The sequence below is a fragment of the Streptomyces sp. NPDC021562 genome, assembly GCF_040640875.1.
In the GTDB taxonomy this organism is placed as follows: domain Bacteria; phylum Actinomycetota; class Actinomycetes; order Streptomycetales; family Streptomycetaceae; genus Streptomyces.
On record NZ_JBFACN010000010.1, the window covers coordinates 24,094 to 79,771 of the forward strand.

Genomic DNA, 55,678 nt, shown 5'->3' on the forward strand with positions numbered 1-55,678 from the left:
CCTCACCACAGCCCACCCCACAATCCGCCGCAACCGCGCTCAGCCGAAACGGTGGCAACCGGCGGTGCCGGACGGCCCGCCGACCTCACGCACGCCACCGCCCCCTCACCACAGCCCACCCCACAATCCGCCGCAACCGCGCTCAGCCGAAACGGTGGCAACCGGCGGTGCCGGACGGCCCGCCGACCTCACGCACGCCACTGCTCCCTCGCCACAGCCGCCGCGCAATCCGTCGCCGCTGCGCTCACCCGGACGGCGGGGGCTTACTCGGCTCGGTGGACCACGTGGCCGCCGGTCACCGTCAGGTGTACCGGTGCCTCGGTGAGTTCGTCCGGTGGGGCCGTCAGGGGGTCCAGGGCGAGTGCGGTCAGGTCGGCTCGGCAGCCCGGTGCGATGCGGCCCGCGACCCGGCTCTCCCCGGCCGCGCGCGCCGCGTGGGTCGTGCAGCCCTCCAGGGCCTCCAGGGCCGTCAGCCCCGCCCGTGCCGACGCCGCTCCGCGGGGCGCGCGGGCGGTCGCGAGGACTGCCCGCGCGTCGTAGTGGGCGATCGGCCAGTCCGAACCGAGGGCGACCGTGGCCCCCGCGTCACGCAGGTCGCGCAGCCGCCAGGCGTGCCCGGCGCGGGCGGTGCCCAGCCGGCGGGACCACTCGTCGGTGCCGTCGGCCCGGGTGTACGCGGTGTGCGGCGGCTGCATCGACGCGGCCACCCCCAGCTCCGCGAACCGGGGCAGCAGGTCGTCCGGCGCCGTCTCGATGTGCTCGATGCGGTGCCGTCCTGCCGCGCCCGCCCCCAGCCCCGCCACCACGTCGAGGACGTGCCGTACCGCGGCGTCCCCGATCGCGTGCGTGGCCGTGCGCACCCCGGCCGCGTGCAGGTGCCGTACGGCGGCGGCGTAGGCGTCCGGGTCGGGCCAGAAGGCCGCCGTCCCCTGCCCGTGGCAGTCCGCGTGCTCCAGCCAGGCGGTCCCCCCTTCCACGGTGCCGTCCATGAAGAACTTCACCCCGCCGACCGTCCAGTGCCGGCCGCCCCGCCCCTGGGCCGCGACCAGTTCCGTCAGCCCCGCCTCGTCGACGCCCGGCATGCACCAGGGCGCGAAGCGCAGCCGCAGCGGCAGGACGGTCTCCTCGGCCACCGCACCGACCAGCTCGGCGTCCCCCGCGTCCATGACGTGCGCCCCGGTCAGCCCGGTCGCGGCCATGGCGGCCAGCAGATCCACGAGCCGCCGTCGGCGGACCGCGTACGACAGGCGGGGCATCACCCGCTCGACCAGCCGCATCGCCGCGTGCTCGATCAGGTGCCCGGTGGGGCGGCCGTCGGCGTCGCACACGATCCGCGACCGTTGCTCGAAGGTCCGCGCGCCCGTCACCCCCGCCGCGGTCAGCGCCGCGCCGGTGGCGAGCGCCGAGTGCCCGTCGTACAGCCGCAGGAAGGCGGGGGCGCCGCCGAGCACGTCCTCGACGAGCGCGCGGTCCACCGGCCGTCCCTCGAACACGTTGTGGTCGAGGCCGAAGCCGATCACCCAGCCGTCGACGCGGTCGGCCCCGGCGAGCGCCGCCCGCAGGGCCGCCAGGCCGGTCACCCCCGACAGGTCGGCGCCGGCCGCCATGTCCAGGCCCCACACGGGGTGGCTGTGCGCGTCCACCAGCCCCGGCACCAGGTGGGCGCCGCCCAGGTCCACGACCTCGGTGCCGGGCCCCCGCCAGCCGCGCACGTCCCGTTCGTCGCCGACGGCGGCGATCAGCCCGTCGCGTACGGCGACGGCGGTGGCGCGGGGCCGGGCGGGGTCGAGGGTGCGGACCTCGGCACCGGTGAGGACCAGGTCGGGGGCGGTGGTCATGGCGGGGCGGCCTCCTTGGTTGCGTACGGTCATTCGGTGGCGTCGGCGGGCTCGGCCGCGAAGTCCGCGTACACGGCGGGCCGTTCGCGGCGCAGCCACCACGCGAGGCCGAGTCCGGCGACGAACACGGCGGGCGCGATCAGGATCAGCAGCGTGTTGACCGCGTCCGACGCGCCGGTGAACAGGTCGATGTGGGTGATGACCAGGCCTATGGCGGTGGCGAGCAGGACGGCGGCGACGGTCGGGGCGAGCACGGTGCGCACCACGCCTTCCTGGTGCCGGACCCGCCGGAAGTAGCAGGGCACGGCGATCGCGGCGAGCAGCTGGAGCACGAACAGGCCGATCATCCCGGGGGTGTTGACCCACAGCAGCAGCTGGTCGTACGGGTCGGCGCCGGCCGCCCAGAAGCCGACCACGACCACCAGGCCGACCACGGTCTGGGCGATGCCGGCCAGGTACGGGGAGCGGTGGCGGGGGTGGATCGTGCCCAGCCGTCCCGGCAGCACGCCCTCCTCGGCGAGCGCCAGGGCGTACCGGTTGATCGCGTTGTGGAAGGCGAGGAGGGAGGCGATGATGCTGGTGACGATGAAGACGTGCATCAGGTCGGCCGCCCAGCCGCCGACGTAGCCGGTGATGGCGGTGAAGAAGAGGCCGCCGGGGTCCTTGGCGGCGGCCGCGACGACGTCCCGGTCCCCGAAGGCCTGGATGACGATCCACACCATGAAGGCGTAGAAGAGGCCGAGGAACGCGACGGCCACGTAGGTGGCGCGCGGCACGGTGCGCTCGGGGTCGCGGGCCTCGCGCCGGTAGATGACCGTGGACTCGAAGCCGGTGAAGGCGGCGAAGGCGAAGGCGAGGACGACGGCCGTACCGGAGACGAAGACGTGGTCCGGGGCGAAGGAGGCGGCCGACAGTCCGTGCGCGCCGCCCTTGACCAGCACCCCGCCCGCGAGCAGGACGAGGATCCCGGTCTCGGCGACCAGCAGCACGCCCAGCACCTTCGCGCCGAACTCGATGGACCGGTAGCCGCCGTAGCCGATGAGGAGCAGTCCGGCGAGGGCGATCGGCAGCCAGGGGACGTCGACGCCGAAGAGGGCCTTGGCGGTGTCCCGGCCGGTGCTGCCGAGCAGGCCGTAGACGCCGATCTCCATGCCGTTGTAGCCGATGAGCGCGAGCAGGGCGGCGCCGATGCCGACGGGGCGGCCGAGGCCGCGGGTGATGTAGGCGTAGAAGGCGCCGCCGCTCCTGATGTGCCGGCTCATGGTGGTGAAGCCGACGGCGAAGACGGCGAGGGTGATGCCGGCGACGAGGTAGCCGGCCGGGGCCCCGATGCCGCCGAGCAGGACGGCGAGGGGGGCGACGCCGGCCATCACGGTGAGCGGGGCGGCGGCGGAGATGACGAAGAAGGCGATGTCGGCGGTGCCGAGCGAGCCGGAGCGGAGGGTCGCCGTGGCGGGCGGCGTGGTCTCCTCGCGGGCGGTGACGGACATGGAGGGGAGCCCTTCGAGCGCGGCGGACGGGAGGGTTCCGGGCGTGCGGGGTGACCGGCGCTACCGGGGCAGGGGCTGCCCCGGACCCGTAAATCTAAAGCCTTTCGGTTTTGGCAATGTAGCCTCCTCCTGGACATCCGGGAAGACCCGTTTCACACCTTCGGGGGAGGACGCACCGATGGGACGGCCGCGCACCCCGCTCCTCGACCGGGAGCGGATCACCACGACCGCACTGCAACTCGTGGACGAGCAGGGCGACTTCAGCGTCCCGGGGATCGCGAAGCGGCTCGGCACGCAGGCCGGCTCGCTGTATCACCACGTGGACGGCCGGGACGGCATCGTCGAACTGCTGCGGGAGCGGGTCGCGTCCGCGATCGACCCGTCGACCCTGGACCTGGCCCCCTGGGACACCGCCCTGGAGTCGTGGGCGCGCTCCTACCGGGCCGCGTTCGCCGCGCACCCGCGGGCGATCCCGCTCCTGATGACGTCGCCGGTGCGCGCGCCCCGGGTCCTGGAGCAGTACGAGCGCGCGGTCACGGTGCTGCTGGCGGCGGGCTTCGCCGCGGCGGACGTGATGCCGCTGCTGATCGCCGTGGAGAACCTGGTCCTCGGTTCGGCGCTGGACCTGTCGGCCCCGGAGGCGATGTGGGAGCTGACGGACCGGACCCCCACCCCGCACCTGGCACAGGCGCTGGCGGCGGTGGGCGACGGCCGCGCGGACCGGGCTTTCGAGGTGGGTCTGACGGGCCTCATGAACCACGCGAGAGCGTTGCTCGCGGCGGCCCGTTGAGGGCGCGGGGGCTCCCCCTGAGCTCGCCTACCCCCCGTAGAAGAGCTCCTCCACGACCGCCCGGGCCCTGCGCGCCGTCCGCCGGTACGCGTCCAGCATGTCCCCCGCGTGCCCGTCGCCGTACCCGAGGTACCGCCCGACCGCGGCCAGCTCCCGGCTCTCGGTGGGAAACGTGTCCCCCGCCCGCCCCCGCACCAGCATCACGGCGTTGCGCACCCGCGTCGCCAGCACCCACGCCTCGTCCAGGATCCCGGCCTCCTCGGCCCCCAGCAGCCCCGCCGCCTCCGCCGCGGCCAGCGCCGCCCGGGTGCGGGTGGTCCGCAGGCCCGGCTCGGCCCAGCCGTGCCGCAGTTGCAGCAGCTGCACGGTCCACTCGACGTCGGACAGCCCGCCCGGCCCCAGCTTGGTGTGCAGCTTCGGGTCGGCGCCGCGCGGCAGCCGCTCGGACTCCATGCGTGCCTTCAGCCGCCGGATCTCGCGCACCGCGTCCTCGCCGAGCCCCCGCTGCGGATACCGCAGGGGGTCGATCAGCTCGACGAACCGGCGCCCCAGCTCCTCGTCCCCGGCGACGGGTTCGGCGCGCAGCAGGGCCTGCGACTCCCACACCAGCGACCACCGGCGGTAGTACGCCTCGTAGGACTTGAGCGTGCGCACCAGCGGCCCGGACTTGCCCTCCGGGCGCAGGTCCGCGTCGATGAGCAACGGCGGGTCGGCGCTGGGGATCTGGAGCAGCCTGCGCATCTCGGCGACGACCTTGTTGGCGGCGTCGGCGGCCTCCCGTTCGTCCACGCCCTCCTGCGGTTCGTGCACGAAGACGACGTCCGCGTCGGAGCCGTAGCCCAGTTCGTGGCCGCCGAACCGGCCCATGCCGATCATGGCGAACCTGGTGGGCAGGGTGTCGCCCCAGCCGTCGCGGACGACCGCGCGCAGGGTGCCGGCGAGGGTGGCCGCGGTCAGGTCGGAGACCGCCGCGCCGACCCGGTCGACCAGGGCGCCCTGATCGGCCTCGGCGGGCTTGGTCTCGGTGCCGTAGGAGTCGACGATGTCGGCGGCGGCCGTACGGAACAGCTCACGGCGGCGCACACCGCGCGCGGCCCGCACGCCGTCCTCGGCGTTGTCGGCGCGGCCGGCGGCGGCCAGGATCTCCTGCTCCAGCGGGCCGCGGCCGCGCGGCTCCAGGCCGCCCCCGTCGCCGTCGCCGAGCAGGGCCACCGCCTCCGGGGCGCGCATCAGCAGGTCGGGGGCGAGGCGGCCGGCGGAGAGCACGCGCGCGAGGTTCTCCGCGGCGGCCCCCTCGTCCCGGAGCAGCCGTAGGTACCAGGGGGTCTTGCCGAGCGCGTCGGAGACCTTGCGGAAGTTCAGCAGGCCCGCGTCCGGGTCGGCGGAGTCGGCGAACCAGCCCAGCAGGACGGGCAGCAGGGTGCGCTGGATGGCGGCCTTGCGGCTGACGCCGGAGGCGAGCGCCTCCAGGTGGCGCAGGGCGGCGGCCGGGTCGGTGTAGCCGAGCGCCACCAGGCGTTCCCGGGCCGCCTCGGCGCTCAGCCTGGTCTCGCCGGGGGCGAGTTGGGCGACGGCGTCGAGCAGCGGGCGGTAGAAGAGCTTCTCGTGCAGGCGCCGTACGACGCCCGCGTGCCGCTTCCACTCGCGGGTCAGCCCGGTCACCGGGTCGGTGCGCAGGCCGAGCGAGCGGCCGAGACGGCGCAGGTCGGCCTCGTCCTCGGGGACCAGGTGGGTGCGGCGCAGCCGGTAGAGCTGGATGCGGTGCTCCATGGAGCGCAGGAAGCGGTAGGCCTCGTCGAGGCGGGCGGCGTCCTCGCGGCCCACGTAGCCGCCGGAGGCGAGCGCCTGGAGGGCGTCCAGGGTGGTGCCGGAGCGCAGCGAGGCGTCCGCCCTGCCGTGCACCAACTGCAGGAGCTGGACGGCGAATTCGACGTCCCGGAGACCGCCGGGGCCGAGTTTCAGCTCGCGGTCGATCTCGGCGGCGGGGATGTTCTCCACCACCCGGCGGCGCATCTTCTGCACGTCGGTGACGAAGTTCTCGCGCTCGGCGGCCTTCCAGACCAGGGGTTCGAGCGCGGCGACGTACTCCGCGCCGAGGTCGAGGTCGCCGGCGACCGGACGGGCCTTGAGCAGGGCCTGGAACTCCCAGGTCTTGGCCCAGCGCTGGTAGTAGGCGAGGTGGCTGCTGAGGGTGCGGACGAGGGGTCCGTTGCGGCCCTCGGGGCGGAGGTTGGCGTCGACGGGCCAGATGGAGCCCTCCACCGTCGTCTCCGAGCAGATCCGCATCATGTGCGAGGCCAGCTTGGTGGCGGAGCGCAGCGCCTTGGCCTCGTCGGTCTCGTCCGCGGCCTCGCCGACGAAGATGACGTCGACGTCGGAGACGTAGTTCAGTTCGTGGCCGCCGCACTTGCCCATGGCGATCACCGCGAGCCGGCAGCGGGCGGCGTCCTCGGGCGCGGCGCGCTCGGCGAGCGCGAGGGCGGCGCGCAGGGTGGCGGTGGCGAGGTCGGCGAGCTCGGCGGCGGTCTCGGCGACGTCGGTGGTGCCGCAGACGTCGCGGGCGGCGATGGACAGCAGGCAGCGCCGGTAGGCGACCCGGAGCGAGACGGGGTCGGTGGCCTCGGCGAGGCCGCGTTCGAACTCGGCGACGCCGGGGTGCAGGTCGCGGGGCTCGTAGGTGACCAGGGCCTCCCAGTCGCGGGGGTGCCGGGCGAGGTGGTCGGCGAGGGCGGCGGAGGCGCCGAGGACGCCCAGCAGGCGGTCCCGCAGCGGCTTGGCCGCTATCAGGGTGTCGAGCAGCTCACGGCGGGCGGTGGGCCCCGGCTGGGCCTCCAGGAGCCGTACCAGGCCGTGCAGGGCGAGGTCGGGGTCGGCGGTGGCGCCCAGGGCTTCGAGGAGCACCGGGTCGTCGCGTACGGCGGCCAGCTCGGCGCTGTCCAGCAGCCGCTCGGCGGCCGAGGCATCGGTGAAGCCGTGCCGCAGCAGTCGCGTGAAGGTACTGCTCCTGCGCCCCGGCGTCATCTGCGGCCTCCCCTGGGATCACGGTCCTGGTCAGACGAGACTAACCGGAGCGGCCCGGACCGGCCTCGGGCGCGCGGTCGGCGGGACGGGCCGACGGCGTGGTGGAGGGGACGCGGCGCTGGTGCGGCAGGTGCGGGGCGAGCAGGTCCGTCATCGTCCGGGCGGCCTGCGCGGCGCTGTCCGCGCAGCAGTTGTTGAACAGGACGTGGACCTCTTCGGCCTGCTCGGCCAGGGCGCGCAGGCGCGGCAGCCACTCGGTGAGCTCGGGGACGGTGTACGTGTGGCGGAAGCGGTCCTCCTTGCTGCCGGTGCCCCAGAGGGGGCTGCGCCCGTGGAAGCGGACGACCGCCAGGCGGGGGGTGGTGACCTGGGCCGTCGGGGGGAGGGAGCCGGGCAGGCCCCGGGCGGTGTCCACGGCGACGGCGGTGGCGTCCAGGTCCCGCAGGAAGGCCGTCGTACGCGCGCTGCGCCACCAGTCGGGGTGGCGGAACTCCACGGCGAACGGCCAGTCGCGGGCGCGTTCCCTGGCGGCCCTGACGGCGGCCTCCGCGTCGGGTCCGGGGGCCAGGGAGGGCGGATACTGGAAGAGGAGGGTGCCCAGGCGGCCGGAGCTGCGCAGCGGGTCGACGGCCTCGGCGTAGCGGGCCCAGACCTCCGCGCGCAGGCCTTCGTCGCGGGGGCGGCCGCGCAGGTCGGCGGGGAGGGCGGCCGGGCGGGTGGGGTGGCCGGTGAGGAGGGAGAACGCCTTGACGTCGAAGCGGAAGCCGTCCGGGGTGCGGTCCGCCCAGAGCCGGGTGGTGCGGGCGGCCGGGAGGGCGTAGTACGGGGAGTCGGCCTCCACGACCGGGAACCGGCCGGCGTAGTGCCGCAGCCGGCCCTCCGGGTCGCGCCGGCCGGGCGGGTACCAGCCGCTCGTCACCAGAGCCCGGTCGGTCCAGCCGCAGGTGCCCACGAGGATGCGTGCCATGGAGCGCAAGTACCCGGCGTTCACCGGCTCTTCACCCCCGGGGTCGAATCCCGTGAGGCGTGGGAGTCTTGGCGTGTGCATGCTCTGTCCGCACCGCCAGCCCTGCAACTCCGTCCACTCCCCCGGAGGTTGATGTGTCCGGCAGTTCCGCACGTTCGGCGATGTTCCGCCGCGCCCGTACGGCGGTGGCCTCGGCGACCGCCTTCACCGCGGCCGCGATCGGCCTGTGGACCGGGCTCGGCGGCACGTCCGCGCACGCCGCGAGTGCCGTACCGACCCCGGACCACGTGATCGTCGTGGTCTTCGAGAACCACGCCTACAGCCAGGTCATCGGCTCCTCCAGCGCCCCGTACATCAACTCGCTGGCCACCGGCGGCGCCAACCTGACCCAGATGTACGCCGAGACGCACCCCAGCCAGCCCAACTACTACGCCCTGTTCTCCGGTTCCACCCAGGGCGTCACCGACGACAGCTGCGTGAAGCCCGGCTTCTCCTCGGCCGCCAACCTGGCCTCGGAGCAGCTCGCGGCCGGCCGCACCTGGGCCAGCTACAACGAGTCCCTGCCGAGCCAGGGTTCGACCACGTGCAGCAGCGGCAACTACGCGCAGAAGCACAACCCGTGGTTCGGCTTCAGCAACGTGCCGACGTCGACCGCGAAGACGTTCGCCCAGTTCCCGACCGACTACTCCACCCTCCCCCAGCTCTCCTTCGTCACCCCCAACCTGTGCAGCGACATGCACGACTGCTCGGTGTCCACCGGTGACACCTGGCTGAAGAACAACCTGGGCGCGTACGCGGCCTGGGCCAAGACCCACAACAGCCTCCTCGTCGTCACCATGGACGAGGACAACCGCCTGGCCGGCAACCGCATCCCGACCGTCCTGTACGGCCAGCCGGTCGCCCCGGGCTCGTCCTCGTCCACCACGTACGACCACTACGACCTGCTGCGCACCCTGGAGGACAGCCAGGGCCTGAGCGCGCACGCGGGCAACGCGGCGTCCTCCTCCGACATCACCGGGATCTGGGCGTCCTGACGTGTACGTAGCGGACAGCCGCGCGAGCGACCCGACGGCGTCCGTGGAAGGTACCGCCCGGCCGGTGACGGCCGGGCGGTACCGCACCACGATCGCCCCCACCGTCCTCGCCCTGGGCACCGTCAGCCTGATCACGGACGTCTCCTCCGAGATGGTCACCGCGGTCCTCCCGCTGTACCTGGTGACGGGCCTCGGCCTGTCGCCCCTGGGCTTCGGCCTCCTCGACGGCGTCTACAACGGCTTCTCGGCGGTCGTCCGCCTGGTCGGCGGCCACCTCGCCGACCGCGGCGGCGGCCGCCACAAGTGGGTGGCGGGTGCGGGCTACGCCCTGTCGGCCCTGTGCAAGCCCCTCCTGCTGGTCGCCCACACCCTCACCCCCATCGGCCTGGTCCTGGCGGCGGACCGCACCGGCAAGGGGCTGCGCACGGCTCCCCGGGACGCCCTGATCTCGCTCTCCAGCACCCCGGAGACCCGGGGCCGCGCCTTCGGCGTGCACCGCGCGATGGACACGGCGGGCGCGCTGCTCGGCCCCCTGGCCGCCTTCCTCATCCTGCGGGCGACGGTGGACGGCTACGACGCGGTGTTCACGGTGAGCTTCTGCGTGGCGGTGCTCGGCGTCCTGATCCTGCTGCTGTTCGTGCCGGGCGGCGGGCGCGGGGACAGCACCACGGAACCGCTGCCGGGCGGCCGACGCGGGGCCGGAGCGGCGGGGCCCGTGCCCGGCGGTGGGCGCGGGGCCGGGGCTGCGGGGACGCGGCCCACGGTGTGGGCGGCGGTCGGGCTGCTGGGCCGGCGTGACCTGCGGCGGATCACCGTCTGCGCGCTGCTCCTCGGGCTCGCCACGGTGAGCGACTCGTTCGTGTACCTGCTGCTGCAACGGCGCCTCGGCGTCCCGGACCGCTGGTTCGCCCTGCTCCCCCTCGGCACGGCGGCCGCGTTCCTTCTCCTGGCCGTCCCGCTCGGCAGGCTGGCGGACCGCTGGGGCCGCCGGCGGGTGTTCCTCGCGGGCCACGCGGCCCTGCTGCTCGCCTACGCCCTGCTGCTCACGTCCTGGCACGGCACGGCGCTCCCGTACGCGGTCCTCGCCCTGCACGGCACGTTCTACGCGGCGACCGACGGGGTCCTGATGGCGGTCGCGTCGGACAGCGTGCCCGAGGAACTGCGCTCGTCGGGCCTGGCGCTGGTCCAGACGGGACAGGCGGGCGCGCGTTTCGTCTGCTCGCTGGCGTTCGGCGCGGCGTGGACGCTGTGGGGCGACCGTACGGCGCTGCTGGCGTCCGCGGGTGCGCTGGCGGTCTGCGCCGCCTACGCCCTCACCCTCCGCCCCTCCCGGGAGGCAGTCGTATGACCCTGAGATCCCGCGTCCTGATCCTGGCGTCCGCCCTCGCCGTGCTGGGGGCGATCGCCCTGGCCTCCGTCCTGCACGCGTCGGCGCGGGCGGAGCGCCGCGACCACCCGCGGGCGGGGGCCGCACAGGTCACCCCCGGGACGGTGACGCTCACCGCCCCCGGCCGCATGGTCTTCCGCAACATGGCCTGGGGCCCGCACCGCGACGAACTGACCACGACCCCCGCCTCCGCCCCCTCCGGCCCCCGTACCGCCTCCGGCCTCAAGTGCCTGCGCTTCTACGCCGCGTCCGGCACCGGCGTGTGCCTGCAAGCCGTCCACGGCCCGGTCTCGGACACGTACCGGGCCCTGATCCTGGACGCCCGTCTGCACCCGAGGGCGCGCTACGACGTCCCGGGCATCCCGTCCCGGGCCCGGGTCTCCCCGACCGGCCACTACGCGGCCTGGACGGCGTTCGTGGGCGGCGACTCGTACGCGGGCACGAACTTCTCCACCCGTACGGCGATCGTGGACACCCGTACGGGCACCCTGATCCCGTCCCTGGAGTCCTTCCGCGTCCTCAAGGACGGCAGGACCTACCACGCGGCGGACGTCAACTTCTGGGGCGTGACCTTCGCCCCGGACGACGACACCTTCTACGCGACGCTGGCGACGAAGGGGACGACGTACCTGGTCCGGGGCAGCCTGCGCGGCCGCACGCTCACCACCGTCCACCCGGACGTCGAATGCCCGTCCCTCTCCCCCGACGGCACCCGCGTCGCCTACAAGAAACGGGTGCCGGGCCTCCCGAGAGACGCCCCCTGGCGCCTGTACGTACTCGACCTGCGGACGATGCGCGAGACCCCGCTCGCCGAGACCCGCAGCGTGGACGACCAGGCGGTGTGGAAGGACGCCCGCACGATCGTGTACGCGCTGCCGGGCGACTACGGCGCGGACCTGTACGAGATGCCGGCGGACGGCACGGGGAGACCGCGACGCATCAGCGTCGCGGCGGTCTCCCCGGCGTTCGTCGGATGACGCGCGCTACAGCACCGGCAGGTTCTTCCGCAGCTCGAACGCGGTCACCTCGGAGCGGTACTCCTCCCACTCCTGGCGCTTGTTGCGCAGGAAGAAGTCAAAGACGTGTTCGCCGAGGGTCTCGGCGACCAGGTCGCTGCCCTCCATGAGGGTCAGGGCCTCGCCGAGGTTCTGCGGGAGGGGCTCGATGCCCATGGCGCGGCGCTCGGCGTTGGAGAGGGCCCAGACGTCGTCCTCGGCACCCGGCGGCAGCTCGTACCCCTCCTCGATGCCCTTCAGGCCGGCCGCCAGCAGCAGGGCGTAGGCCAGGTAGGGGTTGGCGCCGGAGTCGATGGAGCGGACCTCGACGCGCGCGGAGCCGGTCTTGCCGGGCTTGTACATCGGGACCCGGACCAGCGCGCTGCGGTTGTTGTGACCCCAGCAGATGTACGAGGGCGCCTCGCCGCCGGCGCCCGCCGTGCGCTCGGAGCCGCCCCAGATGCGCTTGTAGGAGTTCACCCACTGGTTGGTGACCGCGGAGATCTCGGCGGCGTGCCGCAACAGGCCCGCGATGAAGGAGCGGCCCACCTTGGAGAGCTGGTATTCGGCGCCGGACTCGTAGAACGCGTTGCGGTCGCCCTCGAAGAGGGAGAGGTGGGTGTGCATGCCGGAGCCGGGGTGCTCGGAGAACGGCTTCGGCATGAAGGTCGCCTGCACCCCCTGCTCCAGCGCCACCTGCTTCATGACCAGCCGGAACGTCATGATGTTGTCGGCCGTGGAGAGCGCGTCCGCGTAGCGCAGGTCGATCTCCTGCTGACCCGGCGCGCCCTCGTGGTGGGAGAACTCCACCGAGATGCCCATCGACTCCAGCATGGTGATCGCCTGGCGGCGGAAGTCCATGCCGACGTTGGTCGGGGTGTGGTCGAAGTAGCCGGAGTTGTCGGCCGGGGTGGGGCGGGAGCCGTCCAGCGGGCGGTCCTTCAGCAGGAAGAACTCGATCTCGGGGTGGGTGTAGAAGGTGAAGCCGAGGTCGGAGGTGCGGGCCAGGGCGCGCTTGAGCACGTACCGCGGGTCCGCGAAGGACGGGGAGCCGTCCGGCATCAGGATGTCGCAGAACATGCGGGCCGTACCGGGGGTCTCCGCGCGCCACGGCAGGACCTGGAAGGTCCCCGGATCCGGCTTCGCGATCATGTCGGACTCGTAGACCCGGGCGAAGCCCTCGATCGCGGAGCCGTCGAAACCGATGCCCTCGTCGAAGGCCTGTTCAAGCTCGGCCGGGGCCACGGCGACGGACTTGAGGAAGCCCAGCACGTCCGTGAACCACAGGCGTACGAACCGGATGTCGCGCTCCTCCAAGGTCCGGAGCACGAACTCCTGCTGCTTGTCCATCTTCCGCTTCCCCATCCTTGCTGGTCAGGCCGCCTTGCTCCCGGTCCCACAGGAGGCGGTCGGGCACCCGGGCATCACACCACAACAGCATTTCATGCGCGTTGCGGACCTTGATCGCGTCGGCGTCCTCGGCCTGAACGGCTCTCGTACCGCAGGTGTACTGCGCTCCCGCCCATCTTGCCTGCTCGCACCGACATCCGTAATGGCGGATCCGGATCGGGAGTGACCGACACCATGGTCCATAAATTTGAATCTGAGATGCAAGTTTTAATAGCGTCGAGACGTCGATCCGTTCGGCGAGCCCCAAGGAGCCCCGATGCTGTCCGAGCCGTCAGCCGCCACCGTCCGCGCCACCCTCCCGGCCGTCGGCGCGGCCATCGGCGAGATCACCGAGCGTTTCTACGCCCGGCTCTTCGCCGCCCACCCCGAGCTGCTGCGCGACCTCTTCAACCGCGGCAACCAGGCCGCCGGCACCCAGCGGCAGGCCCTCGCCGGCTCCATCGCCGCGTTCGCCGCCCACCTGCTGGACCACCCGGACCGGCGCCCCGACGCCCTGCTGGGCCGCATCGCCCACAAGCACGCCTCCCTCGGGGTCGCCCCCGAGCAGTACGCGGTCGTCCACGACCACCTGTTCGCCGCCATCGTCGAGGTGCTGGGCGAGGCCGTCACCCCCGAGGTCGCGGCCGCCTGGGACGAGGTCTACTGGCTGATGGCCAACGCGCTGATCGCCGTCGAGAAGCGGCTGTACGAGGAGAGCGGGTCCACCGGCCCGCGGCCCTGGGAGGTCGTCGGACGGGTCACCGAGACGGCCGACGTCGTGACCTTCCGGGTGCGGCCCGCGGACGGCGGGCCGGTGCGCGACTTCCGCGCCGGGCAGTACGTCTCCGTGGGCGTCACGCTGCCCGACGGGGCCCGCCAGATACGCCAGTACAGCCTCTCCGGCGCGCCGGCCGGGCCGGTCCGCCAGTTCAGCGTCAAGCGGGTGCCCGGTGACGCCGCGACGCCCGACGGCGAGGTCTCGAACCACCTCCACGCGCGCGTGCGCGAAGGCGACGTCCTGGAGCTGTCGGAGCCGTACGGCGACCTCGTCCTCGGCGACACCGCCGGCCGGCCCCTCCTCCTGGCCTCCGCCGGCATCGGCGTCACCCCGATGGTCCCGATGCTCGCCGCGCTCGCGGCCGACGGCCACCGCGCCCCGGTCACCGTGGTGCACGGCGACCGCTCCCCCGCGGACCACGCCCTGCGCGCCGACCACACCGCGTACGCGGGGAAGCTGCCGGACGCGGCCGTCCACTTCTTCTACGAGCGCGACGCCGCTCCGGGCACCCGCACCGGCCTGGTCGACCTCACCGGCATCGAGGTGGCACCCGGCACGCGCGCGTACCTGTGCGGCCCCCTCCCCTTCATGCGCGCCATCCGCACCCAGCTGATCGAGAAGGGCGTGTCCCCGGCCGACATCCACTACGAGGTCTTCGGCCCGGACCTGTGGCAGGCAGCAGCCTAGAAGCGCCCCCGAAGGGGCGCGGGGAACTGCGCGACCAGCCACAACGACCCCGCAGCCGCCGTACGACAGCCCCCGGCACCCCCCTAGGCCCCTAACCCACCCCCGGCCTCCTGGAAATACCCAGCAGCAACGGCCCCGTCGGCTCCCCCACCATGTCCGCCACCGTCACCGGGTCCAGGGCCGCGTAGAACGCCTCCTGGGCCCGGCGCAGCGCACCCCGGAGACGGCAGCCGGAGCTCAGCGGGCAGGGCCGGTCACCGCCCTCGCAGTCCACCACGTCACCCTCGCCCTCGAAGGCGCGCACCAGCGCCCCCACCGAGGCACCCCGCCCCTGCTCGGTCAGCGTGAGCCCGCCGCCCCGGCCGCGGCGGGCGTCGACCAGTCCCCGGTGCTGGAGCTCGGCGACCACCTTCGCCGCGTGCGTGTACGGCACCTCCATGTCGCCGGCGACCTCACGGGTCGTAGGACTGGACTCGCCGGCGACGGCGAGCCGCATCAGGAGCCGCAGGGCGAGATCGGTGGAGCGCAGCAGCCGCATACCGGCCAGCGTAAGTAATACGCATCCGCCGTTCAAATTATCGGTTTCCTGTCGGATCCCGGGACGTACCGGCTCTTTCCCGTGCCCTGCCTACGTCTGACCCCATCTCCCCCCTTACGATCAGCGAGCCCCACCCTCCACGTCCCTTTCCCCCAGAAGGACACACCTCATGGGTTCCGCGAAGAACAAGGCCGGCAATGCCGAACGCAAGGCGCGCATAGAGCAGATGCGGCGCGCGGAGCAGGCGCGCGAGCGACGCAACCGGATCCTGACGATCGGCGCGAGCGTCGTGGTCGTGGTGGGTCTGGTCGTCGGCGGTGTCGTGCTCGTCGACTCCCAGTCGCACAAGAGCGACAGCGCGAGCGACGCCAAGGGCGGGGACTCCGGGGACTCCGGGCACTTCGTCACGGGCAGCGACGGGGTGCGGACCTGGACGGGCAAGCTGTCCCGTACGCACGTCGCCGGGACCGTGAAGTACCCCATGCACCCGCCGGTCGGCGGCAACCACAACCCGGTGTGGCTCAACTGCAACGGCAACGTCTACACCAAGCCCGTGAAGGACGAGAACGCCGTGCACGCCCTGGAGCACGGCGCGGTCTGGGTGACGTACACAGACAAGGCGAGCAAGTCCGACGTGGACAAGCTGGCGGCGAAGGTGAAGCAGACCCCGTACTCGCTGATGAGCCCCTACGCCGGCCAGTCCTCGCCGATCGAACTGTCGGCGTGGGGACACCAGTTGAGCGTGAAGAGCGCGGACGACCCGAAGGTCGGCACGTTCTTCCAGACCTATGTGCAGGGCAAGCAGACCCCGGAGCCGGGTGCCTCGTGCACGGGCGGGACGATGTGACGTGAGGAAACACATCGGCTGGATCGCCGGAGCGACGGCGGCCGCGCTGGTCGCGGCCGGCGCCATCACCTACGCGGTCGCCGAGGACGGCGGTGGCGGCTCCGGCGTGAGCGTCCCGAGCGCCGACGGGGCGGACGCGGGGTTCGCGCGGGACATGGCGGTCCACCACCAGCAGGCCGTGGAGATGTCGTACATCGTCCGCGACCGCACGAAGAACACGGAAGTGCGGCGGCTCGCCTACGACATCGCGCAGACCCAGGCCAACCAGCGCGGCATGCTGCTGGGCTGGCTGGACCTGTGGGACCTGCCGAAGGTGTCGGCGAAGCCGCCGATGTCCTGGATGGGCATGGGTGACATGCCGGAGCGCGGGGACGGTTCGCTGATGCCCGGCATGGCGACCGACGCGGAGCTGGCGAAGCTGGGGACGCTGAACGGCAAGCAGGCGGAGATCTTCTACCTCCAGCTGATGACGGACCATCACAAGGGCGGGATCCACATGGCCGAGGGCTGTGTGGCCAGGTGCACCGTCGAGGTGGAGAAGAACCTCGCCCAGGGCATGGTGGACGCGCAGCAGTCGGAGCTGACCACGATGCAGCAGATGCTGAAGGAGCGTGGTGCGAAGCCACGCGACTGAACTGCCGTACAAGGTGGGGGATTTGTCGACTTAACGGCACCGCAAGCATTCAACAACAATCGCAACCGATCTGTAATGCTCTGCGCACGGTCGAAAGTGGTCCAAAAGCCCCTAATCAACTCCCACTTGGGACTTCCTTGGGTTTCTCATTCCCCTGGCATGAACAGTTCACCGAAAGAGTGACGTTCACCGCGTGATCCATTCACGGGCCGTTCCGCCGCTGGCCTCCCGGTGATCACGCATGACCGACCACTCCATGCGACGAACCGCATAGCAGGGGGCAGTATGAGATCGAACCGTGCCAAGGTGCGGGCCGGTGTGAGCTTGGCAGCGACACTGCCGATGATCGCCGGCGCGCTCGCGCTCGGCATACCCGCGGCGCACGCCGCGGACAACCCGGCCCGTGACGCCCTCCAGGGCACCAAGCCCCAGTGGGCCACGGCCAAGGCGGACAAGGGCGCCACCTCCAACAGCGCGCAGGTCAAGGCCGTTCGGGTCTACCTGGCCGGGCGGGACGCCAAGGGCCTCGCGGCGTACGCGAAGGCGGTGTCCGACCCCAGCTCGCCGCAGTACGGCAAGTACCTCAGCGCCCAGCAGGTGCAGGCCCGCTACGGCGCCACCAAGGCCCAGGTGAAGGCCGTCACGTCCTGGCTGACGGGCTCCGGCCTGACGGTCACCGCGGTCACCGCGCACTACATCGCCGTCTCCGGCGACGTGTCCGCCGTCGAGCGTGCCTTCGCCACCCAGCTGCACAACTACGCCAAGGGCGCGAAGACGTACCACGCCCCGGCGAAGACCGCGTCGGTGCCGGCCGCCGTCAGCTCCGCCGTCCTGACCGTCACCGGCCTGGACAACGCGCCGCACCAGGCGACCCACGACGACACGCTGCCGCCCCCCGGCGCCGTGTTCAAGAACTCCGGGCCGTTCTCGTCGTACTACGGCTCGAACGTCGCGACCACGCTGCCGGACGCGTACGGCACGAAGATCCCGTACGCCGTCGAGGGCTACACCGGCAAGCAGCTGCGGGCCGCCTACGGCGCCGGCTCCTACACCGGCAAGCACGTGCGCGTCGCGATCACCGACGCGTACGCCTCGCCGACCATCGCCTTCGACGCCGGCACCTACGCCAAGGCGCACGGCGACGCCTCGTGGAAGACGAGCCAGCTGCACCAGGTGCTGCCCCCGGCCTACACGGCCACCGGCGCCGACGAGTGCGACGCCTCCGGCTGGTACGGCGAGGAGACCCTCGACGTCGAGGCCGTGCACGCGGTCGCGCCGGACGCCGACGTCACCTACGTGGGCGCCGCGTCCTGCCAGGACAACGACCTGCTGGACGCCCTCAGCAAGGTGGTCGACAACCACCTGGCCGACATCGTGTCCAACTCCTGGGGCGACATCGAGGGCAACCAGACCCCGGACCTCGCGGCCGCCTACGACCAGGTCTTCCAGCTGGGCGCGGTGCAGGGTATCGGCTTCTACTTCTCCTCCGGTGACAACGGCGACGAGGTCGCCCACACCAAGACGAAGCAGGTCGACACCCCGGCCAACTCCGCCTGGGTGACCGCGGTCGGCGGTACCTCCCTCGCCGTCGGCAAGGGCGACACGTACCTGTGGGAGACCGGCTGGGGCACCGAGAAGGCCTCGCTGTCGGCCGACGGCAAGAGCTGGACCGGCTTCCCGGGCGCGTTCACCTCGGGCGCGGGCGGCGGCACCAGCAAGACGGTGAACGAGCCGTACTACCAGAAGGGCGTCGTCCCGGACTCCCTCGCGAAGGCCAACAGCAGCACCGGCAACCGCGTGGTCCCGGACATCTCGGCGATCGCCGACCCCAACACCGGCTTCAAGGTCGGCCAGACCCAGACCCAGGCGGACGGCACCGAGGCGTACAGCGAGTACCGCATCGGCGGCACGTCGCTGGCCGCGCCGGTCATCGCCGCGGTCCAGGCGCTCGCCCAGGAGGCACGCGGCCAGGCGATCGGTTTCGCCAACCCGCTGATCTACTCCAAGTACGGGACGAAGGTCTACCACGACGTCACGGACAAGCCGACCGGCAAGGACCTCGCGGTCGCCCGCGTCGACTTCGCCAACGGCTACGACGCCAGCAAGGGCCTGCTGACCTCGGTCCGCAGCCTCGGCAAGGACAGCTCCCTGTCCGCGGTCAAGGGCTACGACGACGTCACCGGCGTCGGCACCCCGGCGGCCGGCTACGTCGACTCGTACAAGCCGGCGAAGGCACACCGCAAGCACTGACCCGCTGACGCGGTGATCCGCTGACCAAAGGGGCGTGTGGTCTTGACGGACCGCACGCCCCTTTGTGCTGGGCCTACTTGACGTCCTCGCTCGTCAGCCGGTGTACACGTCCCACCTTTGCCAGGCGTTGCCGCCGTTGCAGCCCTCCTCGCGATGGGCGTAGACGGTCCCGAACACGCCGTCCAGGCAGACGCGCCCCTGGAAGGTGAAGAACGTCTCAGGAGTGTGCGAAAGTACGTGCCGGCGTAGCCGCAGGAGTCGCCTATGCTGGCCGCCGAAGGGTTGCGGTCGATGACGCAGTTCCCGCCGGCATTGTTCTTCAGGGCGGTGCTCGGGATGTTGAGGGTTGCGCTCGCGCTCTGCATGCATCCGCATTCGAGGCCTCTTCAAACTCCGGGGTGCGCCTTCAGGAGCCTCCTGGGCCTGAGCCGACGATCGGCATGGGTCGTGACGGGCGCGGAGGGCCTTCCCAGATGTACGTGACCGCCCACCACCGAGGCCTGAGCTGCTGCAGTCAAGATCTTTGCGGGACAGCCCTTGCGGAAGAATGGTGACCGTCGGCTCGTCCAGTCGCACAGCGGGGCAAGGGGAGGTGGTGCGATGTCGAGCGGTGGTGCCGATGTCATCGAAGCCATGAGCATGGCGGCCCGGGAGAGGCTGCGGGCGGGGGCGGCACCGGCTGTGGTCTGCGGCGAACTCGCCGAGCAGACGCGGTGGTGGTGGGACGCCGCGCTGGCCGTCGGTCAGGCGATGGGGATCCCGGAGGCGGAATTGCTGCGGCGCCTCCACAGTGAGCCGGACCAGGTGCAGAGTGAGTTCCGGCGGGGTGAGGAGAACCTTTACGGCGAGATCCTGGAGACGGTTGGCGTGTTCGACGTCGCCAGGGGACTCGACGGGAGGGAGCTGGTGATCGCGCAGCACTTACGTGCCGCGATGGATGCCATGGGCGGCGTGGCGAGCGGTCACGGTCTGGGCCTCTCGCGTTGGTTTGTCATGGGTGAGTTGGCGCGCGTGTTCTGTTCTCTTGCGCGCATCGGTCCGCGTGCCACCCGCGGTCGACCGGCGGAGTTCTGGGAAGCCCTTGTGAGTGCTGGGGAACTCCTCGATCCGGGAGATGAGCGTGAGACCGTGGCGCATGCTCTTGACGAGTGCCGGGCACGCCTGGCCGGGCACGAGCCACCTGCGGGTTGGGGGCCTACTTGAGGGAAGCGACGAAGGGCGCCCAGACGGTGGCCGGGAGGATGAGGGCGGGACCGAGGGGGGCCGTCTTGGAGTCCCGGACGGGGACGAGCCCGGGGATGCCGCCGGCGACCTCTACGCAGTTACCGCCGTCACCGTTGCTGTAGCTGCTCTTGAACCAGAGCGCGTCACTCAAGTCGATTTGGCTGCTTGCCATTTCGGTAATCCCCTGCCGCTGCCTCGATCATGGCCAGGGACGTCTCCGGTGACAGCGCGACGGCCCTGAGCCGATCGTATGCCTTGCGGTACTGCTTCACGAGGGCCGGATCGTCGATGGTGTCCCCGCTGTAGGACGCCTCCGCGTAGACGAGCGGTGGCGCCTCGGGAAAGGTCATAACCATGATCGAGGCCGCCATCAAGGGATACGCCCCACTCTTCCGCAGGACGATCTGCGGAACGATCCGGCGACACCGCGCCAGCCCTGCCACACGGTCCAACTGCTCGGCCATCTCCTGCGGAGGCAGGATCGCCTCCGTCAGAAGCGACTCGTGCAAAATCGCCCAGTACTCCGGGGTGGAGTGGTCCTCGTCGAAGAGCCGAGCCCTGACGAGACGGGCCTGCACCTTCTCCTCCACCCATTCGTCGAGCGCGGTGGGGTGGGCCGACCGGACCAGAGCACGCGCGTACGCCGCGGTCTGGAGCAGTCCCGGGAAGGTGCTGGGGCACCACTCCTCGATGGACTCGGCGTACCGCTCCGCCTCCAGAACCTTCTCGAAGTACGCCGCGTGCGGCCCTCTTCTCGCCCTCCGCACATCCTCGCAGTGCCGCTCGAAGTACCCGTCGGTCCCCAGCACCCGATCCACGTGCCGGGCCAGCTCCAACGGCATGCGGCGCTCGCCGCGTTCGATGTCGCTGAGGTGGGACTTGCCGTAGAAGCTGCCCTCGACCAGCTTCTCCAGCGAGAGCCCCGCAGCCTCCCGCTGCCACCTCAACTCTTTGCCGTAGAAGCCGGGGACGCTGGAAGAACCGTCGATGTCCTTACGCCGGACCACGTGCTCACCGCCATCGCTCATGGGGTCGTTTCCGCAGCTCGCGTCGCGTACGCGAATGCCCTTTCACCATAGCGAGCCTGGCGACAGTCTGTGAGGGATTCGTCACGCCCCGCACAGAAGGCGACTGCCCTCGATGAAGCACCTCGAATTCCACCTACTGGCCACTCCCGAGGCCGTGCCGGAGCTACGCCGCTCCCTGCACACCCACAGCTTCGACGTCCGGCTGTGCGCGACGGAGTTGCTGACGAACGTGATCGACCACGTGGGCGAGGGCACACCGGTGACGGTCCGGGTGACCGGCGGACAGACCTCGCGCAACCACGTCCGCATCGAGGTGACCGACCCCGACCCACGGGTCCTTCCTCTCCTCCCGTCGGCCGCCGAAACGGACGAGTCGGGCCGGGGCCTGACCCTCCTCACCGCGCTGACCGACCGCTGGGGCATGGACCAGCACCCGGGCGGCAAGACGGTCTGGTGCGAACTGCGCAACTGAACCGACCTCACGTCCGGCCTCCGACGGTGGCGATGCGGACCGCCGTGAGTGCGCACTGATCTGCTGGCGCCGTCTGAAGTTCCGACAGAAGTTCAAGACAGGCGGGGCCAACGTTGATGGCCTGGTGCCGACCTCAGGCCGGCTTGCGCCACACGGAGATGTGCTTCGCGGAGTCCTGGGTGAACGGAGACCCGTCCCAGTCCGCAACGCGGCGTTCCAGTTCGAGCCCAGCGATCCGCGCCATCAGGTCGAGCTCCGATGGCCACGCGTACCGGTGCCGGGAGTTGCCACGGCGGTAGCGGCCGTCTTCACCGTCTCGGGTGAGATGGTGCGAGACGAGAATCTGCTCGACCAGGTCGAAGGTGTCGAAGCCGAGATGCCGGTCGGAGACGTCGAACGGCACCGCGACCTGCCCGGGCGGCAGGAATCGCAGTGGTGGCACGCTCAGCTCGATGACGAATCGGCCGCCAGGCGTCAGGTGACGTGCGGCGTTGCGAAAGCACTCGACCTGCTCGTCCTGCGTGAGGAGGTTCGTGATCGTGTTGTAGACGAGATAGACCAGGGTGAACTCGCCGGGGACGACCGTCGTGGCCATGTCTCCGATGGCGACGGGGAGCATGTCCTCGTCGATCTTGCGCCGCAGGACCGCTGCCATGTGCTCGGACAGTTCGATGCCCACAACGGGCACGCCGCGTTCCCGGAGCGGGACGCCCACTCGTCCGGTTCCGATGGCGAACTCCAGTGCCCGGCCGTCTCCGGCGAGTTCGGCGAGGAAGGCGATGGTCGGGCCGAGAACGGCAGCCGAGGACAATTCGGCTTCCTCGGCGTCGTAGCTGTCGGCGGTCGCGCGGGTCCACAGTTCACTGCTCGTCACGGGTGGCCACTGTGCCGGGTACCGAGGGGCGCTGTCGACGTATTTAAGTTCTCCGCGGCTCAGCGCGCACCGCCTACAACTCGTTCTCGCCTTGCCACCTTGAAGATCATTTCGTTGGGGATTCTCAGGCCATCCGCGCGGCGGCCGTTCCGCGTCCGCGGCGGTGTCGGCGTCCTCGGTTGCGGCGACGGGTCGTGCGCAGCCGTCCTGCACGCAGCCGGGCCGCGGCCTCCGGGGCCTGCTCGGTCAGTTCCACGAGAGCCGGGTGCGGGACGGGCGGGACGTAGGGTTCGGAGGCCGCGACGCGGTGGCCGTCCGTGCCGGGCCTGCCGCCGTAGCGCGCCAGGAAGCCGAGCTGGGCCAGAGAGGCGAGGCCGGTGGCCGCGGTCGCGGCCCACTGAGCGGGCCCCTGGGGCAGGCGGTCGAACAGCGCCGCGCTCACGCATGCGAGCTCCCCGGTGAGAAGCAGCACCCCGGCGGCCGCCAGACAACCCCGGACAACGGCCGCCCGACGGGCGCGGGACGCGCCAGGACCCCCGTGGAACTCGGCGCGGGCGGCCCGAAAGGCGAGGTCGCGGGAGGCGATGATGCCGAGCGTCGTGGCGGCGGTACGCCGGCGCAGCGCAGCGAGCAGGGCGTCCGGCAGGGGGTGCCCGGCGGTGCGCGCCACGTCCGCGCCAGTCCCGGTCAGTGCGAGATTGCCGCGATGGTTGATGGTGACCAAGCCGTCCAGCAGGAGCCGGGCGGCGGCCGCCTGGATGTCGTCCTCGGTCAACGCGCGACCGGCGGCCGCGCGATAGGGGTCGACGGGTGCGGCGGGGAGCCACGCGCGCAGGCGGTCGCGCACGACGGGCACCCCGTACAGCAGGACGGTGACGGAGACGACGGCACACGCCAGCGTGACGGGATCCACGGGCCGAGCGTAGTACCGCAACGGCGCCTTTCGTGACGGATGAACATCAAGAACCGCGTCGGCAATGCTCACGTCTCCGTTGGTGAATGTCATGTTCCAGCAGCCGATGGGGGCTCAGTGACCATGGGCGGAACGACGGTGTGCTTGACAGGAACCGGGTGAGGCGCCGGTGACGACGAGCGGTGGGCTTCGACCGGGCAAGTCGATGATGTGGATGGTCAGTTCGTTCTTCCAACTGGACGGCGAACCCGTCGGAGCGTTCGCGTCGCAGGCCGGCCCTGGTCGTCAGCATGTGTGGGGCGGCACGGACCGAGTCGGCGACGACCCACGTCTGCTCGTCGACTTCCATGAGGGGCAGCCCCTGCTGTCGGCACATGGACGGCCGGTGGGAGAGCGTCAGGGGAACACCGTGCTGCTGTGGGAAGCGGAATACCGCATCCGCCGTGCTCGATTCCGCAGGAAGCTGCACTTCTCCGTAACGTCCGAAGAGCGGACCGTCCTTGACGTCAGGGAGACGTCCCGGCCCGACCGCACGGTTCACACGTACGTCACCCGCAGCGACCCCGCGCTCGACCCGGTCGCCGTGCTCGGCCTCATCCTGCTGGAGGCACGGCCCGACAAGATGTCGGTCCTCAACGAGCTGTTCGAGAGGCGGCAGACGTAACGGCTTGTGCGGAGTACGCAAGGATCCGGCGCGCGTCAGAGACGAGTCACACGTCGGTGGGGGCCGGGCAGTTCGCCGGAGCCGCGGGCCAGGTAGTGCGTGCTCAGCACGCGGTGGCGGGCGGGGCCGGGCTCGCCGTCGAGGCGGTCGAACAGCAGGGCCGCGGCCTGCCGGCCGATGGCGACGGGGTCCTGGGCGATCACCGAGATGCCCGGGTCGAGCAGGTCGGCGAAGGGCAGGTCGTCGAAGCCGATCAGGGCCACAGCGTGCTGCAGACGCAGTTCCTGGAGGGCTTTGCGCGCGCCGACGGTCACCAGGTTCTGGGCGGAGACCAGCGCGGTGGGCGGCTGAGGGAGGGTGAGGAGTTCCCGGGTGGCCTCCTGGGCGGCCTCGACCCCGTGCACGCCGCGCCGTACCGACGCGGCGTGCAGGACGCATCCCGTCTCCGCGAGCCCTTCCACGAATCCGGCGTAGCGCTCTTCGGCGGTCCAGATCGCGGGCAGGTCTCCGAGGAAGGCGATGTGCCGGTGTCCCGCCCCGTACAGCCTCTTCACCGCCGCGCGCACACCCGCGCGGTTGTCCACCGTCACGGTGTCCACCTGCCGCGCGGTCGCGGGACGGTCCACGCACACCACGGGGGTGCCGCCGGCGCGGGCCGCGTCGAGATCCGTGTCGGTGAGTCCGGTGGGAACGACGATGAGGCCGTCGACCCGGCGCCCGGTGAAGGTGCGCACGAGGCCGCGTTCCCGCACCGGGTCCTCGTCGGTGGAACCGGCCAGGACCAGCACACCGCGCTCGGCGGCGGTGTCCTCGACCGCGCGGTGCAGGGCGGCGGAGAAGGGGTTGGCGGCGTCCTCCAGGATCAGCCCGAGGGTGTGGGTGCGTCGGTCGGCCCTGCGCAGGCTGCTTGCCGTCAGATCGTGCCGGTACCCGAGCAACTCGGCGGCCCGCGTCACCTTTTCCGCCAGGTCCGCAGTGACCCCCGGCTTGCCGTTGACGACCCGGGACACGGTGGCGATGCCGACCCCGGCCATCGTCGCGACGTCCCGCATCGTCGCCGACCGCCGACCTGCGCCGCTCTCCGAGTCTGGCAACGTTTTCACCTCCGGGCCTGGGCACTTGGCCGCTGTCGGTCATCCTCGCACGGCAGCGATTTGCTGCACAGAGTCTGGACAGCCCGTTACGGCGGCCATACGTTGCGGCGAAACGTTTCCAGACGTCGGCTGTAAGGAGCACCATGTCCAGAACGACTCGCCCCCGCCGCCGACTGCTCACCGCGCTGGCGGCCCTGTCCGGGCTCGGTCTGCTCGTCGCGTCACCGGCCTCGGCCGCCACGCTCCACCAGGAGCCGTACCGGCCGCAGTTCCACTTCACCCCGGCCCGGAACTGGATGAACGACCCCAACGGCCTGATCTGGTACAAGGGCCGCTACCACCTGTTCTTCCAGTACAACCCGTCCGGCGACACCTGGGGCAACATGTCCTGGGGTCACGCGGTCAGCACCGACCTGGTGCACTGGAAGGAACTCCCGGTCGCCATCGCGCAGGACGACGACGAGATGGTCTTCTCCGGCAGCGTGGTGCTGGACAAGGGCAACACCTCAGGGCTCGGAAGCGCGAAGAACCCCCCGCTGGTCGCCGTCTACACCAGCCTGGTGAAGTCCACCGGCGTCCAGCGGCAGTCCCTGGCCTACAGCACCGACGGCGGCACCACCTGGACCAGGTACTCCGGCAACCCGGTCCTCGACCTCGGTTCGACCGACTTCCGCGACCCGAAGGTGTTCTGGTACGCGCCCACCAAGAGCTGGCTGATGGCGGTCGCCCTCTCCGACCAGCACAAGATCTCCTTCTACAGGTCGCCCGACCTCAAGAGCTGGACCCACCTGAGCGACTTCGGGCCGGCCGGCGCGACCGGCGGGGTGTGGGAGTGCCCCGACCTGTTCCCGCTGCCGGTGGACGGCGACGCGAAGAGGACCAGGTGGGTGCTGGCGGTCAACCTCAACCCCGGCGGGATCGCGGGCGGTTCGGGCGCTCAGTACTTCGTCGGCGACTTCGACGGCACGAAGTTCACCGCCGACGACAGCGGGGCGTACACCGCCCCGAGCGGCACGGTCATGCAGGACTTCGAGTCCGGTTCGTTCGGGGACTGGACGGCTTCCGGCGGCGCGTTCGGCGGCGCCCCGGCGACAGGAGCCGTGGACGGTCAGAGCGCGGTGACCGGCTTCGACGGCCAGGCCTTCGCCGACAGCTACCACGGAGGTGACGCCGCCACCGGCACGCTGACCTCCCCCGCGTTCACCGTCACCGGCGACTACATCAACTTCAAGGTCGGCGGCGGCAACCACCCCTACCGGTCCGGCTCCGTCCTGGGCGGCGAGCCGGCACCGACCGGCGAGACACTGGCCGACTTCGAGGGCGGCACCTACTCCAGCCCCATCGGCGACTGGACCGCCACCGGCGACGCCTTCGGCACCGGACCGGCCCAGGGCACCCTGCCCGACCAGCAGCAGGTCTCCGGATACCTCGGCCACGGGCTGGTCAACAGCTATCTGCACGGTGACGCCGCCACCGGCACCCTCACCTCACCGGCCTTCACGATCGACAAGAGGTACCTGGACTTCCTCGTCGGCGGCGGCTACCACGGCGTCAGCTCGGGGGCTCCCACGGCCGTCGAGCTCGTCGTCGACGGCAGGGTGGTCCGCTCCGCCACCGGCGCCGACGCCGAGGCCCTGGACTGGACCTCGTGGGACCTGTCCGAGCTACGGGGCAAGCAGGCCCGGATCAGGGTCGAGGACGCCGACACCGGCGGCTGGGGCCACATCAACCTCGACCAGGTCGTCCTCTCCGACACCCAGGCCCGGCCGCGCTCCGCCGAGACCGGCGTCAACCTGCTCGTCGACGGCAAGGTCGTGCAGAGCGCCACGGGGTCCGACTCCGAGCACCTCGACTGGGCCTCCTTCAACACCACCGCCTACCAGGGCAGGAAGGCCCAGATCCAGATCGTGGACGCGAACACCGGCGGCTGGGGACACGTCCTCGCCGACGACTTCACCGTCGCCGACAAGCCCGCCCTGTCCGTCCTCCAGCGCGCCCACTGGCTCGACTACGGACAGGACTTCTACGCCGCCAACAGCTTCAACGACGCTCCGGGCGACCGGCGCGTCATGATCGCCTGGATGAACGACTGGACCTACGGGCAGGCCATCCCCACCAGCCCGTGGCGCAGCGCCGACACCTTCCCCCGCCGACTCGCCCTGCGGACCGTCGACGGCCGGACCCGACTGGTCCAGCAGCCGGTCAGCGAGGTGAAGACACTCCGCAAGACCGCCACCACCGTCCCCGCCACGACCGTCACCGACGGCACCGAACCGCTCGGCGTGCGCGGCAGCGCCCTGGAACTCCGGGCCACTCTCACCGCGGGCACCGCTGAGCGCTTCGGTCTCGACGTCCGTACCGGCGGTGCCCAGCGCACCCGGATCGGCTACGACACCGCCACCGGCGAGGTCTACCTGGACCGCACCGCCTCCGGCGCGACCGACTTCGACCCGGCCTTCGCCAGCACCGAGCGCGCTCCCCTGGCCCTGGACGGCAAGCCGCTGCGCCTGCACGTCCTCGTCGACGCGTCCTCGGTCGAGGTCTACGCCGAGAACGCCTCCGGCGAACAGGTCGTCCTCACCGACCAGATCTTCCCCGATCCCTCCAGCACCGGCGTCGACGTCTTCGCCGACAACGGCACCGCGCGGCTCGGCCGACTGAAGGCGTGGCAACTGGCGTCCGTCTGGAAGTGAGCGACCTGGAAGTGAGCGACCAGAGGGAGGCTCGCGTGCGGCCCGGTCAGCCCGGCGTCGGCTGTATCGGCCGCTGGGCCGAACCCTCCGTTCCCGTACGGTGGTTGCCGTCGGGGAACGTCAGGTCCGTCGGCTCCAGGGGTGCCTGGGCGGACGATGTGGGGCGGGGCAGGGCGGTGGGTGGGTCGGCGCCCAGGCGTTCGCAGGTGAGCGCGGAGACCAGGATCGCGTCGTCCACGGCGATCCGCAGGGCGCCCGGGTCGGCCGCGGCCAGCGTCCGCGGACCGTGCAGTCCGTGCCGGGTCAGCGCGCCCAGCAGCCCCGCGGTGAACGCGTCGCCCGCGCCGACGGTGTCCACCACCGCGACCTTCCGTCCGGGACGGCTCAGGCTCCCCGCGCCGGCGTGGAAGACATGGGCGCCGTCGGGGCCGTCGGTGACGACGACGAGGGATGCGCCGAGTTCCAGCCAGCGGGCGGCGGTCTTCTCGATCGGCGTGTCGGGGTAGAGCCACTCGACGTCCTCGCGGCTCGCCTTGACGAGGTGGGCGGTGCCGACGCTCCGTTCGACGGCCTGCCTGCCACGCTCCGGGTCGCCGAGGAGAGCGGGGCGGATGTTGGGGTCGTAGCTGATCAGCGTCGTGCCCCCGGCGCGCAGGCGGCGGGCCACGGAGTGGATGCGCCGGTCGGCCGGGGACGTCCAGGAGGCGACGGAGCCGAAGTGCAGGACGGCCGTGTCCCGGGGGACGAGGGCGGTCTCCGCCTCGGTCCACTGCCAGTCCGCGGTGCCGTCCAGGTAGAAGTCGTAACTCGCCCGGCCCTGCGCGTCCATGGAGACCACGGCGAGGGTGGTGGGTTCGGCGGCCGCCGGGGCCGAGGTCAGGTCGACGCCCTCGGCGGCGGCGTGCGCGCGCAGCAGCCGGCCGAAGGTGTTGTCGGCCAGCCGTGCCATGAGCGCGGTGCGGTGGCCGAGCCGGGCGAGGCCGATGGCGACGTTGAAGGGGCTGCCGCCGGGCCGGGCGCGGTAGTCACCGGGGGCGTCGAGCTGGACCAGGTCGATGAGGGCTTCGCCGATCACGGTCACGGCCGGGGGCTGTGCGGCGGCTCGTACGGGTTCAGTCATGGCGGGGTCCTCGGGCCGGGATCTCGCCGGAGCCCCGCTCGATCAGCCGGGTCGGCACGGTGACGGTGCGGGTGGGTGACTCGTCGCCGTCCAGACGGCGGAAGAGCATCTCGGCGGCGGTCCTGCCCACCTCCTCGACGTCCTGGGCGATGACGGAGACGCCCGGGTCGAGGATGTCGGCCAACGGGAAGTCGTCGAAGCCCACATGGGCGACGGTGTGCTGGAGCCCGAGCGCGCGCAGGGCCCGCAGGGCGCCGATGGTGACCAGGTTCTGACTGGTGAACAGTGCCGTGGGCGGATCCGGCAGCTCCAGCAGCTCCTTGGTGGCGGCGACGGCGGCCTCCTCACTGGCCGGCACGTGCCGCACGATCTCGTCGTCGTACGTGAGGTGCGCGACCTCCAGCGCGTGCCGGTAGCCGTCGAAGCGCTGGGCTGCGGTCGGGATGGAGGCGCGGTCGCCCAGGTGGGCGATCCGGCGGTGGCCGGCCTTGAGCAGGTGGTTGACGGCGGTGACGGCGCCCTGCCGGTTGTCGGAGACGACCGCGTCCGCGTCCAGGAGTCCGGCCTCGCGGTCGACGAAGACCATGCGGGTGCCGGAGCGCTGTTCGCTGATCAGGTAGCTCTGGTCGCGTCCCGCCGGGACGATGACCAGCCCGTCCACCCGGCGGTCCACGAGCGCCTGGGCCAGCTCCCGTTCACGTGCCGGGTCCTCGTCCACACTGCCGACCAGGACCAGGACCCCGCGGTCCCGGGCCACGTTCTCCACGGTCCGGGTCAGCACCGCCGAGAAGGGGTTCGCGGCGTCCTCGACGAGCATGCCGATGGTGGCGGTACGGCCGTCGCCGCGGCGCAGGCTGCTCGCGGTGAGGTTGGGACGGTAGCCCAGCTGGTCGGCGGCCTCGCGGACCCTGGCGACGATCGCGGGATCGACGGTGGGGACGCCGTTGAAGACGCGCGAGACCGTCTTGATGGCGACTCCGGCCAGCGCCGCGACCTCACGCATGGTGGGGCGGCTGCGGGTGGACCGGGGCGGCGCCTCGCCCTGAGTCATCGTTGTCTCCAACCGGATTCGCGTTACCTACTCGTTGCGGACGCATGTCTATCAGCGTCTTGACGCGCTCGTCCATAGAGGCCCAGTATCTCGCCCAGTCAACGTTGTCTCAGCGTCGGCCAAGGGACGGATCCGAAAGGGATCGAGCCATGAACTTCTCCACCAGTCACCTGTCGAGCCGCTCCGGCCGGCGCACCCGGGCGATGGCGATCGGCGTCACGGTCTGCCTCGGCGCGACGCTCGCGGCCTGCGGTTCCTCGAACGGGAGCGCCTCCTCGTCCGCCTCGGGAGGCGGTGGCAAGGTGGGTGTGTCGCTGATCCTGAAGACCCTCACCAACCCGTACTTCGTCAGCATGGAGAAGGACGCCAAGGCCCAGGCCGCCAAGGACAACGTGGGCCTCACGGTGGCGGCGGGCACCAGCGACGGCGACACCCAGACCCAGATCACCGCCATCGACAACGCGATAGCCCGCGGCGACAAGGGCATCCTCATCACCACCAACGGCGACGCGGTGAACGCGGCCCTGGGGCGGGCCAAGCAGGCCGGTCTGTTCGTGATCGCCCTGGACACCGCGCCGAACCCGGCCAGCACCGCGGACATCACCTACGCCACCGACAACGAGCAGGCGGGCAAGCTCATCGGGCAGTACGCGGCGGCGGCCCTCGGCGGCAAGCCGGCTGTCATCGCCATGCTCGACCTGTTCAACAACCAGGTCGTCTCCGTCGACATCAACCGCGACCACGGCTTCCTCGAAGGCATGGGCATCGACCCGGGCAGCAAGACCGAGAACGGCAAGGAAGCCAAGTCCGGCAAGTACACCGGCGGCAAGGGCGGCACGTACAAGGTCGTCTGTCACCAGCCCACGCAGGGCGCCATCGACGGCGGCCGCACCGCGATGGAGAACTGCCTGTCGGCCAACCCCGACATCAACGTCGTCTACGCCATCAACGAGCCCGCGGGTGAGGGCGCGTACAACGCGCTGAAGGCGGCCGGCAAGGAGAAGCAGGCCGCGATCTACGCGATCGACGGCAGCTGCTCCGGCCTGAAGAACGTGACCAGCGGGGAGTTCGCCGCCGACGCGGTGCAGTACCCGGGCAAGATGGCGGCCCTCGGCGTCACCTCGATCGCCAAGCTGGCCCGCGGCGGCAGCAAGCCCAGCGTGACCGACGGCAAGTCCTTCTACGACACCGGTACCGCCCTGGTCGCCGCCAAGTCCCTGGACGGCCTGACCGTGCAGTCCCCGTCGCAGGCCGCCTCCGCCTGCTGGGGCAGCTGACAACCCCGCCGGGTGCGGCGCCGCGGACCGTCGTCACGGCACCGGCGCCGCACCCGCACTCCACGAGCCCATGAGCCCGTACCAGGGAAAACACCGGAAGGACCCCCTGTGACCACCCACGTGGACCAAGCCACACCGGCACCGGCGGAGGAGTTCCTCAACAGGCCCGCCACCCTCAGCCAGCGCATCCACTCGGTGCTGCACCGCCAGCCGGCCCTCAGCCCGGCCATCGTCCTGGTGCTCGCCGCGATCGTGTTCTCCCTGGTGAACGAGCGCTTCTACGCGTTGCAGAACCTCTCGCTGGTCGCCCAGCAGGTGGCCGTCATCGGTTCGCTCGCCGTCGGCCAGACGGTCATCATCCTCACCGCGGGCATCGACCTGTCGATCGGCGCGGTGATGGTGCTGTCCTCCCTGCTGATGTCGAAGCTCGTCGCGGACAACCACTGGCCCGGCGTGTTCGCCCTGCTGGCCGGGGCGGTCGTCGCGATCGCCGCCCAGGCCGTGAACGGCCTGCTGGTGACCAAGATCAAGCTGCCGCCGTTCATCGTCACCCTCGGCACCCTCAGCGTCTTCACCGCCATCACCCTCATCTACGCCAAGGGCCAGACCGTCGCCCTGCAGCCGGGCAACATCCTGCTGTGGAGCGGCCAGACCGTCTCGCTCGGGCAGCTGAACCTCACGTACGGCGTCCTCCTCATGATCGCCCTGTACGCGGTGATCGGCTACGCCCTGCGCTACACCGCCTGGGGCCGCCACCTCTACGCCGTCGGCGACGACGCCGAGGCCGCCCGGCTGGCGGGCATCTCCGTCAACCGGGTCCTGCTCAGCGCCTACATGGTGGGCGGTTTCGCCATCGCCGTGGGCGCCTGGATCCTGGTCGGCCGGGTCGGCGGCGGTGACCCGAACAGCGGTCTCAACGCCAACCTGCAGTCCATCACCGCCGTGGTGATCGGCGGCACCAGCCTGTTCGGCGGCCGCGGGGTGGTCTTCGGCTCGCTGATCGGCGCGCTCATCGTCCAGGTCTTCGTCAACGGCCTCGCGCTGGCCGGCATCGACCCCAACTACCAAGTCCTCGCAGTCGGCATCCTGGTGATCGCGGCTGTCTCCGTCGACCAGTGGATCCGGAGTGTGAAGTCGTGACGACCGCCACCGCCCCCGTTCTCGAAGCAAAGGGCCTGGTCAAGCTCTTCGGCAGGGTCGTCGGCCTGAACAGCGTCGACCTCACCCTGCACGCCGGCGAGGTCCTCGCCGTCATCGGCGACAACGGCGCCGGGAAGTCCACCCTGATCAAGTGCCTGTCCGGAGCCCTCGTCCCCGACCAGGGCAGCATCCTGGTCGACGGCAAGGAGGTCCACTTCAAAGGCCCCCAGGACGCCCGCGACGCCGGCATCGAGACCGTCTACCAGACCCTCGCCGTCGCCCCCGCCCTGGACATCGCCAGCAACCTCTTCCTCGCCCGCGAGATCCGCCGCAAGGGCGTCCTCGGCTCGGTGTTCCGCATGCTCGACACCGGCGAGATGAAGAAGCAGGCCGCCGACCACATCAAACGGCTCGGCATCGGCACCCTCCAGAACATCAACCAGGCCGTGGAGACCCTCTCCGGGGGCCAGCGCCAGTCCGTGGCCGTCGCCCGCACCGCGGCCTTCGGCGGCCGGGTGGTGATCCTCGACGAGCCCACCGCCGCGCTCGGCGTCCGCGAGACCGGGCAGGTCCTCAAGCTCGTCCGCGACCTGCGCGACCAGGGTCTCGGGGTCATCCTCATCAGCCACAACATGCCCAACGTCTTCGAGGTCGCCGACCGCATCCACATCCAGCGCCTCGGCGCCCGCGCCGGCGTCATCACCCCGACGTCGCACTCCATGGAGGACGCGGTGGCCATCATGACGGGCGCGAAGAAGCTCGCCCCCGAAGCGAGCTGAAAGGGACGGCACGGGAATGACCGCCGAGTACCGGATCACCGACAGCCGCCTCGGCGGCGAACCCACCCTCGTCGTCACCGCGCCCGACGACAGCGCGCGCGCCGTCCTCGCCCTGCGCGGCGCGACGCTGCTGAGCTGGCAGGTCCACAGTGAAGTCACCGGCGGGCTGAGGGAGTTGACGGACGGCTACCGCGACGAGAAGGAACTTCTGGCGCAGGACGGCGTCCGCGCCGGCCTGCTGGCCCCCTTCCCCAACCGCGTGGCCGACGCCCGCTACCGCTACGCCGGCCACGACCACGACCTGCTCCCGGACCGCCACCGCGACCGGCTGATCTACCACGGCTTCGTCCGCGAGTCCGCCTTCGAACTCGTCCGCGCCGACACGACACCGGACTCGGCCCGCCTGCTGCTGCGCACCACGGCCGTCCGGCCGGGCGCCCACCCCGGCTATCCCTTCGCGATCGACCTCACGGTCGAGTACACGCTCACCGCCGACGAGGTGAGCGTCGACGTCCGTGCGACGAACGTGGGCGACACCACCGCCCCCTACGCGGCGGGCTGGCACCCGTACTTCACCCTGTCCCGCCCCGTCGACGACCTGACCCTGCGCATCCCCGCGCACACCCTGATCCGCACCGACGCCTCCCTCATCCCGCTGCCCGGCGAGGACGCCCGCATCCCCCTGGACGACCGCCCCGACATGGACTTCCGGGTGCCGAGACGACTGGGCGGCGCGGTCATCGACGCCTGCTACGCGGACCTCTCCCCCGGCCCCGGCGGCCGGATCGAGACGGTACTGGCCGATCCCGCGGCCGGCGAGGAACTGCGCGTCTGGCAGTACAGCGGCTACCTGCACGTCTTCACGGGCGACACCCTGGCCCGCGACCGCCGCGCCGCCGTCGCCCTCGAACCCGTCGAGGCGATGACCGACGCCTTCAACCGCCCGGACCAGACCGCCGCCCTCGCCCTCGCACCGGGCGCAAGCCGCACCTTCGCCTTCGGTGTCACATACGCGGGCTCGGCGGACGCGTCCTGATCCGGCGCGAGCCGATCAGTCGGCCTTCTTCTGGGCGGCCTTGAGGATCTGGTCGACGTCGAGGGTGACCTTGGCGCCGATCGAGTCGGGCAGCGTGACGGTCTCGCCGGGCGAGTACGGCCTGTGGTGCTCGTACTTCTCCCCGTCGGGCTCGGCGAGCACGTGGACGCGCTGGTGCTTGCGGTCGACGATCACGTAGACCGGGACCTTGGCCTGGGCGTACGCGACGGCCTTGGTCTTCAGGTCGTCCTTCCAGTTGCTGGAGGTGACCTCCAGGACGAGACGGAAGCAGACCGGGTCGTAGGCGTTGTTCTCGACCAGGTGGTCGTCGATGTCGGCGTCCACGATCGCGAGGTCGGGGATGGCGTAGTCCTCGGCTCCGGTGGGCAGCCAGAGGCCGACGTTCTGGAGGACCTCTGTGTCGCCGTCGTCCAGCCCTGCCGGGATGAAGAGGCACATGAGGTCGGTCAGGACACACGCGTGACGGGCGTCCCTGAGCGGAGACACCAGGAGGTGGCCTCCGATGATCTCGACGCGGTAGCCCGGATGGCGCTCCGTGATCTCGTCGGCGATCGCCGCGAGCGAGAACGACTCGTCGTCGGAGGGCTGCTCGACGGCGGCTGCGGCGGACATGGCACTCCCCGGAGGTCGGTGTTGGGAGAATCTTCCGAGGCGGGTCGGACCGTCGGTGCGCCCTTCGGAAGGCTTCACCCGAAAGAGATCACCGTCCCGGCCTGGACACCGGCCGTCAGGAGGAGGAACGCGCCAGGTCGGCAGGGACGTGGGAGGCGATCACGCGTTCGCGGGCAGGCACCGCCCTGCGTCGGTCCACCGCGTACGCCACGCTCGCCACGCCCAGGCCGAGGACGGCGAGGGCCGCGCCCGCCAGCGCCGGGGAGGTGACGCCGAAGCCCGCCGCCAGCGCGACGCCGCCGATCCAGGCACCGCCCGCGTTGGCGAGGTTGAAGGCGGCCTGGTTGGCGGAGGAGGCGAGCGAGGGGCCCGCGGCCGCGCGTTCCATCACCATCAGCTGGAGCGGGGAGCCGGTGGCGAAGGCCGCGACGCCGAGCAGGACGACGGCGAGCGCCGCGCTCCACTGCGTCCGCATCAGGACCGGGAAGAGGAGCAGCACCGCCACCATGGACGCCAGGCCGCCGAAGAGGGTCCCGCGCATCGCGCGGTCGGCGAGGCGGCCGCCCACCAGGTTGCCGATCGTGGCGCCGACGCCGAACAGGGCGAGGAGGAGGGTCACACTGCCCTGGGTGTACCCGGCGGACGCCGTCAGCATCGGCGTGATGTAGCTGTACGCCGAGAACAGGGCGCCGAAGCCGACGACCGTCGTGGCGAGGGCCAGCCAGACGGGCAGGGAGCGCAGGGCGGTGAGTTCGCCGCGCAGGCCGGTGGCGGGGGCGGGCGTGTGCGCGGGGCGGATCAGCAGGAACACCGCCGCCATCGCCGCCACGCCGATCAGGCTCACGCCCAGGAAGGTCGCCCGCCAGCCGAGGTGCTGGCCCATGAGGGTGGCGACGGGGACGCCCGCGATGTTGGCGACGGTCAGGCCCATGAACATCAGGGAGACCGAGCGGGCCTTGCGTTCCGGCGCCACCAGGTTGGTGGCGACGACCGCGCCCACGCCGAAGAACGCGCCGTGCGGGAGGCCGCTGAGGAAGCGGGCCGCGAGCAGGGAGTCGTAGCCGGGTGCCAGGGCCGAGAGCGCGTTGCCCGCGACGAACAGGGCCATCAGGGAGATGAGGACCGTGCGGCGGGGCAGCCGCGCGGTGAGCGCGGCCAGCAGCGGGGCGCCGATGACGACGCCCAGCGCGTACGCCGAGACCAGGTGGCCGGCGGTGGGGAGGGAGAGGTGCAGGTCGCCGGCGACGTCGGGCAGCAGGCCCATCATCACGAATTCGGTGGTGCCGAGACCAAAGGCGCCGACGGCCAGGGCGAGCAGGGCCAGGGGCATGAAGAACGTCGCCTTTCGGGGGGAGCAGGGTTCCGTACGTACTGAGTACCACTAAGTTCAGTTACGGAACAAAGCCGCCCGGGCCCGGTATTTCCGCCGGGGGGTCTCAGGAACCCGATGTGGTCAGGTTCACGCGTGCGGCGATCGGCAGGTGGTCGCTGCCCGTCCGGGGCAGGGTCCACGAGCTCACCGGCTCCACCCCCTTGACCATGATCTGGTCGATCCGGGCCATCGGGAACGCGGCCGGCCAGCTGAACCCGAAACCGCTGCCCGCCGCGCCCTGGGTGGAGCGCATCTGCGAGGTGACGCCGTTGAGGGAGCGGTCGTTCATCGTGCCGTTGAGGTCGCCGAGGAGGATCACCCGCGGCAGGCTCTCGTCGACGATGGCCTCGCCCAGGGCGTCCGCGCTCTTGTCCCGCTGCCGGGCGGTGAACCCGGCGTTCATCTTCACGCGGACGGACGGGAGATGGGCGACGTAGACGGCGACCGGGCCCTCGGGGGTGGCGACCGTGGCGCGCATCGCCCGTACCCAGCCCAGTTTGATGTCGACGGCCTTCACCCCGGTGAGCCGGTACTTGCTCCACAGGCCGACCGTGCCCTCGACCGCGTGGTACTTGTACGCCGGGGCGAGCGCCTTCTCGTACGTCGGTACGGCCGGCGCGGTCAGCTCCTCCAGGGCGAGCACCCCGGCACCGGAGGCGGCCAGTCGGGCGGCCGTACCGGTGGGATCGGGGTTCTCGGCGTTGACGTTGTGGGTGGCCACCGTGAAGTCGCCGCCGGTGCCCGACTTGTCGGTGAGCAGCCCGCCGAACAGGTTGAGCCAGACGATCGCCGGGAGCACCACGGCGATCAGCGCGGTCGCCGACTTCCGTACCAGGCCGAGCAGTGCCAGCACCGGGATCAACAGGCCCAGCCAGGGCAGGAAGGTTTCGGTGAGGCTGCCCAGGTTGCCGACGGCGTTCGGGATGCGGGAGTGCATCAGCATCACCCCGGCCAGCAGCAGCGCGACGGCGGCGAGGACGAGACCCCGGCGCCAGATCCGCGGATCGTCGCGCCAGCCGGACAGCAAGCGGTTCACCAGGCGCCGGAACCGGTCTCTGCCGCGCTCGGGTCCCGAGCCGCCGTGGTCCGTTTCCGTCATGTACGCCTGCTGCGCCATACCGCCTGCCTCACAACCTGCCGTGCACACCGTCGTCCCCCGCGTACGACCCTAGGGGATGATCGGCCTCGTTCCCGCCGTCACATGACGGCCTTACACATGACGGCCGTATGACGGCCGTACGGAAGACGAGGACGAACGGGGCGCGGGCCGGGGTTCCGGTCACCGCGGGCCCGCCGGGCACTGTGACAGAACGCGCACACTCCCGCTACGGCTCCGGGGAACTGACGGGCCGTAGCCCCGCCAGCACCTGGTCGACGATCTGTTCGGCGAGGCCCTCGGGGAGTTCGGCGTCCTGGCGCCAGACGGCCCTGAGCAGCATGGGGCCGGTGAACAGGTCGTTGGCGAGGTCGATGTCGATGTCGGCGCGGAGTTCGCCGTTGCGCTGGCCGCGGCGCAGCACCTGCTTGCCGAGTTCGCGGCGGGGTTTCACCACACTGGTGTGATAGGCGTCCCAGAGCCGGGGGCTGCTCTTCATCTGGGCGTACACGTTGTGCAGGATCGCCGACGAACGGTTGCGCAGGCCGCGTCGGCGCACCGATTCGAGGAGGACCACGAGGTCGTCGCGCATGGAGGTGCCGGGGAGTTCGGGGTCGGGGGGCTCGGCGGCCCGCATCACGTCGACGAAGAGCTCCTCCTTGCCGGTCCAGCGGCGGTAGATGGTGGCCTTGCCGACGCCCGCGGTGCGCGCGATCCGCTCGATGGACAGCTCGGCGAGCGGAACGCCGTCCTCCAGGAGCTTCATCACGCCTTCCAGGATGGCGCTCTCCACCGCTTCGCTGCGCGGGCGGCCCCTGGTCGGGCCCGCGGACCGGGGAGCGCTGTCGGCAAGTGTCACGTCGTACCGTCCTCTCACTGGCTGCGGGAATTCTCCCGCAGCCGAAGCCTCCCCCCGTCGTTCCCCCTCTGTCGTGTCCGGTCGTTCACTCCCCCGCGACGACCAACTCCTGCTCCCGGTCGCCCTGCTGCCCGGCCGGCGGCCTGCCCGGCAGGTACAGGGCCGTGACCAGGGCTCCGATCAGCGCGACACCCGCGCCGCACAGGGCGGTGAGGTGCATGGCGTGCAGGAAGGCGTCGTTGGCCGGGGTGACCAGGGCCCTGCCCTGCGCCCCGAGCTTCCCGGCGACGCCCAGGGTGGCCTCGATGGACTCGCCGGCGGTCGCGCGCAGCCCGGGCGGCAGCATGCCGAGCTTGCCCTCGATGCCGTTGCGGTACGACGTCGAGAGCACCGAGCCGAGGACGGCGATGCCGAGGGCGCCGCCGACCTGGCGGAAGGTGTTGCTGAGCGCGGAGGCGGAACCGGCCTTCTCGCGGGGCAGCGCCTGCATGATGACGACCGAGGTCGGCGTCATGACGTGCGCCATGCCGAGGCCCATCAGGAAGAAGACGATTTCGAGGAGCCAGATGGGGGTGTCGGCCTGGAAGGTGGCGAACGCGGCCAGGGTGCCGGCGAGCAGCACCAGACCGCCGCCGGTGGTGACCTTGTTGCCCAGGCGCTCGACGACCAGCCGGGCCCGCGGCGCGAAGATCATCTGTGCGGCGGCCAGCGGCAGCATCAGCAGACCGGACTGGAGCGGCGAGTAGCCGCGCACGCTCTGGGTGTAGAAGACGGAGAAGAAGGTGACGCCCATCAGCGCGAAGAAGACCAGCGCGATGGCGGCCATGGCGGCCGAGAAGACCTTGTTCTTGAAGTAGGTGACGTCCAGGGACGGGTGGTCGCTGCGCTTCTCGAAGAGCACGAAGGCGGTGAGCACCACGAGTCCGGCGGCGATGGTGGCGAGCACCTTGGCGTCGGTGAAGTCGGCGAGTTCGCCGCCCTTGATGATGCCGTAGACGAGCAGGACCAGGCCGACGACGGACAGCAGGACGCCGACCGGGTCCACCCGCCCGGGCCGCGGGTCGCGGGAGTCGGGCACCAGCCACACCATCAGGACGAGCGCGATGATCACGATGGGCACGTTGACGAGGAAGACCGAGCCCCACCAGAAGTGGTCGAGGAGCACACCGCCGGTGATCGGGCCGATGGCGATGGCGAGGCCGACGCCGCCGGCCCAGATGCCGATGGCCTTGGGCTGCTCGTGGCGCTCGAAGACGTTCATCAGGACGGCGAGGGTGGCGGGCATCACGAAGGCGGCACCCAGGGCCATCAGCGCGCGGAAGGCGATCAGCTCGCCCGGTGAGCCGGACTCGGCGGCCAGCGCGGATCCGATGCCGAACACGACGATGCCGGCGATCAGCACCTTCTTGCGGCCGAGCCGGTCGCCGACGAGACCGGCGCTGAACAGGAGTCCGGCGAAGACCAGGGTGTAGGCGTTGATCGCCCACTCTAGCTGGCTCTGGGTGGCGCCGAGGCCGGTCGGGGCCGGGGTGGAGATGGTCTTGACCGCGACGTTCAGGATCGAGTTGTCGAGCACCACGATCAGCAGGCTGAGCATCAGGACGCCGAGGATGGCCCAGCGGCGGCGGTGCACGGCCTCGGGTATCCGGGGGCCGGGTGGAGCGTGGTCGGCAGGAGTTGTCATGCGGACGAGCCTAGACCCATTTCAATACGGTACCGTCTCGTATTTTAATTCTTTTACCCAGGCCTTACACAACGGGCCCCCCGGAGGCGCGGCGGCGCCGGTGGATCACGGTGCTCGATGGATCACACGGAGGTCCCCTGGCCGCGAACGGCACGAGGTGCCACCATGGAAGCGGTCCGGGGACACCGTCAGGGTGCCTCGAGATGACTTGAAGGAGCCGTTGTCATGACGCAGCTTCCGGCTGCCCAGACTGTGCAGCACAACTCCTCCGACGGCAGCAGGGCGCTGTACGGAGGCAAGGGCACCCGCCGCATCACGGTCCGCGACATCGCCCTCGCCAAGGAACGCGGCGAGAAGTGGCCGATGCTCACCGCCTACGACGCGATGACCGCCTCCGTCTTCGACGAGGCCGGGATCCCGGTCCTCCTGGTCGGCGACTCGGCGGGCAACTGCCACCTCGGGTACGAGTCGACGGTGCCCGTCACGCTCGACGAGATGACGATGCTGTCGGCGGCGGTCGTGCGCGGCACGCAGCGCGCCCTGATCGTCGGCGACCTGCCCTTCGGCTCCTACCAGGAGGGCCCGGTGCAGGCGCTGCGCTCGGCGACCCGGCTGGTGAAGGAGGCGGGCGTCGGCGCGGTCAAGCTGGAGGGCGGCGAGCGCTCGCACGACCAGATCCGGCTGCTCGTCGAGTCCGGCATCCCGGTGATGGCGCACATCGGCCTGACCCCGCAGTCCGTGAACGCGATGGGCTACCGGGTGCAGGGCCGCGGCGAGGAGGCGGCCCAGCAGCTGCTGCGGGACGCCAAGTCGGTGCAGGACGCGGGCGCCTTCGCGGTCGTCCTCGAACTGGTCCCGGCGGAGCTGGCGGCCGAGGTGACCCGGGTGCTGCACATCCCGACGGTCGGCATCGGCGCGGGTCCCGAGACCGACGCGCAGGTCCTGGTGTGGACGGACATGCTGGGCCTGACCCCGGGCCGGGTGCCGAAGTTCGTGAAGAAGTACGCGGACCTGCGCACGGTCATGGGCGACGCGGCGCGCGCCTACGCCGAGGACGTGGTCGGCGGAACGTTCCCCCTGGAGGAGCACTCCGTCCACTAGAGAGCCATTGCGGAAACACCGAGGACAGCCCGCCGATCTTCCCCCGTCGGCGGGCTGTCCTGTGGGGTGTGTCGGTGGGGTGTCGGGTCGTGTCGGTGGGCTGTCGGTGGTTTGTCGGTGGCGCCTGGCACGGTTCTTCCCATGACGCGAATCGACGACAACGCCGTGTCCGTCCGGGGGCTGGTGAAGCACTACGGCGACACCAAGGCACTCGACGGAGTTGATCTGGACGTCCGCGAGGGCACCGTGATGGGTGTGCTCGGGCCGAACGGGGCCGGCAAGACGACCCTCGTACGCATCCTGTCCACGCTGCTGCGGCCCGACGCCGGGGAGGCGTTCGTCGCCGGGTACGACGTGCTGCGCCAGCCCCGCCGGCTGCGCCGGGTGATCGGGCTGACCGGTCAGTACGCCTCGGTGGACGAGAAGCTGCCGGGCTGGGAGAACCTGTACCTGATCGGACGGCTGCTGGACCTGTCCCGCAAGGACGCGCGGGCCCGGGCCGACGAACTGCTGGAGCGGTTCTCGCTGACCGAGGCCGCGCGCCGGCCCGCCGCCACCTACTCCGGCGGTATGCGGCGCCGCCTCGACCTCGCCGCCTCGATGATCGGGCACCCCCAGGTGCTCTTCCTGGACGAGCCCACCACCGGTCTCGACCCGCGCACCCGCAACGAGGTGTGGGCCGAGGTCAAGGCCATGGTCGGCGACGGCGTGACCGTCCTGCTGACCACCCAGTACATGGAGGAGGCCGAGCAGCTCGCCTCCGAACTGACCGTCGTGGACCGCGGGAAGGTCATCGCGAACGGCCGGGTGGAGGAGCTGAAGGCGAAGGTCGGCGGCCGGACGCTGCGGGTGCGGCCCGTCGACCCGTTGCAGGTGCGGCCGCTCGCCGAGATGATCGACGAGCTGGGCATCACCGGGCTCGCCTCGACGACCGTGGACACGGAGAGCGGCACCCTGCTGGTGCCGATCCTCAGCGACGAGCAGCTGACCGCGGTGGTCGGCGCCGTCACCGCGCGCGGTATCACCATCAGCTCCATCACCACCGAACTGCCCAGCCTGGACGAGGTGTTCCTGTCCCTCACCGGCCACCGGGCCAGTGCCCCGCAGGACCCCGAACCCACCGACGACCGTCAGGAGGTCGCCGTATGAGCGCCACCACCGTCCCCGCTGACGACGCCCCCATCCCGCTGCGCGCCCATCTGCGCCACACCGGAGCGCTGGTCCGCCGCAACCTGCTGTGGATCCGGCAGGACCCGGAGTCCATGTTCGACGCGCTGCTGATGCCGGTCGTCTTCACGCTGCTGTTCGTGTACGTCTTCGGCGGCTCGATCGGGCAGGCGCTCGGCGGCGGTCAGGAGGGCTACGTCCAGTACGTCATCCCGGGCATGATCGCGATGATGAGCATGACGCTCTCGCAGGGCGTCGGCACCGGGTTCAGCCAGGACTTCAACTCCGGTGTGATGGACCGGTTCCGGTCGCTGCCGATCGGGCGCGGCTCGGTGCTGTTCGCGAAGATCTCGGTGGAACTGGTGCGGATGCTGTTCGCGACCGCCGTGCTGATGATCGTCGCCGTGCTCGTCGGGTTCCACATCCACCACTGGGCCGGGCTGCTGGCCGCCGTGGGGCTGTCCGCGGTGTTCGCCTCCTCGATCATGTGGGTGTTCCTCACCCTGGGCGTGATCCTGAAGAACGCCCAGTCCGTGCAGGCCATGGGGTTCCTGGTGCTGTTCCCGCTCCAGTTCGGTTCCTCGATCTTCGCGCCGACGAACTCGATGCCGGGCTGGCTGCGGTCCTTCACCGACTACAACCCGCTGTCCACGCTCGCCGACGCCGCGCGCGGCCTGATGGTCGGCGGACCGGTGGCGCACGACCTGTGGGTGACGCTGGCCTGGTCGGCCGCGATCACCGCGGTGGCGGCGCCGTACGCGATCCACAAATTCCGTACGAAGAGCTGAGGGCCGCCGGGGGAGCTCAGACCAGGGCGGTGGCCTCCGCGAGGGAGAGGCCACCGCCCTCGGCGTACGCCGACGCGTAGACCCGGTCGTCGCCGACCGCGGTCCGGACCCTGGCCGCCGTCCGCTCGCGCATCGTGCGCTCGCTGCCGGTCGGCACGTGTCCGGGCGGCAGCAGGGCTTCGGCGGCGCCCAGGCAGCGGGCCGCGTCCGCGGCACGGGCACCGCCGTCGAGTCCGGCCAGGGCGAGTGCGGCGCCGGTCAGGCAGACGGACCGCAGATGCGGGGCGATGGCCTCGGTCAGCGGATCCGCGATGTGCCGGAACGCCTGCCTGAGCCGGGTCAGGGACTCGGCGTGGAAGCCCTCCAGGGCGTCCACCCAGCCCTCCTGGGTGAGGATCAGGGCGTCGAAGACGACGAAATGCGCGATCTTGAACTCCTCGCGCAGCAGCCGGAGTTGCTCGCGGGCCTCGGTGAGCCGGCCGTCCAGCATGAGCCAGCCGGACAGGAAGAGCCGCGCGGCGGGCCTCGCCTCGGTCGGGCCGTCGGCACGCTCCAGGACCTCGCGCAGCAGCCGCTCGCCGTCCTCGGCGTCACCGGCCTCCAGCAGCACGGTGCCGAGGCGGGCCTGGAGCACGTTGACCTGGGCGTGGGCGCCGAGCCGGGTGGCGTGCTCGACGGCGGCCCGGAAGTCGGCGGCGGCAGCCTGGAACTCTCCCCTGCGCTCCAGTGACTCGGCGCGCGCGGAGAGGGCCTCGGCGGTGCCCCAGTCGTCCCCGAGGCGGCGGAAGATCTCCAGCGACTCGTCGGCGTCGCGGGTGGCGTCACCGGCCCAGGCGGCGCGGTTGGCCAGCACGTTGGCCCGCATCTGGAGGGCGGCGGCCAGCTCCCACTCGTAGTCGGGTGTGCGGCGGCAGACGTCGACACCGTCATCCACGATGGTGCGCAGCCGGTCCATGCCGCCGGTCAGCATCACGGCGTAGAACCAGAACATGCCGGGGGCGCGGGAGGTCTGCGGCAGACCGGGACGGTAGACCTGGGTGACGGCGCGCAGCTTGGCCTGCGCGGCCGGGGTCTGCCAGACGTCCAGCTCGGTGTCCATGCAGGCCATGTGCGCCACGTGGACGCCGCGCCGGGCCTCGGTGAGCACCTCGCCGGTGTACGGCGGCGGGGCGGCGGTCAGACGCTGCCAGACCGGTTCGGCGGGGGTGACCGGTTCGGCGAAGGGATCGGGGCCGAGGGCCATGATCTCGCCGCACCAGGTGCGGGTCTCGATCCGCTGGTCGCGCATCTGCCAGTACCAGATCAGGGCGTGCGCGAGGCACAGCGCCTCTTGCTCGTCGCGGGCGGCGACGGCGTGCCGCAGGGCGGTGCGCAGGTTCTCGTACTCCAGCCCGAACCGTGCCAGCGCGCCGCGCTGGCCGGAGCCGCGCAGCAACGGGTCGGTGGTGCGGGCGAGTTCGCGGTAGTACGTCAGGTGGGCGCGTTCGGCGGCGGCCCGTTCGCCGCTCTCGTCGAGGCGTTCGCCCGCGTACTCGGCGACGGTCTCCAGGAGCCGGTAGCGCATCCCGCCGTCGACCGTCGAAGGGGCCGCCACCACCAGGGACTTGTCGACGAGGGAGCCGAGCGCGTCGAGGGCGGCGGGTCCGCAGACGGCCTCGGCGGCGGTCAGGTCGCAGCCGCCCGCGAAGACCGAGAGCCGGCCGAGGACGTCCCGTTCACCGGCGTCGAGCAGGTCCCAGGACCAGTCCACGACCGCGCGCAGGGTCTGCTGGCGGGGCAGCACGGTACGGCTGCCGGAGGTGAGCAGGCGGAAGCGGTCGTCCAGCCGGTCGGCGATCTGGCGCGGGGTGAGCATCCGGAGCCGGGCGGCGGCCAGTTCGATGGCGAGGGGCAGTCCGTCCAGGCGGCGGCAGATCTCGGCGCAGGCCGCCGCGGTCTCCTCGTCGGCGTCCACCGTGAACCCCGGGCGGGCCGCGGCACCCCGGTCGGCGAACAGCCGCAGCGCCACCGGATCGGGCAGCGGTTCCACCGGGCGCAGCAACTCTCCCGGCACGCCGAGCGGTTCGCGGCTGGTGGCCAGCACGGTCAGGTCCGGGCAGCGCTCCAGGAGCCGGGCCGCGAGGTCGGCCGCCGCGTCGACGACGTGCTCGCAGTTGTCGAGGATGATCAGCAGCCGGCGCCGGGCGCAGTGCTCGACGAGCCGCTCGACCGGGTCGTCGTGCCGGTCGGCGGCGGCCCGCATGCCCTCGGCGCCGGCGCCGTAGAGCACGGTCTCGCGGGCGCCGAGCGCGCTGAGCACCGCCTCGGGTACGGCGGCGGGATCGTCGACGGGGGCCAGCTCGGCGAGCCAGACCCCGTCCGGGGCGGCGGACCGCACGGTCTCGGCGGCCTCCTGCGACAGCCGGGTCTTGCCGGCCCCGCCGGGCCCGAGCAGGGTGACCAGCCGGGCGGCGCGGAGGTCGCCGCGGATGGTCTCGATGTCGGCCTCGCGTCCGACGAAGGAGGTGAGCCGGGCCCGCAGGTTGCCCGGGTGCGGCGCCGGTGCCGTCGGCGCCGGTATCGGCTCCAGCAACGCGGCGTGGAGGGCGCGCAGTTCGGGTCCCGGGTCGGAGCCGAGGCGGTCGGCGAGCAGGTGCCGTACGCCGTCGTAGGCGGCCAGCGCCTCGGCGGTGCGGCCGGTGGCGGCCAGCGCGCGCAGGCGCAGGGCCTGGAGCGGTTCGTCGAGCGGGTGGGCGTCGCACAGGGCGGTCAGCTCGGGCAGGGACTGCTCGGCCTGCCCGAGGGCGAGGGCGGCGGTGTGGCGGGCGCGCAGCGCGTCCAGGCGGCGGACGTCGGCACGGGCCGCCTCGGCGGTGCGGTCGGGCAGGTCGGCGAGGGCCGGGCCGTACCAGAGGGCGAGGGCGTCGTCGAGGGAGGTCGCCGCCTTGGCCGGGTCGCCGTCGGCGAGGGCGCGCAGGCCCTCGCCGGTGAGCCGTTCGAAGCGGTGCAGGTCGACGTCGTCGGGGGCGGCGGCGAGGCGGTAGCCGCCGCCGTCGGACACGATCGCGTCCGCGCCGAGGGCCCGTCGCAGCCGGCCGACCAGCGCCTGGAGCGCGCCGTTCGCGTCGGCGGGCGGGTCGTCGCACCAGACCTCGTCGACGAGCAGTCCGGCGGGCACCGGGCGGCCGGCCCGCAGCGCCAGCACGGCCAGCAGGGCACGCAGCCGCGCCCCGCCCACGGGGACGGCCGTACCGTCGGGGCGGAGTACCTGGGTGGTGCCGAGGATCCGATAGCGCACGGGGTTCATTGTCCCCGGGGACGCCCCCGCGGCGCCCGTGGGTTTCGGATGCGTACCGCCGAGCCGGAACCCGTGGCCCCGCGCACGACGTTCTTCCCACGTCACCTGTACGGTCGACCCCGCACGCCACCGCACCGCCACGTCCACCGACGCGACCCGGGAGTCCCCCGCCATGACCGCCACCACCACCCGCCCCAGCGACCGGCGGATCAGTCCCGTGTTCGTCGGGATCCTGGCCGTCACCGCGGTGACCGGGTGGGCCACCTGGTCCGGTTTCGCCCAGCAGCCCGGCGTCGCCGTGTTCCTCTTCGTGACGGCGGCGTGGATCGTCTCCCTCTGCCTGCACGAGTACGCGCACGCCCGTACCGCCCTGCACAGCGGGGACGTCACGGTGGGCGCGAAGGGCTATCTGACCCTGAACCCGCTGAAGTACACGCACGCGCTGCTGAGCATCGTGCTGCCGGTGGTGTTCGTGATCATGGGCGGGATCGGTCTGCCCGGCGGTGCGGTCTTCATCGAGCGCGGCCGGATCCGCGGCCGCTGGCGGCACAGCCTCGTCTCGGCGGCAGGACCGCTGACGAACGTGCTGTTCGCCGCCGTCTGCACCGCCCCCTTCTGGCTGGACGCCCTGGACGGCGTGCCGCGCGACTTCCGGTACGCCCTCGCCTTCCTCGCCCTGCTCCAGGTCACCGCCGCGATCCTGAACTTCCTGCCGGTGCCGGGCCTGGACGGCTACGGCGTGATCGAGCCCTGGCTGTCGTACGGCGTGAGGCGGCAGGTGGAGCCGTTCGCGCCGTTCGGCCTGCTGTTCGTGTTCGCGCTGCTGTGGGTGCCGTCGATCAACAGCGCGTTCTTCGACGTGATCGACGCGCTGCTGCGCCACCTGGGCGTCGACGGTTTCTCGCAGTACTGCGGCCAGGAGCTGTACCGGTTCTGGCAGGGCACGAACGAGTACTGCTCCGCCACCGGCTGACCGGCCCCCGCCCCGCCCCGGTGCGGGGCGGGATGCCGGGAGGGGCGCTACGGCAGGGTGAGGATGTCCGCGCCGGTGTCGGTCACCACCAGCGTGTGCTCGAACTGCGCGGTGCGCCTGCGGTCCTTGGTGACGACGGTCCAGCCGTCCTCCCACATGTCGTACTCGTGCGTCCCGAGCGTGAGCATCGGCTCGATGGTGAAGGTCATCCCGGGCTGCATCACGGTCGTCGCGTGCGGGCTGTCGTAGTGCGGGATGATCAGCCCGGAGTGGAACGACGAGCTGATGCCGTGCCCGGTGAAGTCGCGGACCACCCCGTAGCCGAACCGCTTGGCGTACGACTCGATGACCCGGCCGATGATGTTGATCTGGCGGCCCGGCCGGACCGCCTTGATCGCCCGGTTCAGGGACTCGCGGGTGCGCTCGACCAGCAGCCGGCTCTCCTCGTCGACGTCCCCGACCAGGTAGGTCGCGTTGTTGTCGCCGTGCACCCCGCCGATGTACGCCGTCACGTCCAGGTTGACGATGTCGCCGTCCTGGAGCACGGTCGAGTCCGGGATGCCGTGGCAGATGACCTCGTTGACGCTGGTGCACAGCGACTTGGGGAAGCCCCGGTAGCCGAGCGTGGAGGGGTAGGCCCCGTGGTCGCACATGTACTCGTGCGCGACCTTGTCCAGTTCGTCGGTGGTCACCCCCGGCGCGATGATCTTCGCGGCCTCCTCCATCGCCCGGGCGGCGATACGACCGGCGATCCGCATCGCCTCGATGGTCTCCGGGGTCTGCACCTCGGACCCGGTGTACGGGGTCGGCGCGGGTTTGCCGACGTACTCGGGTCGGCGGATGTTTCCGGGTACCGAACGGGTGGGAGAGAGCTCCCCTGGTACGAGCAGCGACTGGCCAGACATGTCAGCGAGTCTAACCAGCGGGCATGCGGGAACATGTGGATGGCGAAAGGAGCCGGTCATGGCCTTGTTCAAGAAGCGGACCGTCGCTAAGGCGGGCGAGTGGTACTACTGCCTGCAGCACAAGAAGGTCGAGGAGGGGCCGGACTGCCCCGCGAAGGACCGGTTCGGCCCCTACACCACCAGGGCCGAGGCGGAGCACGCCATGGAGACCGCCCGCGAACGCAACCTCGAGTGGGAGAACGACCCGCGGTGGCACGACGCGCCGGCCGGTGACTCCTCGGACGAGGCCTGACATCAGGGTGCCGGCGGCGGGGCCAGCAGCGTGTCCGCCAGCCTCGCCAGGCGGTCCCGGAAGCGGCGCCCCCGTGGGGACGGCCCGTTCTCGCCGGTCGCGGCGCTGACCAGGTGCTGGACCGTGTCGAGGTCCAGTTCCGCGCCCTCGGGGACGACGAGGGCCTCGTGCGCCATCGCGGTCAGCGCGTCGCCGGCGGTGGTGGACAGGGTCAGGACCGTGACGCCGGCGCGGCGGGCCGTGTGGACCCGTTCCAGCAGGGCCTGGGTCTCCCCCCGCGTCACCACCAGCAGCGTCTCGCCCCGGCGGGCGGCCTCGATGCGGCCGGGGCCGACCGCGAGGTGCGCGGGGTCGGTGGGGCGCGCGTCGTGCCGTACCAGGGTCGGCGCCAGTTCCGGCGTACCGGACCAGGCCGCCTCGTCCACCAGGTGCGCGGCGAGATGCCACGGCTCGTGACCGGGGGTGCCGGCCAGCAGCAGTCCCCCGCCGTGCGCCACCACCGAGCCGCGCAGCACCCCGGCGAATCTCCGCGTGGCCTGCAGCCACTCGGTCCCGGCGAGCACTTCGCGCAGCAACGCGACCCGTACGGCGTCCATGTCCCCGCATACTGCCGCAATCGGTCACTCGTGACGCGGTGTTCACCCCGAGTTCGCCCGACCCGGGGAGGAGGCGCCCCATGAGCGACGCGGCGGCAAGCATCCCCTTTCACGCGGGCACCGAGGGTTACGCCAGTTTCCGGATCCCCGCGGTGGTGGTGTCCCGGGCGGGTACGGTCCTCGCCTTCTGCGAGGGAAGAGCGGACTCGGCCGCCGACCACGGGCACATCGACATCGTGCTGAAGAGGTCGGGCGACGGCGGCCGTACCTGGGGAGCGCTCCAGGTCGCCGCGCGCAACGGGAGCGACCTGGCCGGCAACCCCGCCCCGGTCGTCCTGGACACCGGCCGGATCCTGCTGGTGCACGTGCGCAGCGCCGCCTCCGCCACCGAGGACGCCGTCCTGCGCGGGCAGGTGTCCGACGCGGACGGGCGGCGGGTGTGGGTGCAGCACAGCGACGACGACGGGGTGACGTGGTCCGACCCGGCCGAGATCACCGGGTCGGTGAAGAAGCCGGGGTGGCGGTGGTACGCGACCACCCCCGGACACGCTGTCCAGCTGCGGTCGGGACGGGTCGTCGTACCCGCCAACCACACCGTCCCGCCCACGGGCGGCGACGACGGGACCGAGGCGAAGTACAACAGCGGGCACTGTCTGCTCAGCGACGACCGCGGTGTGACGTGGTACCTCGGTTACGTCGACGAGAACACCGACGGGTACATCAACGTGAACGAGACCAGCGCCGCCGAACTCCCCGACGGACGCGTCTACTTCAACACCCGCAACGACTCGCCGGCGCCCGGGAACCGCGCCGACGCGCACTCGGAGGACGGCGGGCGGACCCTGGTCCGGCCGTTCCGGCCGCAGGCCGGGCTCGCCGCCCCCGTCTGCGAGGCCAGTGTGCTCCAACTCCGCGACCCGGACCTGCTGCTGTACTCCGGGCCCGCCGATCCGGCCGCCCGCGCCCTGATGACGATCCGCGCCTCCGCCGACGGAGGCACCACCTGGCGGTCCGCGTACACCGTGGACGGGCTGCCCGCGGCCTACTCCGATCTGGCCCGCGTCGACGCGGACACCGTGGGACTGCTGTACGAGACCGGTGACTTCAGCGCGTACACGACGATCACGTTCCGCCGGGTGCCGGTGAACCGGCTCACCTGACCGGGTACGGCCGCCCGCGCGGACGTAGAGTCGGCCCCATGACCTCTTCCGACAGTGCACAGCAGCCGGCCCCCGCCAAGGACCCCTGGGACCTGCCCGACGTCTCCGGCCTGGTCGTGGGTGTGCTCGGCGGCACCGGGCCGCAGGGCAAGGGCCTCGCCTACCGGCTGGCCCGGGCCGGCCAGAAGGTGATCATCGGTTCCCGGGCCGCGGAGCGCGCGCGGGCCGCCGCCGAGGAGCTCGGGCACGGCGTCGAGGGCGCCGACAACGCCGAGTGCGCGCGCCGCAGCGACATCGTGATCGTCGCCGTGCCGTGGGACGGGCACGGCAAGACGCTGGAGTCGCTGCGCGCGGAACTGGCCGGGAAGCTGGTCGTGGACTGCGTCAACCCGCTCGGCTTCGACAAGAAGGGCGCCTACGCGCTCAAGCCGGAGGAGGGCAGCGCGGCCGAGCAGGCGGCGGCGCTGCTGCCCGACTCGCGGGTCACCGCGGCCTTCCACCACCTGTCGGCCGTGCTGCTCCAGGACCCGGAGATCGAGGAGATCGACACCGACGTGATGGTGCTGGGCGAGGCGCGGGCCGACGTGGAGACCGTGCAGGCGCTGGCCGGGCGGATCGCCGGGATGCGGGGCGTCTTCGCGGGGCGGCTGCGCAACGCCCACCAGGTGGAGTCGCTGGTCGCGAACCTGATCTCGGTCAACCGCCGCTACAAGGCACACGCCGGGCTCCGCGTCACGGACGTGTGAGCGGATGGGGGACACTGGTGGGCGCCAGCAGTGTCCCCGCGCCCGATCCCGCGCCCGTCAGGAAAGCGACCCCATGCCCCGCCTCGCCCTCTACGCCCTGGCCGTCTGCGTCCTCGCCGTCGTCGCCGCCGTCATCTCCTTCGTCCAGGGCAGCTGGCCGGTCGGCGTGGTCTGGGTGCTGCTGACGGGTGTGTCGTCCAACATGGCCTGGTACTACACGCGGCGCGGCCGGGGCGGGAAGCCGACCGCCGGCTGAGCCCCCGGCTGCTTCTCCGGGCCCTCCAGGAGGACCCGCCCGCCGATCTCCACCCAGCCGTACGGCTGCGGTGCCGTGAGGATCTGCGAGCCCTTGCCCTGGGTGATGTTCAGGGCGCGGCCCAGCCGGTCGGTGAGCAGCAGGGCCGCGGCCCCGGTCGCCTCGTCCTCCTCGATCCCGTCGTCGCGGCCGGGGAAGCCGCGGGCGCGGACCCGGCCGGCCGACTCGTCCTCCCAGGCCCAGGCGTAGACCCACTCCCCCGGTGGCGGCACCGGCAGCGCGTCCACCTCGGCGGCCGTGGCGTACTGGCGCAGGGTGCGCGGCGGGACCCACTCCGGGAGCGCCTCGATCCAGCTGAACTCCCCGTCCAGCCGGGCGCCGACCACCCCGGCGGGGGTGACCAGTTCGGGTACGTCCAGCAGCCAGGCCGTGCCGACGCACGGGTGCCCGGCGAAGGGCAGGCGCAGGGTGGGGGTGTAGATGTCGACGACCCCGCGCTCCGGGTCGTCCACGAACACGGTCTCGCTGAACCCGAGTTTCCCGGCCAGCGCCTGCCGCTCCTCCCGCTCGGGCAGTCCCGAGCCGTCGCGGACGACGCCGAGTTCGTTGCCGTATCCGCCGTTCGCCGCGCAGAAGACACGCAGCACGTCGTAGTCAGTCACTCCGGAATTGAAGCATCCGCGATCCTGCCGGTGATTTTCCTGTGTCGGGTGAATCACACCCCGCATGGGTATGAGTGAGGTAAGGCTCAGGTAAGTTAGGGCAGCCTCACCACACCGTCTCGCCGGGAGCCTGCATGCGTGCCGTCCGACTCACCGTCACCGCCGCCGCCACCGCGGCGGCTCTGACCGCCCTCGCGGCCTGCACGGCGAAGAGCGACGCCAAGGGCAGTGACGCGATCCGGGTGACCGCCGCCGACTCCACCTGCGAGACCTCGGCGACGTCGGTCCCCGCCGGCCACGTCACCCTCGCCATCGAGAACAAGGGCTCCAGGGCCACCGAGGTCGAGATCCTCTTCCCCGACGACCGGATCGTCTCCGAGAAGGAGAACATCGGACCGGGGACCAAGTACACGCTGACCGCCGAGGTGAAGGCCGGGTCGTACGAGATAGCCTGCCGGCCCGGGATGAAGGGGCACGGCATCCGGCAGAAGCTCACCGTCACCGGCTCCGGCACGGTCGCCAAGCGCGACCCGGCGCTCGACAAGGCCGTCGCCGACTACCGCGCGTACGCCCAGGAGCAGGCCGACGCCACCGTGCCGCTCGCACGGACCTTCGCCGACGCCGTCAAGGCCGGGGACCTGGACGCCGCCCGGAAGGCGTACTCCCCCTCGCGGCTCGGCTGGGAGCGCACCGAGCCGATCGCCGAGTCCTTCGGTGACATCGACCCGAAGACCGACACCCGTGCCGACGGCCTGGAAGAGGGCCAGAAGTGGACCGGCTGGCACCGGCTCGAGAAGTCCCTGTGGGCCGACAAGAAGACCGGCGCCACGGAGGCGGCGCTCGCCGACCAGCTCGTCGCCGACCTGACCGACTGGCAGAAGCGGGTCGGCAAGGCCGAGATCACCCCGACCTCCATGGCCAACGGCGCCAAGGAGCTGCTCGACGAGGTCGCCACCGGCAAGGTCACCGGCGAGGAGGACCGCTACTCCCACACCGACCTGGTCGACTTCAAGGCCAACGTCGAGGGCGCCCAGAAGGCCTACGAGCTGCTCAAGCCGGTCGCCACGAAGAACGACCGGGCCCTGACCGCCGAACTCGACCGGCAGTTCGCCGCCCTGGACACGCTGCTCGACACGTACCGGTCCGACAAGACGTCCTACGACTTCGTCTCCTACGACAAGGTCACCAAGGATCAGCGCAAGGAGCTGTCCGACGCGGTCAACGCCCTCGCCGAGCCGCTGTCCAAGCTCGCCGCGGCCGTCGTCAAGTAAGGGGCCGGAGATGACGACCGAGAAGACGAACCCCTCACGACGGGCGCTCATCGGCTGGGGCGGTGCCGGGCTCGCGCTCGGCGCGGCGGTGGCCGGGGGCGCGGTGGCGGTGGCCGAGGCCGGCCAGGACACGGCCCCGGCGAGCACCGCCGGGAGCGGGGGCGCGGTGGAGTTCCACGGCGCCCACCAGGCCGGTATCGCCACGCCCGTCCAGGACCGGCTGCACTTCGCCGCGTTCGACGTGAAGACCGACGACCGGGACGCGTTCGTCCAGTTGCTGAAGGACTGGACCGCGGCGGCCCGCCGGATGACCGCCGGGAAGGCGGTCGGCGAGGGGGCGTACGGCGGACTCGCCGAGGCGCCGCCGGACGACACCGGTGAGGCGCTCGGGCTCCAGCCGTCCCGGCTGACGCTGACGATCGGCTTCGGCCCCTCCCTGTTCGAGAAGTTCGGGCTCGCCGGGCAGCGGCCGGCCGCCCTCGTGGACCTGCCGAAGTTCCCCGGGGACAACCTCGACAGGGCCCGGACCGGCGGCGACCTGTGCGTCCAGGCCTGCGCCGACGATCCGCAGGTCGCCGTGCACGCCATCCGCAACCTCGCCCGGATCGGCTTCGGCAAGGTCGCCGTCCGCTGGTCCCAACTCGGCTTCGGGAAGACCTCGTCGACCACCCCGGACGCCCAGACCCCGCGCAACCTCATGGGATTCAAGGACGGCACCCGCAACATCGCGGGCACCGAGACCGACCGGCTGGACAAGTTCGTCTGGGCGGCGGAGGGGGACGGCCCGGCCTGGATGACCGGGGGGTCGTACCTGGTCGCCCGGCGCATCCGCATGAACATCGAGACCTGGGACCGCGCTTCGCTCCAGGAGCAGGAGGACGTGTTCGGGCGGGACAAGGGCGAAGGCGCACCGGTCGGCAAGGCCAAGGAGCACGACGAGCCGTTCCTGAAGGCGATGAAGCCCGACGCCCACGTGCGCCTCGCGCACCCCGACTCCAACGGCGGGATCACCATCCTGCGCCGGGGCTACTCGTTCACCGACGGCACCGACGGGCTCGGGCGGCTGGACGCCGGGCTGTTCTTCCTCGCCTACATGCGTGACGTGCGCAAGGGGTTCATCCCGTTGCAGCGCAAGCTGTCCGCCTCCGACGCGCTCAACGACTACATCCAGCACGTGGGTTCGGCGGTCTTCGCGGTCCCGCCCGGCGTCCGGGACGAGGACGACTGGTGGGGCCGGACGCTGTTCTCCGGGTCCGCGGGGTCCTCCGGGGCTTCCGGGTCCGCCGGGGCTTCCGGGTCCGCCGGGGCTTCCGCTTCCGGGTCTTCCGATTCCGCCAAGGGGGCGTGATCCGTGTTCTCCAACTACCTGATCGGTCTGCGGGAGGGCCTGGAGGCCTCGCTCGTCGTCTGCATCCTCATCGCCTACCTGGTCAAGACCGGGCGGACGGACGCCCTGAAGCCGATCTGGACCGGTATCGGCGTGGCCGTGCTCATCGCCATGGGCTTCGGGTGTGCGCTCGAATTCGGCTCCCAGGAGCTCACGTTCGAGGCGCAGGAGGCGCTCGGCGGGTCGCTGTCCGTCATCGCGGTCGGCCTGGTGACGTGGATGGTGTTCTGGATGCGGCGCACCGCCCGGCACCTGAAGTCGGAGCTGCACGGCAAGCTCGACGCGGCCCTCGCGATGGGCACCGGCGCGCTGGTCGCCACCGCGTTCCTCGCCGTGGGCCGGGAGGGCCTGGAGACCGCGCTGTTCGTGTGGGCGTCCGTGCACGCGGCCAGCGACGGCACCCCGCGCCCGCTGATCGGCGTGGCGCTCGGCCTGGCCACCGCCGTGTTCCTCGGCTGGCTCTTCTACCGGGGCGCCCTGAAGATCAACCTGGCGAGGTTCTTCACCTGGACCGGCGGCATGCTGGTCGTGGTGGCGGCGGGCGTGCTGGCGTACGGCTTCCACGACCTCCAGGAGGCCGACTGGATCCCGGGGCTGACGAACCAGGCCTTCGACATCAGCGGCACCATCCCGCCGGACAGCTGGTACGGGACGCTGCTCAAGGGCGTGTTCAACTTCCAGCCCGACCCGACCGTGCTCCAGGTCACGGTGTGGCTGCTGTACCTGGTCCCCACGCTCGTCCTCTTCTTCGCCCCGGTAGGGTTCGCCTCCGGGAAGGGGAAGGTGAAGGCACCTCATGACGCACCTGACGACCAGGGGTCGCGGCCCTCGACGGCTCCGCGGGCGTGACCGGAAGGCGCTCCTGGCGGTCTCGCTGACCGTCCTGTCACTGACGGCGAGCGGGTGCGTGGTGGTGCACGGGGAGCGCGAGGTGCTCCCCACCACCACCCGCGCCGAAGCGGCGAAGGCGCTGCGGCAGTTCACGGACGCGTACAACAAGGCCGACAAGGCGTACGACGGTTCCCTGGACGCGGACCGCACGACCGGCGCCCTCGCCGACATCGACTCCGCGCGTCTGAAGGCCGGGCACGTCAACAGCCCCGGCGGCAACTCCGGCCACTCCGCGCTGGAGTTCGACGACGTCACCTACACCATCCCCAAGAAGGCGGGCTGGCCCCGCTGGTTCCTCGCCGACGCGCACGGCAACAAGGGCGGCGACGACCGCTGGCTGCTGGTCTTCACCCGCGACAGCCTCTCCGAACCGTTCCAGGTGGCGTATCTGACGCTGGTCGCCCCGGGCGACGTGCCGAAGTTCCCGACCGACAAGGACGGCTGGGCCGAGGCCGTACCGGCGAACAGCACCCGGCTCGCCGTCCCGCCGGGCGACCTGGGCCAGGACTACGTCACGTACCTGAAGAGCGGCGGTGGGGTCTTCGCGGCCGG

General features: G+C 71.7%; 50 protein-coding genes (1 of these 50 cut by a window edge). 28 read left to right on the plus strand and 22 right to left on the minus strand.

Annotation, left to right across the window (positions count from 1 at the left end):
• Window positions 1-263 precede the first annotated feature (263 nt).
• Window positions 264-1,838 (minus strand): amidohydrolase, encoded by a 1,575-nt coding sequence (locus AB0G52_RS17125; RefSeq protein WP_361337132.1) that lies wholly within the window; start codon window positions 1,836-1,838, stop codon window positions 264-266.
• Between the two features lie 29 nt (window positions 1,839-1,867).
• Entirely contained in the window at window positions 1,868-3,328 is a 1,461-nt protein-coding gene (locus AB0G52_RS17130; RefSeq protein WP_361337134.1) for an APC family permease, read from the minus strand.
• 178 nt (window positions 3,329-3,506) lie between these two features.
• Between AB0G52_RS17130 and AB0G52_RS17135 the strand changes: the two genes are divergently transcribed.
• Window positions 3,507-4,118: a TetR/AcrR family transcriptional regulator C-terminal domain-containing protein gene (locus AB0G52_RS17135; protein WP_361337136.1), complete on the plus strand. Its 612-nt coding sequence runs from the start codon at window positions 3,507-3,509 to the stop codon at window positions 4,116-4,118.
• Between the two features lie 27 nt (window positions 4,119-4,145).
• Here AB0G52_RS17135 and AB0G52_RS17140 read toward each other — a convergent pair whose 3' ends face one another.
• Window positions 4,146-7,139 carry a bifunctional [glutamine synthetase] adenylyltransferase/[glutamine synthetase]-adenylyl-L-tyrosine phosphorylase gene (locus tag AB0G52_RS17140; protein ID WP_361337138.1) on the minus strand — a complete coding sequence of 998 codons (2,994 nt, stop codon included), beginning with the start codon at window positions 7,137-7,139 and terminating at the stop codon, window positions 4,146-4,148.
• Window positions 7,140-7,179: 40 nt separating this feature from the next.
• Entirely contained in the window at window positions 7,180-8,106 is a 927-nt protein-coding gene (locus tag AB0G52_RS17145; protein WP_132886414.1) for a DUF72 domain-containing protein, read from the minus strand.
• A 161-nt stretch (window positions 8,107-8,267) separates the two neighbouring features.
• Here AB0G52_RS17145 and AB0G52_RS17150 point away from each other — a divergent pair, with 161 nt between their 5' ends.
• From AB0G52_RS17150 to AB0G52_RS17160, 3 genes are read left to right on the plus strand one after another with little or no spacing between them, the layout of a single operon-like run.
• Window positions 8,268-9,140, plus strand: coding sequence for an alkaline phosphatase family protein (locus AB0G52_RS17150; protein ID WP_207921627.1), 873 nt, complete (start codon window positions 8,268-8,270; stop codon window positions 9,138-9,140).
• 43 nt (window positions 9,141-9,183) lie between these two features.
• Window positions 9,184-10,488 (plus strand): MFS transporter, encoded by a 1,305-nt coding sequence (locus AB0G52_RS17155; RefSeq protein WP_361337265.1) that lies wholly within the window; start codon window positions 9,184-9,186, stop codon window positions 10,486-10,488.
• Window positions 10,485-11,504 carry a TolB-like translocation protein gene (locus AB0G52_RS17160; RefSeq protein WP_361337140.1) on the plus strand — a complete coding sequence of 340 codons (1,020 nt, stop codon included), beginning with the start codon at window positions 10,485-10,487 and terminating at the stop codon, window positions 11,502-11,504. The genes AB0G52_RS17155 and AB0G52_RS17160 overlap by 4 nt, the downstream gene beginning before the upstream one ends.
• A gap of 6 nt (window positions 11,505-11,510) precedes the next feature.
• On the opposite strand, the gene glnA is transcribed toward AB0G52_RS17160, so the two are convergent.
• Window positions 11,511-12,872 (minus strand): type I glutamate--ammonia ligase, encoded by a 1,362-nt coding sequence (glnA, locus tag AB0G52_RS17165; RefSeq protein WP_132886418.1) that lies wholly within the window; start codon window positions 12,870-12,872, stop codon window positions 11,511-11,513.
• A 316-nt stretch (window positions 12,873-13,188) separates the two neighbouring features.
• Between glnA and AB0G52_RS17170 the strand changes: the two genes are divergently transcribed.
• Window positions 13,189-14,376: a globin domain-containing protein gene (locus AB0G52_RS17170; RefSeq protein WP_132886419.1), complete on the plus strand. Its 1,188-nt coding sequence runs from the start codon at window positions 13,189-13,191 to the stop codon at window positions 14,374-14,376.
• Window positions 14,377-14,467: 91 nt separating this feature from the next.
• On the opposite strand, the gene AB0G52_RS17175 is transcribed toward AB0G52_RS17170, so the two are convergent.
• Window positions 14,468-14,914 (minus strand): Rrf2 family transcriptional regulator, encoded by a 447-nt coding sequence (locus tag AB0G52_RS17175; protein WP_361337143.1) that lies wholly within the window; start codon window positions 14,912-14,914, stop codon window positions 14,468-14,470.
• Window positions 14,915-15,083: 169 nt separating this feature from the next.
• Between AB0G52_RS17175 and AB0G52_RS17180 the strand changes: the two genes are divergently transcribed.
• From AB0G52_RS17180 to AB0G52_RS17195, 4 genes are all read left to right on the plus strand, one after another.
• The gene (locus tag AB0G52_RS17180; RefSeq protein WP_132886421.1) at window positions 15,084-15,761 is read left to right on the plus strand and encodes a DUF3105 domain-containing protein; all 678 of its coding nucleotides are present in this window, start codon (window positions 15,084-15,086) and stop codon (window positions 15,759-15,761) included.
• A 1-nt stretch (window position 15,762) separates the two neighbouring features.
• Complete coding sequence (locus AB0G52_RS17185) at window positions 15,763-16,395, plus strand: DUF305 domain-containing protein (RefSeq protein WP_361337145.1); 633 nt, start codon at window positions 15,763-15,765, stop codon at window positions 16,393-16,395.
• 285 nt (window positions 16,396-16,680) lie between these two features.
• Window positions 16,681-18,645: a S53 family peptidase gene (locus AB0G52_RS17190; RefSeq protein WP_132886423.1), complete on the plus strand. Its 1,965-nt coding sequence runs from the start codon at window positions 16,681-16,683 to the stop codon at window positions 18,643-18,645.
• A gap of 600 nt (window positions 18,646-19,245) precedes the next feature.
• On the plus strand, window positions 19,246-19,848 hold the full coding sequence (locus AB0G52_RS17195) for a hypothetical protein (RefSeq protein WP_361337147.1): 603 nt from the start codon (window positions 19,246-19,248) through the stop codon (window positions 19,846-19,848).
• On the opposite strand, the gene AB0G52_RS17200 is transcribed toward AB0G52_RS17195, so the two are convergent.
• Together AB0G52_RS17200 and AB0G52_RS17205 are read right to left on the minus strand one after the other, a co-directional pair.
• Window positions 19,841-20,041 (minus strand): DUF397 domain-containing protein, encoded by a 201-nt coding sequence (locus tag AB0G52_RS17200; protein WP_361337148.1) that lies wholly within the window; start codon window positions 20,039-20,041, stop codon window positions 19,841-19,843. The two genes, AB0G52_RS17195 and AB0G52_RS17200, sit on opposite strands and share 8 nt — an antisense overlap.
• Window positions 20,013-20,897 carry a helix-turn-helix transcriptional regulator gene (locus tag AB0G52_RS17205; RefSeq protein WP_361337149.1) on the minus strand — a complete coding sequence of 295 codons (885 nt, stop codon included), beginning with the start codon at window positions 20,895-20,897 and terminating at the stop codon, window positions 20,013-20,015. Before AB0G52_RS17205 ends, AB0G52_RS17200 begins: the two co-directional genes overlap by 29 nt.
• A 112-nt stretch (window positions 20,898-21,009) precedes the next feature.
• Between AB0G52_RS17205 and AB0G52_RS17210 the strand changes: the two genes are divergently transcribed.
• On the plus strand, window positions 21,010-21,369 hold the full coding sequence (locus AB0G52_RS17210) for an ATP-binding protein (protein ID WP_361337150.1): 360 nt from the start codon (window positions 21,010-21,012) through the stop codon (window positions 21,367-21,369).
• A gap of 133 nt (window positions 21,370-21,502) precedes the next feature.
• Here the strand turns inward: AB0G52_RS17210 and AB0G52_RS17215 are convergent, their stop codons facing one another.
• Window positions 21,503-22,243 (minus strand): class I SAM-dependent methyltransferase, encoded by a 741-nt coding sequence (locus tag AB0G52_RS17215; protein ID WP_132886428.1) that lies wholly within the window; start codon window positions 22,241-22,243, stop codon window positions 21,503-21,505.
• Between the two features lie 124 nt (window positions 22,244-22,367).
• On the minus strand, window positions 22,368-23,156 hold the full coding sequence (locus AB0G52_RS17220; RefSeq protein WP_361337151.1) for a hypothetical protein: 789 nt from the start codon (window positions 23,154-23,156) through the stop codon (window positions 22,368-22,370).
• 169 nt (window positions 23,157-23,325) lie between these two features.
• Here AB0G52_RS17220 and AB0G52_RS17225 point away from each other — a divergent pair, with 169 nt between their 5' ends.
• Entirely contained in the window at window positions 23,326-23,820 is a 495-nt protein-coding gene (locus AB0G52_RS17225; RefSeq protein ID WP_361337152.1) for a hypothetical protein, read from the plus strand.
• A 35-nt stretch (window positions 23,821-23,855) separates the two neighbouring features.
• Here AB0G52_RS17225 and AB0G52_RS17230 read toward each other — a convergent pair whose 3' ends face one another.
• Complete coding sequence (locus AB0G52_RS17230) at window positions 23,856-24,914, minus strand: LacI family DNA-binding transcriptional regulator (RefSeq protein ID WP_361337153.1); 1,059 nt, start codon at window positions 24,912-24,914, stop codon at window positions 23,856-23,858.
• Window positions 24,915-25,057: 143 nt separating this feature from the next.
• Between AB0G52_RS17230 and AB0G52_RS17235 the strand changes: the two genes are divergently transcribed.
• Window positions 25,058-27,607: a GH32 C-terminal domain-containing protein gene (locus AB0G52_RS17235; RefSeq protein WP_361337154.1), complete on the plus strand. Its 2,550-nt coding sequence runs from the start codon at window positions 25,058-25,060 to the stop codon at window positions 27,605-27,607.
• A 46-nt stretch (window positions 27,608-27,653) separates the two neighbouring features.
• On the opposite strand, the gene AB0G52_RS17240 is transcribed toward AB0G52_RS17235, so the two are convergent.
• Window positions 27,654-28,727 carry a carbohydrate kinase gene (locus AB0G52_RS17240; RefSeq protein ID WP_361337155.1) on the minus strand — a complete coding sequence of 358 codons (1,074 nt, stop codon included), beginning with the start codon at window positions 28,725-28,727 and terminating at the stop codon, window positions 27,654-27,656.
• Window positions 28,720-29,778 (minus strand): LacI family DNA-binding transcriptional regulator, encoded by a 1,059-nt coding sequence (locus AB0G52_RS17245; RefSeq protein WP_132886431.1) that lies wholly within the window; start codon window positions 29,776-29,778, stop codon window positions 28,720-28,722. The genes AB0G52_RS17240 and AB0G52_RS17245 overlap by 8 nt, the downstream gene beginning before the upstream one ends.
• Before the next feature lie 149 nt (window positions 29,779-29,927).
• Between AB0G52_RS17245 and AB0G52_RS17250 the strand changes: the two genes are divergently transcribed.
• The 4 genes from AB0G52_RS17250 to AB0G52_RS17265 all read left to right on the plus strand — a co-directional run bounded on the left by AB0G52_RS17250 (window position 29,928) and on the right by AB0G52_RS17265 (window position 34,010).
• A complete protein-coding gene (locus AB0G52_RS17250; protein ID WP_132886432.1) occupies window positions 29,928-31,055 on the plus strand; it encodes a substrate-binding domain-containing protein in 1,128 nt (375 codons plus the stop codon).
• A 108-nt stretch (window positions 31,056-31,163) separates the two neighbouring features.
• Window positions 31,164-32,195: an ABC transporter permease gene (locus AB0G52_RS17255; RefSeq protein ID WP_132886433.1), complete on the plus strand. Its 1,032-nt coding sequence runs from the start codon at window positions 31,164-31,166 to the stop codon at window positions 32,193-32,195.
• The gene (locus AB0G52_RS17260) at window positions 32,192-32,974 is read left to right on the plus strand and encodes an ATP-binding cassette domain-containing protein (RefSeq protein WP_132886434.1); all 783 of its coding nucleotides are present in this window, start codon (window positions 32,192-32,194) and stop codon (window positions 32,972-32,974) included. The genes AB0G52_RS17255 and AB0G52_RS17260 overlap by 4 nt, the downstream gene beginning before the upstream one ends.
• A gap of 16 nt (window positions 32,975-32,990) precedes the next feature.
• Window positions 32,991-34,010: an aldose 1-epimerase gene (locus AB0G52_RS17265; RefSeq protein ID WP_361337156.1), complete on the plus strand. Its 1,020-nt coding sequence runs from the start codon at window positions 32,991-32,993 to the stop codon at window positions 34,008-34,010.
• Window positions 34,011-34,025: 15 nt separating this feature from the next.
• Here AB0G52_RS17265 and AB0G52_RS17270 read toward each other — a convergent pair whose 3' ends face one another.
• From AB0G52_RS17270 to AB0G52_RS17290, 5 genes are all read right to left on the minus strand, one after another.
• Window positions 34,026-34,643: a Uma2 family endonuclease gene (locus tag AB0G52_RS17270; RefSeq protein WP_361337157.1), complete on the minus strand. Its 618-nt coding sequence runs from the start codon at window positions 34,641-34,643 to the stop codon at window positions 34,026-34,028.
• A 115-nt stretch (window positions 34,644-34,758) separates the two neighbouring features.
• The gene (locus tag AB0G52_RS17275; RefSeq protein ID WP_132886437.1) at window positions 34,759-35,973 is read right to left on the minus strand and encodes an MFS transporter; all 1,215 of its coding nucleotides are present in this window, start codon (window positions 35,971-35,973) and stop codon (window positions 34,759-34,761) included.
• Window positions 35,974-36,079: 106 nt separating this feature from the next.
• Window positions 36,080-37,132, minus strand: coding sequence for an endonuclease/exonuclease/phosphatase family protein (locus tag AB0G52_RS17280; protein WP_132886438.1), 1,053 nt, complete (start codon window positions 37,130-37,132; stop codon window positions 36,080-36,082).
• Between the two features lie 208 nt (window positions 37,133-37,340).
• The gene (locus AB0G52_RS17285; RefSeq protein WP_207921608.1) at window positions 37,341-37,970 is read right to left on the minus strand and encodes a TetR/AcrR family transcriptional regulator; all 630 of its coding nucleotides are present in this window, start codon (window positions 37,968-37,970) and stop codon (window positions 37,341-37,343) included.
• A gap of 85 nt (window positions 37,971-38,055) precedes the next feature.
• Window positions 38,056-39,654 (minus strand): MFS transporter, encoded by a 1,599-nt coding sequence (locus AB0G52_RS17290; RefSeq protein ID WP_361337158.1) that lies wholly within the window; start codon window positions 39,652-39,654, stop codon window positions 38,056-38,058.
• 225 nt (window positions 39,655-39,879) lie between these two features.
• Between AB0G52_RS17290 and panB the strand changes: the two genes are divergently transcribed.
• From panB to AB0G52_RS17305, 3 genes are all read left to right on the plus strand, one after another.
• Window positions 39,880-40,755, plus strand: a complete 876-nt coding sequence (panB, locus tag AB0G52_RS17295) for a 3-methyl-2-oxobutanoate hydroxymethyltransferase (protein ID WP_361337159.1) — start codon at window positions 39,880-39,882, stop codon at window positions 40,753-40,755.
• Between the two features lie 141 nt (window positions 40,756-40,896).
• Window positions 40,897-41,904: an ATP-binding cassette domain-containing protein gene (locus tag AB0G52_RS17300; RefSeq protein WP_361337160.1), complete on the plus strand. Its 1,008-nt coding sequence runs from the start codon at window positions 40,897-40,899 to the stop codon at window positions 41,902-41,904.
• Window positions 41,901-42,710: an ABC transporter permease gene (locus AB0G52_RS17305; protein ID WP_361337161.1), complete on the plus strand. Its 810-nt coding sequence runs from the start codon at window positions 41,901-41,903 to the stop codon at window positions 42,708-42,710. The genes AB0G52_RS17300 and AB0G52_RS17305 overlap by 4 nt, the downstream gene beginning before the upstream one ends.
• Window positions 42,711-42,726: 16 nt before the next feature.
• On the opposite strand, the gene AB0G52_RS17310 is transcribed toward AB0G52_RS17305, so the two are convergent.
• Window positions 42,727-45,996 carry a BTAD domain-containing putative transcriptional regulator gene (locus AB0G52_RS17310; RefSeq protein ID WP_361337162.1) on the minus strand — a complete coding sequence of 1,090 codons (3,270 nt, stop codon included), beginning with the start codon at window positions 45,994-45,996 and terminating at the stop codon, window positions 42,727-42,729.
• Window positions 45,997-46,159: 163 nt separating this feature from the next.
• Between AB0G52_RS17310 and AB0G52_RS17315 the strand changes: the two genes are divergently transcribed.
• Window positions 46,160-46,960, plus strand: a complete 801-nt coding sequence (locus AB0G52_RS17315; RefSeq protein ID WP_361337163.1) for a site-2 protease family protein — start codon at window positions 46,160-46,162, stop codon at window positions 46,958-46,960.
• 47 nt (window positions 46,961-47,007) lie between these two features.
• Here the strand turns inward: AB0G52_RS17315 and map are convergent, their stop codons facing one another.
• Window positions 47,008-47,865, minus strand: a complete 858-nt coding sequence (gene map / locus AB0G52_RS17320) for a type I methionyl aminopeptidase (protein WP_132886444.1) — start codon at window positions 47,863-47,865, stop codon at window positions 47,008-47,010.
• A gap of 58 nt (window positions 47,866-47,923) precedes the next feature.
• Here map and AB0G52_RS17325 point away from each other — a divergent pair, with 58 nt between their 5' ends.
• The gene (locus AB0G52_RS17325) at window positions 47,924-48,157 is read left to right on the plus strand and encodes a hypothetical protein (RefSeq protein WP_132886445.1); all 234 of its coding nucleotides are present in this window, start codon (window positions 47,924-47,926) and stop codon (window positions 48,155-48,157) included.
• 2 nt (window positions 48,158-48,159) lie between these two features.
• Here the strand turns inward: AB0G52_RS17325 and AB0G52_RS17330 are convergent, their stop codons facing one another.
• Entirely contained in the window at window positions 48,160-48,753 is a 594-nt protein-coding gene (locus AB0G52_RS17330) for a hypothetical protein (protein ID WP_132886446.1), read from the minus strand.
• Window positions 48,754-48,833: 80 nt separating this feature from the next.
• Between AB0G52_RS17330 and AB0G52_RS17335 the strand changes: the two genes are divergently transcribed.
• Genes AB0G52_RS17335 through AB0G52_RS17345 form a run of 3 tightly spaced genes read left to right on the plus strand, consistent with a single transcriptional unit; the run spans window position 48,834 to window position 50,915 of the window.
• Complete coding sequence (locus AB0G52_RS17335) at window positions 48,834-49,913, plus strand: sialidase family protein (RefSeq protein WP_361337164.1); 1,080 nt, start codon at window positions 48,834-48,836, stop codon at window positions 49,911-49,913.
• Window positions 49,914-49,951: 38 nt separating this feature from the next.
• Window positions 49,952-50,659, plus strand: coding sequence for an NADPH-dependent F420 reductase (gene npdG / locus AB0G52_RS17340; protein ID WP_132886448.1), 708 nt, complete (start codon window positions 49,952-49,954; stop codon window positions 50,657-50,659).
• 4 nt (window positions 50,660-50,663) lie between these two features.
• Window positions 50,664-50,915, plus strand: coding sequence for a hypothetical protein (locus tag AB0G52_RS17345; RefSeq protein ID WP_361337165.1), 252 nt, complete (start codon window positions 50,664-50,666; stop codon window positions 50,913-50,915).
• On the opposite strand, the gene AB0G52_RS17350 is transcribed toward AB0G52_RS17345, so the two are convergent.
• Window positions 50,873-51,577, minus strand: a complete 705-nt coding sequence (locus tag AB0G52_RS17350; RefSeq protein WP_132886450.1) for a PhzF family phenazine biosynthesis protein — start codon at window positions 51,575-51,577, stop codon at window positions 50,873-50,875. The genes AB0G52_RS17345 and AB0G52_RS17350 overlap by 43 nt on opposite strands.
• A 134-nt stretch (window positions 51,578-51,711) precedes the next feature.
• Between AB0G52_RS17350 and efeO the strand changes: the two genes are divergently transcribed.
• The 4 genes in view from efeO to AB0G52_RS17370 are tightly spaced (at most 10 nt apart) and all read left to right on the plus strand, a layout consistent with a single transcriptional unit that may run on beyond the window.
• Window positions 51,712-52,848 (plus strand): iron uptake system protein EfeO, encoded by a 1,137-nt coding sequence (gene efeO, locus AB0G52_RS17355; RefSeq protein WP_361337166.1) that lies wholly within the window; start codon window positions 51,712-51,714, stop codon window positions 52,846-52,848.
• Window positions 52,849-52,858: 10 nt separating this feature from the next.
• Window positions 52,859-54,196 carry an iron uptake transporter deferrochelatase/peroxidase subunit gene (gene efeB, locus AB0G52_RS17360; protein ID WP_361337167.1) on the plus strand — a complete coding sequence of 446 codons (1,338 nt, stop codon included), beginning with the start codon at window positions 52,859-52,861 and terminating at the stop codon, window positions 54,194-54,196.
• 3 nt (window positions 54,197-54,199) lie between these two features.
• Window positions 54,200-55,084 (plus strand): iron uptake transporter permease EfeU, encoded by an 885-nt coding sequence (efeU, locus tag AB0G52_RS17365; protein ID WP_361337168.1) that lies wholly within the window; start codon window positions 54,200-54,202, stop codon window positions 55,082-55,084.
• On the plus strand, window positions 55,032-55,678 hold the 5' portion of the coding sequence (locus AB0G52_RS17370; RefSeq protein WP_361337169.1) for a hypothetical protein. The gene runs 355 nt beyond the window's last position; only the first 647 of its 1,002 coding nucleotides appear in the window; the start codon lies at window positions 55,032-55,034; its stop codon lies off the right edge, out of view. The genes efeU and AB0G52_RS17370 overlap by 53 nt, the downstream gene beginning before the upstream one ends.

What these genes read in the sequence shown, in the direction of transcription:
- AB0G52_RS17125 (WP_361337132.1), bottom strand. Translation starts at nt 1,838, where the DNA reads ATGACCACCGCCCCCGACCTGGTCCTCACCGGTGCCGAGGTCCGCACC.
- AB0G52_RS17130 (WP_361337134.1), bottom strand. Translation starts at nt 3,328, where the DNA reads ATGTCCGTCACCGCCCGCGAGGAGACCACGCCGCCCGCCACGGCGACC.
- AB0G52_RS17135 (WP_361337136.1), top strand. Translation starts at nt 3,507, where the DNA reads ATGGGACGGCCGCGCACCCCGCTCCTCGACCGGGAGCGGATCACCACG.
- AB0G52_RS17140 (WP_361337138.1), bottom strand. Translation starts at nt 7,139, where the DNA reads ATGACGCCGGGGCGCAGGAGCAGTACCTTCACGCGACTGCTGCGGCAC.
- AB0G52_RS17145 (WP_132886414.1), bottom strand. Translation starts at nt 8,106, where the DNA reads ATGGCACGCATCCTCGTGGGCACCTGCGGCTGGACCGACCGGGCTCTG.
- AB0G52_RS17150 (WP_207921627.1), top strand. Translation starts at nt 8,268, where the DNA reads ATGTTCCGCCGCGCCCGTACGGCGGTGGCCTCGGCGACCGCCTTCACC.
- AB0G52_RS17160 (WP_361337140.1), top strand. Translation starts at nt 10,485, where the DNA reads ATGACCCTGAGATCCCGCGTCCTGATCCTGGCGTCCGCCCTCGCCGTG.
- glnA (WP_132886418.1), bottom strand. Translation starts at nt 12,872, where the DNA reads ATGGACAAGCAGCAGGAGTTCGTGCTCCGGACCTTGGAGGAGCGCGAC.
- AB0G52_RS17170 (WP_132886419.1), top strand. Translation starts at nt 13,189, where the DNA reads ATGCTGTCCGAGCCGTCAGCCGCCACCGTCCGCGCCACCCTCCCGGCC.
- AB0G52_RS17175 (WP_361337143.1), bottom strand. Translation starts at nt 14,914, where the DNA reads ATGCGGCTGCTGCGCTCCACCGATCTCGCCCTGCGGCTCCTGATGCGG.
- AB0G52_RS17180 (WP_132886421.1), top strand. Translation starts at nt 15,084, where the DNA reads ATGGGTTCCGCGAAGAACAAGGCCGGCAATGCCGAACGCAAGGCGCGC.
- AB0G52_RS17190 (WP_132886423.1), top strand. Translation starts at nt 16,681, where the DNA reads ATGAGATCGAACCGTGCCAAGGTGCGGGCCGGTGTGAGCTTGGCAGCG.
- AB0G52_RS17195 (WP_361337147.1), top strand. Translation starts at nt 19,246, where the DNA reads ATGTCGAGCGGTGGTGCCGATGTCATCGAAGCCATGAGCATGGCGGCC.
- AB0G52_RS17200 (WP_361337148.1), bottom strand. Translation starts at nt 20,041, where the DNA reads ATGGCAAGCAGCCAAATCGACTTGAGTGACGCGCTCTGGTTCAAGAGC.
- AB0G52_RS17205 (WP_361337149.1), bottom strand. Translation starts at nt 20,897, where the DNA reads ATGAGCGATGGCGGTGAGCACGTGGTCCGGCGTAAGGACATCGACGGT.
- AB0G52_RS17210 (WP_361337150.1), top strand. Translation starts at nt 21,010, where the DNA reads ATGAAGCACCTCGAATTCCACCTACTGGCCACTCCCGAGGCCGTGCCG.
- AB0G52_RS17235 (WP_361337154.1), top strand. Translation starts at nt 25,058, where the DNA reads ATGTCCAGAACGACTCGCCCCCGCCGCCGACTGCTCACCGCGCTGGCG.
- AB0G52_RS17240 (WP_361337155.1), bottom strand. Translation starts at nt 28,727, where the DNA reads ATGACTGAACCCGTACGAGCCGCCGCACAGCCCCCGGCCGTGACCGTG.
- AB0G52_RS17245 (WP_132886431.1), bottom strand. Translation starts at nt 29,778, where the DNA reads ATGACTCAGGGCGAGGCGCCGCCCCGGTCCACCCGCAGCCGCCCCACC.
- AB0G52_RS17250 (WP_132886432.1), top strand. Translation starts at nt 29,928, where the DNA reads ATGAACTTCTCCACCAGTCACCTGTCGAGCCGCTCCGGCCGGCGCACC.
- AB0G52_RS17265 (WP_361337156.1), top strand. Translation starts at nt 32,991, where the DNA reads ATGACCGCCGAGTACCGGATCACCGACAGCCGCCTCGGCGGCGAACCC.
- AB0G52_RS17270 (WP_361337157.1), bottom strand. Translation starts at nt 34,643, where the DNA reads ATGTCCGCCGCAGCCGCCGTCGAGCAGCCCTCCGACGACGAGTCGTTC.
- AB0G52_RS17275 (WP_132886437.1), bottom strand. Translation starts at nt 35,973, where the DNA reads ATGCCCCTGGCCCTGCTCGCCCTGGCCGTCGGCGCCTTTGGTCTCGGC.
- AB0G52_RS17280 (WP_132886438.1), bottom strand. Translation starts at nt 37,132, where the DNA reads ATGGCGCAGCAGGCGTACATGACGGAAACGGACCACGGCGGCTCGGGA.
- AB0G52_RS17290 (WP_361337158.1), bottom strand. Translation starts at nt 39,654, where the DNA reads ATGACAACTCCTGCCGACCACGCTCCACCCGGCCCCCGGATACCCGAG.
- panB (WP_361337159.1), top strand. Translation starts at nt 39,880, where the DNA reads ATGACGCAGCTTCCGGCTGCCCAGACTGTGCAGCACAACTCCTCCGAC.
- AB0G52_RS17300 (WP_361337160.1), top strand. Translation starts at nt 40,897, where the DNA reads ATGACGCGAATCGACGACAACGCCGTGTCCGTCCGGGGGCTGGTGAAG.
- AB0G52_RS17305 (WP_361337161.1), top strand. Translation starts at nt 41,901, where the DNA reads ATGAGCGCCACCACCGTCCCCGCTGACGACGCCCCCATCCCGCTGCGC.
- AB0G52_RS17310 (WP_361337162.1), bottom strand. Translation starts at nt 45,996, where the DNA reads ATGAACCCCGTGCGCTATCGGATCCTCGGCACCACCCAGGTACTCCGC.
- AB0G52_RS17315 (WP_361337163.1), top strand. Translation starts at nt 46,160, where the DNA reads ATGACCGCCACCACCACCCGCCCCAGCGACCGGCGGATCAGTCCCGTG.
- map (WP_132886444.1), bottom strand. Translation starts at nt 47,865, where the DNA reads ATGTCTGGCCAGTCGCTGCTCGTACCAGGGGAGCTCTCTCCCACCCGT.
- AB0G52_RS17325 (WP_132886445.1), top strand. Translation starts at nt 47,924, where the DNA reads ATGGCCTTGTTCAAGAAGCGGACCGTCGCTAAGGCGGGCGAGTGGTAC.
- AB0G52_RS17330 (WP_132886446.1), bottom strand. Translation starts at nt 48,753, where the DNA reads ATGGACGCCGTACGGGTCGCGTTGCTGCGCGAAGTGCTCGCCGGGACC.
- AB0G52_RS17335 (WP_361337164.1), top strand. Translation starts at nt 48,834, where the DNA reads ATGAGCGACGCGGCGGCAAGCATCCCCTTTCACGCGGGCACCGAGGGT.
- npdG (WP_132886448.1), top strand. Translation starts at nt 49,952, where the DNA reads ATGACCTCTTCCGACAGTGCACAGCAGCCGGCCCCCGCCAAGGACCCC.
- AB0G52_RS17345 (WP_361337165.1), top strand. Translation starts at nt 50,664, where the DNA reads ATGGGGGACACTGGTGGGCGCCAGCAGTGTCCCCGCGCCCGATCCCGC.
- efeO (WP_361337166.1), top strand. Translation starts at nt 51,712, where the DNA reads ATGCGTGCCGTCCGACTCACCGTCACCGCCGCCGCCACCGCGGCGGCT.
- efeB (WP_361337167.1), top strand. Translation starts at nt 52,859, where the DNA reads ATGACGACCGAGAAGACGAACCCCTCACGACGGGCGCTCATCGGCTGG.